Here is a 56,752-nt window from a genome sequence, read left to right on the forward strand (position 1 = left end):
CGCTGGCTGGCCATCGTGCTGGAACGTCTCCCGACGTGCCCCAACAGCCAGATTGATTCGCTGCTGCCATTCCCCGACTTTACTTAGCGCTAAACAGGCTGTACAGGTGGGGCCGCTGGCCGCTTACATTGCGAGATCGCTTCATTCATGAGCAAGTGTGGCGAATGTTGATGCGCCTCGGCCAAGCGCTTGAGGCGACGATGGATTCAACACTAAGGTCAAGCGCGAGGATGTGGGAGAACATACAAACTCCGACAATCCGGCGTGGAACGACTAAGTACACGAAGGCAAATGTGAAGCAGGCATACACATTCAACAGGAGCCTAGTGGTTTAGAACAGCCCTCAGGCGACAAGTTCCCTGTAAGCGAGAAATCAGGTAGAGCCGGTTGCATGGACTCTTTTACGCCCGCGCCGCCGGCAAACGCGGCGCCGCGAAATGCTGCGCCAGGGTCTGGCCCAAGCCTTCCTCGACCGCCACCTCGACCTGGCGCGCCAGTGCGCTGCCGTCGAGCGTCAGCGGCGAGTTCTTGTCGAGCTCGTCTTCTTTGTCGAGGTCGATGGCCACGGCCGCGTCGATCGCCGTGCGGCCGAACACGAACAGGCGGTACACGTCGGCCAGCTTGAGCTTGTCCACATTGACCAGCAACACCCAGTTCTCGGCGCTTTCGATGGCGCGCTTGCCCCAGCGCGAACGCGTGGTCACGTTCGCCTGCACCCGGCCGACCCAGCCCACGGCCAGCATCTGTTCGAGCAAGGTGGTCATTTCATCGTAGCCGATGCGGGTGTGGGCGCGGATCGCCGCGCTCGACACCAGCGCCGTATCGCCCATCCGGGCGCGCCCGTACAGCACTTTGAGGATCGCCATGGCGTCCACGAACTCCCCGCCCGGCGCCGGCTCGTACCACCAGCGCTCGTACTTGACGACCGGCAGCGCCGCGGTGATGATCGCGCCGACCAGGGTGATCATCCACGACAGGTAAATCCACAGCAAAAACAGCGGCAGCGCCGCCAGCGCGCCATAGATGATCGCGTAGGTCGGAAACTGGCTGACGAACATGGCGAACAGGCGCTTGGCGACCTCGAAGGCGACCGCCGCCACCAGGCCGCCCCAGACCGCGTCGCGCCAGTCGACAAAGCGGTTCGGCACCGTCATGTAGAGCAGCGTGTAGGCGCCGGTGGTCAGCCCGACCGAGGCGGCCGTGTAAAACAGGGCGCTCAAGAACGGCGAGGCGCTGGTCAGCGCGCTGGTGGCCATGAACAGTTGCGAGGTGGCCGTCAGCGACAGGCCGAACAGCAGCGGCCCGAGCGTCACCAGCGCCCAGTAAATCGTCACGCGCTGGGCGATCGGGCGCACTTCGCGCACCCTCCAGATCTGGTTGAAGGCGCGCTCGATCATGTTCATCATCGCCGCCGAGGTCAACACCAGCGCCACCGCGCCCACCGCCGACAGGCTCTTGGCCTTGCTGGCGAACTGGGTCAGGTTGCCGGTGATGGTGTTGGCGATGGCCTTGGGCATCAGGGTCTGGACAAAATACGCCTCCAGCGCAACCCTGAAATTGCTAAAGACGGGAAAGGTCGTGAAAATCGCCAGCACGATGGTCAGCAGCGGCACCAGCGCCAGGGTGCTGGTGAACGTGAGGCTGCCTGCCACCTGCGGCAATTTCTCTTCGTTCAGGCGGCGCCGGGCGAAGCGGAGCAGGTCGCGCGCTTCGCTCCAGGTCAGGCCGCGTACCATGTCGACGCTGGTATTGATCATCTCGCTGGTGGACCGGGAAATCGCATGGACTGTTTTTGAAAGCATGTATCTTGAGAAACGCGTGAAAAACGCGCCGGCGTCGCCGATGTAACCTTGTAAAGCGCCCTATAATACCAACGATGAACCAAACCAATCCGATTATTCTCGTTTTGTACTACTCGCGCCATGGCGCCACGCGCAAGCTGGCCGAACTCATCGCCCAGGGCATCGAGAGCGTCCCCGGGGTCGATGCGCGCCTGCGCACCGTGCCCGCCGTCTCCACCGTGGCCGAATCGACCGCGCCGGCCATTCCCTCCGCCGGCGCGCCCTACGTCGACGCGCAGGACCTGGCCGAATGCGCCGGCCTGGCGCTGGGCTCGCCCACGCGCTTCGGCAACATGGCGTCTTCCCTCAAGTATTTTCTGGACGGCACGGCGGCCGAATGGCTGGCCGGCACCCTGTCGGGCAAACCGGCGGTTGTGTTCACCTCCACCGGCAGCCTGCACGGCGGCCAGGAATCGACCCTGCTGTCGATGATGATCCCGCTGCTGCACCACGGCATGATGATCATGGGCCTGCCTTACAGCAACCCGGAACTGATGACCACCACCAGCGGCGGCACGCCTTACGGCCCGACCCACTGGGCCGGCGTGGATGGCGACAAGCCGGTCAGCGACGATGAAAAACGCCTGGCCATCGCCATGGGCCGCCGCCTGGCCGACACCGCCGCGCGCCTGCAGGGAGCACGATAAATGCAGCCACCCAAGTACTTTCACATCGGCGCCATCGCCAGCCTGGTGATCCTGATCGCCTGGCTGCTGGCCTGGGAAACCCTGGTCGCGCCATTGCGCCCCGGCAGCTGGATCCTCTCGCTCAAGGTCTTGCCCCTGCTGATCCCCCTGGGCGGGGTGATCAAGCGCGATATTTACACCCTGCAATGGTCGTCGATGGTGATCTTGCTGTACTTCACCGAAGGCGTGGTGCGCGCCTGGAGCGACAAGCTGGAAATATCGCGCTTCATGGCGATGGGCGAAATCGTGCTCGTGCTGGTGTATTTCGCCTGCGCGCTGCTGTACCTGCGTCCGTATAAAAAAGCCGCGAAGAAAATGGCCAAGGAATTGCTGGAGAAAGTGAACTCCACCAAGTCGACGAAGTGACCGCCCCCAACGCATCGCCCCAGGCCGGCCCCGGCGCCGGCTTCCTCGAGCGCTGCCGCGCCATCGCCGGCGCGGCCCACGTGCTCACCGGCGAGGCCGACATGGCGCCCTTCCTCACCGACTGGCGCGGCCGCTTCACCGGGCGCGCGCTGGCGGTGCTGCGCCCGGCCGACCCGCAGCAGGTGGCGCAGCTGGTGCAAGCCTGCGCCGCCCACCGCGTGCCGCTGGTGCCGCAAGGCGGCAAGACCGGCCTGGTGCTGGGCAGCGTGCCGGACGCGAGCGGCAACGCCGTGGTGCTCTCGCTGGCGCGCCTGAACCGGGTGCGCGCGCTCGATGCGCTCAACCGCACCATCACGGTCGACGCCGGCTGCATCCTGCAAACCATCCAGGAAGCGGCCGCGCTTGAGGGCTGCCTGTTTCCCCTGTCGCTGGCGGCCGAAGGCAGTTGCAGCATCGGCGGCAACCTGTCGACCAACGCCGGCGGCACCGCCGTGCTGCGCTACGGCAACACGCGCGAGCTGTGCCTGGGGCTGGAAGTGGTGACCGCCCAGGGCGAGATCTGGAACGGCCTGCGCGGCCTGCGCAAGGACAATACCGGCTACGACCTGCGCGACCTGTTCATCGGCGCCGAAGGCACGCTCGGCGTGATCACCGGCGCCGTGCTGCGCCTGTTTCCGCAGCCGAAGGCGTCGATCACGGCGCTGGTGGCGATTGGCGCGCCGCGCCAGGCGCTCGACCTCTTGACCCTGGCGCAGGAGCGCTGCGGCGCCAGCCTGACCGGCTTCGAGCTGATGTCCGACTTTTGCCTGCGCCTGGTCGGCACCCATTTCCCCAGCCTGGCGCAGCCGTTCGTGACGCGCCACCCGCAGTACGTGCTGCTGGAACTGTCGAGCAGCGAATCGGAACAGCACGCGGTCGGCCTGCTGGAACAGACCATCGCCGACGCGATTGCCCAGGATATTGCCGACGACGCCGTCGTGGCCACCTCGGTCGGCCAGTCGCTGGCCCTGTGGCAGTTGCGCGAACACATTCCGCTGGCGCAGGCGGCGGCCGGCAAGAACATCAAGCACGACATCGCCCTGCCGGTCTCGCGCATCGCCGACTTCATCGACAGCACCGACGTGCAGGTGCTGGCGGCGTACCCCGGCTGCCAGCTGGTCTGCTTCGGCCATGTGGGCGACGGCAACCTGCACTACAACGTGGCGCCGCCGCCGGGCACCGCGCACGAGGATTTTTTGGCCAACCAGGACGCGATCAACCGCATCGTGCACGACAGCGTGGCCGCGCATGCCGGCTCGATTTCGGCCGAACACGGCATCGGCGCCCTCAAACGAGACGAGCTCAAGCGATATAGATCGGAAGTCGAACTGAACATGATGCGTGCCATCAAAGCGGCGCTTGACCCGCTCGGCATTATGAACCCTGGAAAAATCCTCTGACCGGAGACCATCATGTTACGACACCTGACCATTCTGGGCCTGCTGGCCCTGTGCGGCGCCGCCAGCGCCGACACCATCTACAAATGTACGGCCGGCGGCAAGATCACCTACAGCGGCGCGCCGTGCACCGAAGGCCGCGCCACCGCGCTCGACGCCATGCCGGCGCCAGCGGGTGCCGATGCGGACGCCGCCAGGACCCTTGAGCGGCAGAAAGCCATGCTGGCGACATTGCAAAAGGAACGCGCCAGCAGCGACGCCAGGCAGGCGAAGGCCGCGCAAGAGGCCACGCACATCAACCGCGTCTCCGCCGGGCGCCAGGCCGACTGCGCCAGGATGCGCCAAAAACAGCAAAAAGAACAAAAGCGCCTGGCCGCCGAAGCCGCCAAGGTGGGCGGACAAGGCAAGATCGAGCGCGACCTCGACGCCGAGGCCATGGCCAAGGCGGTCGACGCCGCGTGCAGCCGATGAAGACACTGTCACGCTGGCTCCTGTTCGGCGAATGGCGCGCGCACCCGGTACGGGCCCTGCTCGCGGTGGCCGCCATTGCGGTCGGCGTGGCGATGGGCTTTGCCATCCACCTGATCAACGCCTCCGCCTTCAACGAGTTTTCGGCGGCGGTCAAGAGCCTGTCGGGCCAGGCCGACATCCAGGTATCCGCGCGCGACACCGGCTTCGACGAAGCGATCTACCCGCGCCTGGCCCGGCACCGCTCGGTGGCGGTGGCCTCGCCGGTGCTGACCCTTAACGCCGGCGTGCCCGGCGCGCAGGGCAACCTGAAAATCATCGGGCTCGATGCCTTTCGCGCCGGCTTTGTCTCGCCGGGCCTGCTCGGCGCCACCGACGGCGACAACATGCTCGACATGATGGCCGACGACGCCGTGTTCCTGTCGCCGGCCGCCATGAGCTGGCTCAAGACCCGGCGCGGCGGCAGCGTCCAGCTGCGCTCGGGCACGCGCGACTTTACCCTGCGCGTGGCCGGCGGCCTGCAGGAAGCGCGTCCCGGCCAGCGCATCGGCGTGATGGACATTGGCGCCGCCCAGTGGCGCTTCGACAAAATCGGCACGCTCACCCGCGTCGACCTGCGCCTGCGCGATGGCGTCGACCGCGCGTCGTTCCAGCGCGAGCTGGCGCAGGAACTCGAACGCGATTTCCCCGGCCGCTTCAACGTCGGCCAGCCGAACGACGACGACGCCGAAAGCCGCAACCAGGGCATGAGCCGCGCCTACCGCGTCAACCTCACCGTGCTGGCGCTGGTGGCCTTGTTTACCGGCGCCTTCCTGGTGTTTTCGACCCAGGCGCTGTCGGTGATCCGGCGCCGCAGCCAGTTCGCGCTGCTGCGCGTGCTCGGCGTCGAACGCGGCCAGTTGCTGCGCCAGGTCCTGCTCGAAGGCGCCAGCCTGGGCGTGCTCGGTGCCTTGCTCGGCATCGGCGCCGGCTACGCGCTGGCCGCCACCGCGCTGCACTTTTTCGGCGGCGACCTGGGGGCCGGCTACTTCACCGGTGCGCGGCCGAGCGTCCAGTTCACGCCCGTGGCGGCCGTGGTGTTCTTCACCCTGGGCCTGGGCGTGGCCTTGCTCGGGTGCCTGGCGCCCGCCTACGAAGCCGCGCGCGCGGCGCCCGCCGTGGCGCTCAAATCGGGCACCGACGAAGTCGCGCTGGCGCGCCTGGCGCGCATCTGGCCATCGGCGCTGTGCATCGTGGCGGCGGCCGCGCTGGCGTTCGCGCCGCCGGTATTCGAACTGCCGCTGTTCGGTTACGCCGCCATCGGCCTGCTGCTGATCGGCGGGATCGGGCTGATGCCGCGCCTGGCCGCCTCGCTGTTCGGACTGGTCAACCGCGCGGCGATGCGCCGCACGATCCGCCATCCGGTGCTCGCGCTGACCATGGCGCGCCTGGCCAACGCCTCCGGCCAGGCCGCCATCGCGCTGGGCGGCGTGCTGTCGAGTTTCAGCCTGATGGTGGCGATGGCGATCATGGTATCGAGCTTTCGCGTCTCGCTCGACGACTGGCTGGTGCAACTGCTGCCGGCCGACCTGTACGTGCGTATCGCCAGTGCCGGCAGCGCCGGCGGCCTCGGCCCCCCGGAGCAGGCCGCGCTGACCGCCTTGCCGGGCGCGGCGCGGGTCGACTTCTTGCGGTCGCGCCAGATCTCGCTCGACCCGGCGCGGCCCGACGTGCTGCTCATGGCGCGCACCATCGACGTGCTCGATCCGGGCCGCACGCTCCTGCTGCGGGGCGAGAGCGTGCCGGTACCTGCCGGCGCGGTGCCGGTCTGGGTCTCGGAAGCGATGGTCGACCTGTACGGGCTGAAAGCCGGCGGCACGCTGCGCATGCCGCTCGGTGGCCGGCTGCATGATTTCTTCGTGGCCGGCGTGTGGCGCGACTACGCAACGCAAACCGGCTCGGTGCAGATGCGCCTGACCGACTACCGGCTTCTCACCGGCGACCCGCAGGTCAACGACAGCGCCATGTGGGTCAAGCAAGGCGTCACGGCCGACCAGATGGAGCGGCAGATACGCGCCCTGCCCTTCGGACGCACGCTCGATTTCGCCAAGCCGGGCGACATCCGCGCGCTCAGCATGACCATTTTCGACCGCAGCTTCGCCGTCACTTACGTGCTCGAAGCGATCGCGATTGCCATCGGCCTGGCCGGCGTGGCAGCCACCTTTTCGGCCCAGACCCTGGCGCGCGCCAAGGAATTCGGCATGCTGCGCCACGTGGGCGTGACGCGCGGGCAGATCCTGCGCATCCTCGCGCTCGAAGGCGGCGCCCTCACGGCACTGGGCGTGGCCTGCGGCTTCGGCCTGGGCTTCATCATCAGCACGATCCTGGTCTACGTGGTCAACCCGCAGTCGTTCCACTGGTCGATGCAGCTGCACGTGCCCTGGCCGCTGGTGGCCGGCGTGGCCGCCGTGCTGCTGGCCGCCTCCGTGGTCACGGCGCTGGTGTCGGGACGCTTTGCCCTCTCGGGCGGACCTATTCGAGCAGTCAGGGAGGACTGGTGAAACGATTTGGATTCAGATGCATTCTCGCGCTGCTGCTGGCGGCGGCGCAGACCGGCCATGCCGCGCCGCCAGTGTTCGGCGCGGTCGCCCCCGGCAAACCGCTGTCGTTCCCGGCGGACTACGGCGCCCACCCGGACTACCTCACCGAATGGTGGTACGTCACCGGCTGGCTCACGACCGCCGACGGCAAGCCGCTCGGTTTTCAGGTCACGTTTTTCCGGCGCGCCACCGGGCATGACAGCGCCAACCCGAGTGCGTTCGCGCCCAAGCAGCTGGTGATCGGCCACGCCGCCTTGTCCGACCCCGCGCTCGGCAAGCTGGCGCACGACCAGCGCACCGTGCGCGAAGGCTTCGGCCTGGCGTATGCCAAAACCGGCACCACCGACCTCAAACTGGACGACTGGACCATGGTGCGCGGCGCCGACGGCACCTATCATGTGACAATCGTCTCGCCGCACCTGAACCTGAACCTGACGCTGGCGCCGACCCAGCCGCTGCTGCCGCAAGGCGAGCAAGGCTACTCGCGCAAGAGCGCCGAAGGCCGGCACGCCAGCTACTACTACAGCGAGCCGCAGCTCAAGGTACGCGGCACCGCCGGCGCCGGCAAGGGCGCCGCGCGCAGCGTCGAAGGGCGCGCCTGGCTCGATCACGAATGGTCGACCGAAGCGCTGCCGCCCGAGACCCAGGGCTGGAATTGGGTCGGCGCCAACCTCGATGACGGCTCGGCGCTGATGGCTTTCCAGATCCGCAGCAAACAAGGTGGTAAACTATGGGCGCACGCGACGCTGCGCGATGCGGCTGGCAAAGTGACGCAATACGCCCCGGGCGACGTGGTATTTACGCCGCAGACCCACTGGACGTCGCCGCGCACGAACGCCGTCTACCCGGTGGCGACGACCATCACCACCGGCTTCACGCAATGGCACATTGCCCCCCTGCAGCCAGACCAGGAGCTTGATTCGCGGCGCTCGACCGGCGCCGTGTACTGGGAAGGCGCGGTGACGATCAAGCGCGATGGGGTGCCGGCCGGCCATGGCTACCTCGAAATGACCGGTTACGACCGTGCGATGAAATTTTAAAAAACGAACACTGAAGCACTGACACGATGACCAACAGCTCCACCAGCAGCGCCAGCCCAAGCAACAGCGCAAGTAATAGCCCGACCAACAGCAACGCGTCCGACGCCAGCCGCAAAGGCAGTCTGGCAGCATTCAAAGGCCTGTTCCCGTTCCTGCGTCCGTACCGCCGCCAGTTCCTGATGGCCGGCATCGCGCTGGTGGTCGCGGCCGGCGCCACCCTGGCGATTCCGGCCGCCTTCAAGCAGATGATCGACCTCGGTTTCGGCGCCTCGGCCGGAGCCAAGAGCATTCGCCATGTCGACGCCACCTTCCTCGCCCTGTTCGGCGTCGCCTCGCTGCTGGCGGTGGCCACCGCGGCGCGCTTCTTTACCGTCAGCTGGCTGGGCGAGCGCGTTACCGCCGACATCCGCAGCGCCGTCTACAAGCACGTGGTGGACCAGAGCCCGGAGTTTTTCGAAACCACCCAAACCGGCGAAGTCCTCTCGCGCATCACCACCGACACCACCCTGATCCAGGCGGTGGTCGGCACCAGCATCTCGATGGCGCTGCGTAACGTGCTGCTGTTCCTGGGCGGCCTGGTGATGCTGTTCGTGACCAGCGTCAAGCTCTCCTCCATCATCCTGGCGCTGCTGGTGGCGGTGATCGTCCCGATCGTGCTGTTCGGGCGGCGCGTGCGCAAGCTCTCGCGCGACTCGCAGGACCGCATCGCCGACGCCTCCGCCATGGCCGGCGAAATCCTCAACGCCATGCCGACCGTGCAAGCCTTCACGCACGAAAAAATCGAATCGGCGCGTTTCGGCCAGTCGGTCGAAGGCGCCTTTTCGACCGCGATGCGGCGCATCCGCGCGCGCGCCCTGCTGACGATGCTCGCCATCGTGCTGGTGTTCGGCACCATCGTCTTCGTGCTGTGGCTGGGCGCGCACGCCGTCCTGGAAGGCAGCATGACCGGCGGCGACCTTGGCCAGTTCATTCTGTACGCCTCGATCGTGGCCGGCTCGATCGGCGCGCTCTCGGAAGTGATGGGCGAAGCCCAGCGCGCCGCCGGCGCCACCGAGCGCCTGCTCGAACTGCTGTCGGTCCAGTCCTCGATCCAGAATCCGGCCAAGCCGGTCACCCTGCCGGCGCGCACCGCCAGCGGCGCCGCGCTGGCCCTGAACGACGTCACCTTCTCGTATCCATCGCGCCCCGAAACGGCGGCGCTGGGGCACCTGACGCTGTCGATCGCGCCCGGCGAAACGGTGGCCGTGGTCGGCCCGTCGGGAGCCGGCAAGACCACCCTGTTCCAGCTGTTCCTGCGTTTTTACGACCCGCAAAGCGGCACCATCACGCTCGACGGCGTCGACATCAAGCGGCTCGACCTGCACACCCTGCGCGACGCCATCGGCATCGTCCCGCAAGACACGGTGATCTTCTCGGCCGACGCCATGGAAAACATCCGCTACGGGCGCGCCGGCGCGAGCGACGCCGAAGTGATTGCGGCGGCGCGCATGGCCGCCGCCCACGAATTCATCGAACGCCTGCCGCAGGGGTACAAATCGTTCCTGGGCGAGCGCGGGGTACGGCTGTCGGGCGGACAGCGGCAGCGGATCGCGATTGCGCGCGCGCTGCTCAAGAATCCGCCACTGCTGCTGCTCGACGAAGCGACCAGCGCGCTCGACGCCGAATCCGAGCGGCTGGTGCAAAGTGCGCTGGAAGCGGCGATGGTCGGGCGCACCACGGTCGTCATCGCGCACCGCCTGGCGACGGTGCAGCGGGCCGACCGCATCATCGTGATGGAAGACGGCCGCATTGTCGAAACCGGCACGCACGCCTCGCTGGTCGCGCTGGGCGGCATCTACGCCAACCTCGCCGCCCTGCAATTCCACAACATCCACATCGCCCACGAAGCGGCCTGAACAATAGCAACACCCAATTGCTTAAGAAATTTCCTACAACCGGGGTCAGAGCTCTAAATAGAAACTTTTTACACTTTTGCGGCGCTGGACCCTGGATGGCACCAAGAAGGTCCTGCCGTGCGATGACAGTCCCGGAGTGACGGCAACACCAGCTTGTTGCCGAGGTAGCCGGTCACCGATTTAACAAAGTTTCGAGTTAGAGCTCTGACCCCGGTTGAGGAATTAGTTGCTGAAGGAGAGCGTGGTGACGGATGCGGAGTTGTTTCAACAGTGCCATACGGTGTTGCCGGGCCATCGGGTGCGCACGCCGGCGCAGATGTTCGCCGCCATGGCCGCGTGGTGCGAGGATAATCGCGTCGCCCACGACGTCTACGGCAACGGTGCGCTGATCGAGGCGTTCGAGCAGAAAATCGCCGACCTGCTCGGCTTCGAGGCGGCCGTGTTCTGCATCAGCGGGACCATGGCCCAGGCGACAGCGCTGCGCCTGGCCTGCGAGGACCGCGCCAGCCAGTTGGTCGCGCTCCATCCGACCTCGCACATCCTCGTCCACGAAAAATCGAACTACCAGCTGCTCGGGCACTTCCAGGCGCTGCAGACGGGTGACCGCCACCGCCCCTGGTCGAGCGCGGACTTGCGCGCCATTCCCGACAAACTCGGCGCCGTCGCCATCGAAATCCCGATGCGCGAAATCGGCGGACAAAATCCGCCGTGGGAGGAGCTCGAGGCGATCAAGGCCCACTGCCGCACCCGCAACGCGCACCTGCACATGGATGGCGCGCGACTGTGGGAAGCAGCCGCCGCCTTCAAGCGCCCGCTGCGCGAGATCGCCGCCGGCTTCGATTCGGTCTATGTCTCGCTGTACAAGGGCATCGGCGGCCTCGGTGGCGCCATGCTGGCCGGGCGCCGCGCGTTCGTCGAACGCGCCGCCGAGTGGTTCCGCCGCGAAGGCGGCAATGTGATCCACCGCTCGCCCTACGTGGTGGCGGCGGCGATGCAGTTCGACGCGCGCCTGGCCGCGATGCCGCATTACTTCCGCCGCACCGAGTGGCTGTACGAGGTGCTGCGCGACTTTCCGGCGCTGCGCGTCAATCCGGCGCGCCCGCAGGCGAACATGCTGCACCTGCACCTGCCGGTGGCGCGCGAACGGGCGCTGGAGATCCGCAACCGCATCGCACACGAGCACCAGATATGGCTGTTCGGCCGCGCCGCCCATGGCGCGCTGGCCGACACCAGCGTGGTGGAACTGTACGTCGGCGAGAACCTCGCCGCCCTGCCCGACCAGCGCGTGCGCGACAGCGTCGAACTGCTGGCGCGGGCCCTGGCAGGCCAATAAGATACGGTTGAACTATAATACGGAGTTTTAGCGATGCGCCAATACCTCGACTTCATGCGCCATGTGAAAGACCATGGCACCGAAAAAACCGACCGCACCGGCACCGGTACGCGCTCCGTCTTCGGCCATCAGATGCGCTTCAACCTGCAGGACGGGTTTCCCTTGGTGACCACCAAGAAGGTGCATCTCAAATCCATCATCCATGAATTGATCTGGTTCCTGGCCGGCTCCACCAATATCGGCTACCTCAAGGACAACGGCGTCAGTATCTGGGACGACTGGGCCGACGCCAATGGCGACCTCGGTCCCATCTACGGCTACCAGTGGCGCAGCTGGCCGGCCCCGGGCGGCGAACATATCGACCAGATCTCGCAGGTGATGGAGCAGATCAGGAACAATCCCGACTCGCGCCGCATGATCGTCTCGGCCTGGAACGTGGCCGATATCCCGAACATGAAGCTGCCCCCTTGCCACGCGCTGTTCCAGTTCTATGTGGCCGACGGCAAGCTGTCGTGCCAGCTGTATCAGCGCAGCGCCGACATTTTTCTGGGCGTGCCGTTCAATATCGCGTCGTATGCGATCCTGACCCACATGATGGCCCAGCAGGCCGGCCTGGAAGTGGGCGACTTCGTCTGGACCGGCGGCGACTGCCACTTGTATTCGAACCACATGGAGCAGGTCGACCTGCAACTGGCGCGCGCGCCGTTCGCGCTCCCGCGCCTGGTCATCAAGCGCAAGCCGGACTCGCTGTTCGACTACAAGTTCGAGGACTTCGAGGTCGTCGGCTACGAATCGCACCCGCACATCAAGGCGCCGGTCGCGGTGTAAGAAAGCGCCCGCGGGCGCTTTCTTACACTTAAAACTCTTCCCAATCCGCTTCGACCGCGGCGCTGGCCGCGCGCCTCGGGGCGGCTGCCTTCGATGCGGCTGCTTTCGGTGCGCCGGCCCTGGGTGCTGGCGGCTGCGGTTTGCCGGCCAGGCGCGCGGCTGCGGTTGCCGGCTTGCGCGCCGGCGCCGTGCGCACCTCCTGCGGCGCCCGCGCCGGCGCACCATCGACCTTGAACACGCTGACCACCTGCGTCAGCGCGCCAGCCTGTTCGCGCAGCAGGCCGGCCGCCGCCGCGGCTTCCTCGACCAGGCCCACGTTTTGCTGGGTGATCGAATCCATCTGTCCGACCGCTTCGTTGATCTGGTCGATGCCGGCCGTCTGCTCGGCGCTGGCGGTGGTGATTTCGCCCATGATGTCGGTCACGCGGGCGATGCTGGTGACGATTTCCTGCATCGTCACGCCAGCCTGGTCGACCAGCTTGGCGCCGCTGTCGACCTTGTCGACCGAGTCGCCGATCAGCTGCTTGATTTCCTTGGCGGCGCCGGCCGAACGTTGCGCCAGGTTGCGCACCTCCGATGCCACCACCGCGAAGCCGCGTCCCTGCTCGCCGGCGCGCGCCGCTTCCACCGCCGCATTGAGCGCGAGGATATTGGTCTGGAAGGCGATGCCGTCGATGACGGCAATGATGTCGACGATCTTCTTGGACGAGGCGTTGATCGAGCCCATGGTCTCGACCACCTGGGCCACCACCACGCCACCCTTGGTCGCCACTTCCGACGCCGACTGCGCCAGCACATTGGCCTGGCGCGCATTATCGGCGTTCTGGCGCACGGTGCTGGTCAATTCCTCCATCGAGGCGGCTGTCTGTTCCAGCGAACTGGCCTGGGAGCTGGTGCGGTCCGACAGGTCGGTGTTACCGGCCGCGATTTCGCCCGCCGCGCTGGAAATGGTGTCGGTGCTGCCGCGCACCTCAAGGACGATCTGCGCCAGGTTCGATTTCATCTTGTCCATCGCACCGAGCAAGGCGCCGATTTCATTGCGTCCGTGCTTGCCGATCTTGCCGGTCAGGTCGCCGTCCGCCACGCGCACCGCGATCCGCATCGCTTCCTTGAGCGGCAGCGAAATCGCGCGCAGCAGCGCCCAGCCCACCGCGATCCCGAGCACCACGCCGACGACCAGCACCGCCACCATGGCGTAGGCGGTGTGCTCGAGTTCTTGCTTGACGCGCACTTCATCGCTGTTGACGCGCGTGGCGATGGCTTCCTTCATGCGCTCCATCGCCGCGTCGCCCACGCGGTAGGTCGGGTTGATCTTCTTGATCAGCACATGTTCGGCGTCGACCCATTTGCCGGCCTTGATCAGGGCCGCCGTGGAGCGGATGTGTTCCAGTCCCAGCCCGTCGCTTTTGGCAAACCATTCCTCGGCCAGGCGCTTCTCTTCCGGCGATTTGATGGCGGCCATATATTCCTTCCAGCGCTTGGTGGCGCGCTCCGCAATCGCCTCGATCTGGTCGAAATGCACGCTAAGGGCATGGTCGTGCAACTGCGACGAGGGCAGTATCGGGTTATGCTGGAGCGCTTGCAGGATCTGGCTGCGATTGAGTTCCATCTCGAGCCGGCTGGCCGCCTGCACCGAGCTGTTTTTGTAGTCTTCGAGCGTGACGTCGCGGATCAGGGCGACAGAATGGCCGGCGCTGTAGATGCCCGTGGCGCCAACCGCCACCAGCAGCAAGATCAGGAAGCCGAGAACCCCGGTGACGAGGTTTTTGATGCTGATGTTGTCGAACATTCGATACTCCTTGAATTGCTGTTCCGAAGCGAAGCGTTGAAAGGCCGGCGCGCACCATGCGCACCGGCTGCGGTACTAATCTGCGGCGGCGGGCCGTACGCGCGCGAAAAATGCCTGGATGCCGGCCCGCAGTCCGTCCACATGCCCGAACTCCAGATAGGTGACGTCGCACAGGTCCTGCAGTTCGCGAATCAGGGTGGTCTTGATCGGCGCTTCCTTCCACACCAAAAACAGCACCGGCGTGCGGCGGCCGCGGAAGATGTGGTAACCCAGCTCGAAAGCGCTGCTCTCGCTCATGCCGACCCGGATGTTGACCAGCGCGTCGGCCTGGTCGAGCAATCCAAGCCGGTGGTCGCGGAAGTGCTTGGGCGTGAACGGCAGGCCGGTATCGCGCTCGAACGACTTCTTGAAGGTATCGGCGCTTTCGGCCTTGGTGCCGGTCAGGTAGTCGAACGGGTACGGCAGGCCGTTGGCGCTGTCGATCAGGTGCAGTACCTGGCCGACCAGATGCTGCTGGGCGGCGTCCGATTCGGTGAAGGGCTGGCGGATGAACAGCTTGAGCGGGGGCGCGCCGACCGTGCGCTGGCGCGCCTGGCGGCGCCGCTCGGGCAGCGTGGCGGCGGCCGCCAGCAGGTCGGCCGCCGTGGGACTTGGCCGCGCCGTGGGCGATGGCGCGGCCAGGGCGGGCGTGCCGTGCAGCTCCTGCAGCGACACCAGGCCGAAGCTGGCCGCATGCAGGCTCGCCTCGAACATGCTTTCGGCGCCGGCGATGGTGGTGCACACCACCGCGCCGGCGGCCAGCGCGGCCACCCGCAGCGCCTGCGAGGCAAGCACCGCACTGCGCCGTTCGTCCACGGTCAGCACCACCATGGCCAGTTCGCGCGCCGCCAGCGCCGCCAGCACCGCCGCGTCGTCGATCTCGTCGACCTCGATGTCGGCGGCGCGGATGACGGTCGCCGTCACCAGGCTGGCGCACAGGGTGAAGCCGGCGTCCGCCAGGCGCCGTGCCAGCGCCACCGCGCGCGCCTGGTCGCCGCGCCGCACGCGCAGGTAGACGCGCCCGCAGGTGGGCGCGTTGACCGATGCCCCCAGTTGCGCCTTGAAGAACGATTCGCCGAAGGTGGAGCCGACGCCCATCACTTCGCCGGTCGACTTCATTTCGGGACTGAGGATGGTGTCGACGCCGGGGAATTTAGCGAACGGGAACACGGCTTCCTTGACGCAGAAGCGCGGCGCCGGCGCTTCATGCACGCCCTGCTGGTCGAGCGAGCGCCCGGCCATGCAACGCGCCGCGATTTTTGCCAGCGGCAGGCCGGTGGCCTTGGACACGAACGGCACGGTGCGCGAGGCGCGCGGGTTCACTTCGAGTACGTACACAAAGTCCAGCAGGCGCGCGTCGACCCGCAACTGCTGCACCGCGAACTGCACGTTCATCAGGCCGACCACGTTCAGCCGGGTCGCCATGAGGGCCGTCTGGCGCTTGATTTCAAGTACCGTGGCTTCGCTCAGCGAATGCGGCGGAAGCGAACAGGCCGAGTCGCCCGAGTGAATGCCGGCCTGCTCGACATGTTCCATCACGCCGCCGATCACCACCCGGCTGCCGTCCGCCACGCAGTCGACATCGACCTCGATGGCGTCGTCCAGGAAGCGGTCCAGCAGCACCGGCGAATCGTGCGAGACCTTGACCGCTTCGCGCATGTAGCGTTCCAGGTCGGCCGCTTCGTGCACGATTTCCATGGCGCGCCCGCCCAGCACATACGAGGGCCGCACCACCAGCGGGTAGCCGATGTCGGCGGCCATGCGCACCGCTTCCTGCTCCGAGCGCGCGGTGCGGTTGCGCGGCTGGCGCAGGTCGATCCCTTGCAGCATGCGCTGGAAGCGTTCGCGGTCTTCGGCGGCGTCGATCATGTCGGGCGAGGTGCCGATGACGGGCACCCCGGCCGCTTCCAGCGCCAGGGCGAGTTTGAGCGGGGTCTGGCCGCCGAACTGCACGATCACGCCTTCGGGCCGTTCGATGGCGACGATCTCCAGCACGTCCTCCAGCGTCACCGGTTCGAAATACAGGCGGTCGGAGGTGTCGAAGTCGGTCGACACGGTTTCGGGATTGCAGTTGACCATGATGGTCTCGTAGCCATCCTCGCGCAGGGCCATGGCCGCGTGCACGCAGCAGTAGTCGAATTCGATGCCCTGCCCGATGCGGTTCGGGCCACCGCCGAGCACCATCATCTTGCGCCGCTCGCTGGGCGCCGCTTCGCACTGCTCGTCGTAGGTCGAATACAGATAGGCCGTGGTGGTGGCGAATTCGCCGGCGCAAGTGTCGACCCGCTTGTACACGGGCCGCACGCCGAGCGCGTGGCGCGCCTCGCGCACCGCCTGCTCGCTTTCGCCCAGCAGCGCGGCCAGGCGGCGGTCGCCGAAACCCTGCTGCTTGAGCCGGACCATGACCGGCTTGTCCAGCGCGGCCAGGGTTTGCTGTTCGATCCACAGCTCGATCTCGACCAGGTCGTGGATCTGCGCCAGGAACCACGGGTCGATCGCGCTGCAGGCGTGCACTTCGTCGAGCGTGTGACCCTGGGCGAACGCTTCGCCCACGTACCAGATGCGGTCCGGCCCCGGTTTGCGCAATTCCTCTTCGATGACGGCGCGCCCGGTCCGCATGCCGTCGCGGCGCACGCCGTCGACCCCGATGTCGAGACCGCGCAGGGCTTTCTGGAACGACTCCTGGAAGGTGCGCCCGATGGCCATGACTTCGCCGACGGACTTCATCTGGGTGGTCAGGTGTTCGTCGGCGCCCGGGAATTTTTCGAAGGCGAAGCGCGGGATCTTGGTCACCACGTAGTCGATCGACGGCTCGAACGAGGCCGGCATGGCGCCGCCGGTGATCTCGTTGCGCAGTTCGTCGAGCGTGAAACCAACCGCCAGCTTGGCCGCCACGCGCGCAATCGGGAACCCGGTCGCTTTGCTGGCCAGCGCCGACGAGCGCGAGACGCGCGGATTCATTTCGACGACGATCAGGCGCCCGTCCGCCGGATTGACCGCGAACTGCACGTTCGAGCCGCCGGTGTCCACGCCCACTTCACGCAGCACCGCCAGGCTGGCGTTGCGCATGATCTGGTATTCCTTGTCGGTCAGCGTCTGCGCTGGCGCCACGGTGATCGAGTCGCCCGTGTGCACGCCCATCGGGTCCAGGTTTTCGATGGAGCAGACGATGATGCAGTTGTCCGCCTTGTCGCGCACGACTTCCATCTCGAACTCTTTCCAGCCGAGCAGCGATTCTTCGATCAGCAGCTCGCACGTTGGCGACAGTTCCAGCCCGCGCTGGCAGATGGTGTGGAACTGCGCGGCGTCGTAGGCGATGCCGCCGCCGCTGCCGCCCATGGTGAACGACGGCCGGATCACGACCGGAAAGCCAAGCGCCGCCTGCGCCTCCCAGGCTTCGGCCATGCTGTGCGCCACGCCCGAACGGGCCGACGCCAGCCCGATGGCGGTCATGGCGGCCTTGAACTTGGCGCGGTCCTCGGCCTTGTCGATCGCGTCGGGCGTGGCGCCGATCAGCTCCACGCCGAATTCGGCCAGCACGCCATGGCGGTGCAGGTCGAGCGCGCAATTGAGCGCGGTCTGCCCGCCCATGGTCGGCAGGATGGCGTCGGGACGTTCTTTGGCGATGATGCGCGCCACCACTTCCCAGGCAATCGGCTCGATGTAGGTGACGTCGGCCATGTCCGGGTCGGTCATGATGGTGGCCGGGTTGCTGTTGACGAGGATGACCTTGTAGCCCTCCTCGCGCAGCGCCTTGCAGGCCTGGGCCCCGGCGTAATCGAACTCGCACGCCTGGCCGATCACGATCGGGCCGGCGCCGATGATCAGGATGCTGCGGATATCTGCGCGCTTAGGCATGTTTGCAATCCTCCATCATGGTCACGAAGCGGTCGAACAGGCCAGCCGTATCGTGCGGGCCGGGAGAAGCTTCGGGGTGGCCCTGGAAGCAGAAGGCCGGTTTGTCCACGCGCTCGAAACCCTGAAGGGTGCGGTCGAACAGCGACACGTGGGTGACCCGGCAGTTGGCCGGCAAGGTCGCGGCATCGACCGCGAAGCCGTGGTTCTGCGATGTGATCGCCACCTTGCCGCTGGCCAGTTCTTGCACCGGGTGGTTGGCGCCGCGGTGGCCGAACTTCATCTTGACCGTGCGCGCGCCCGAGGCCAGCGCCATGATCTGGTGCCCGAGGCAGATGCCGAACACCGGCGTGCCGCTGTCGATCAAGGCGCGCGCGGCCTCGATCGCGTAATCGCAGGCGGCCGGGTCGCCCGGGCCGTTGGAGAGGAAGACGCCGTCGGCGCCGAGCGCCAGCACGTCCGCCGCGCAGGTCGTGGCGGGCAGCACGGTGATCCTGCAGCCGCGCTCGGCGAGCATGCGCAGGATGTTCGATTTGATACCGAAATCGATGGCGGCGACGTGCAGGTGCGCGCGCTGGCGGCGCCCGAATCCGGTCCCCGGCTGCCACACCGTCTGGTCCCATTCGTAGGCCGCTTGCGTGGTCACCAGGCGCGCCAGGTCGGCGCCGGCCAGGCCGTCGAAGGCGCGCGCCAGTGCCAGCGCCGGCTGCGGATCGTCGCCGCTGACGATGGCGCCGTGCTGCGCCCCGCCGTCGCGCAGCAGGCGCGTCAGCTTGCGGGTATCGATGCCGGCGATCGCGATCACGCCATGCGCGGCCAGGTAATCGGACAGGCTGGTGCTGCTCCTGAAGTTAGACGCCAGCAGCGCCAGGTCCCTGATGACCAGCCCCGCCGCATGCACCCGCGCCGATTCGCAGTCCTGCGTGTTGACGCCGGTGTTGCCGATGTGCGGATAGGTGAGCGTGACGATCTGGCGCGCGTAACTGGGGTCGGTCAGGATTTCCTGATACCCGGTCATGGCGGTGTTGAAGACGATTTCGCCGCTGGTCCGGCCGGGCGCGCCGATGGCGCTGCCATGAAATAGCGTGCCATCGGCAAGTGCGAGAATGGCACCGGGGCGCGAGCCCGAGCCGCTGAGCGGGTGCTTCATACAGTCTCCCAGTGAGGTGCTTCGGCACGGCGCGTGGCGGGTTGAAGTGCCCACGCTGCCTGTCGAGAATCACGATACCTGAAAGAAATAATGCCTTACATCGAAGATTTGCCGCTTGTCTTCTTAAACCAACTGTTTGTATGTGACACCGGTTCACCCGCAGCGAAAGGTGAATCGTCAATGATATGGATCAATGACAGTTTGTTACAAAAACGGACGGGCGCCTTACCGGACGCCTTACCGGACGCCGTACCGGACGCCGCATAGGGGCGCCCGTCCGCGCAGTCCGCGCGCGAGCGCGTCAGAATTCTTCCCAGTCCGATGCGGCGGCCGTGCTGGCGAGCGCGCGCTTGTGCGGCGCCGGCGCAGGCGCGGCCAGCTTGCGCGCCGCAGGCGCCGGCTTGCCCGCTGCGCGCGGTGCCAGCGCGACTGCCTTGCGCGGCTTGGCCGAGCGCGGCGCCGCCAGCGAGGCGGCCGCTCCATCGAGCTTGAACACACTGACCACCTGCGTCAGCGTACCGGCTTGCTCTTGCAGCAGGCCGGCCGCCGCCGCGGCTTCTTCGACCAGGGCCACGTTTTGCTGGGTGATCGAATCCATCTGCCCGACCGCTTCGTTGATCTGGTCGATGCCGGCCGTCTGCTCGGCGCTGGCGGTGGTGATTTCGCCCATGATGTCGGTGACCCGATGGATGCTGGTGACGATTTCCTGCATCGTCAGGCCGGCCTGGTCGACCAGCTTGGCGCCGCTGTCGACCTTGTCGACCGAGTCGCCGATCAGCTGCTTGATTTCCTTGGCGGCGCCGGCCGAACGCTGCGCCAGGTTGCGCACCTCCGATGCCACCACCGCGAAGCCGCGTCCCTGCTCGCCCGCGCGCGCCGCTTCCACCGCCGCATTGAGGGCAAGGATATTGGTCTGGAAGGCGATGCCGTCGATGACGGCGATGATGTCGACGATCTTTTTGGACGAGGCGTTGATCGAACCCATGGTCTCGACCACTTGCGCGACCACCAGCCCGCCCTTGCTGGCCACTTCCGAGGCCGGCATGGCCAGCACATTGGCCTGACGCGCATTGTCGGCGTTCTGGCGCACGGTGGAGGTCAGTTCTTCCATCGACGCCGCGGTCTGCTCCAGCGAACTGGCCTGGGAGCTGGTGCGGTCCGACAGGTCGGTGTTCCCCGCCGCGATTTCGCTCGATGCGCTCGAAATGGTGTCGGTGCTGTTGCGCACCTCCGAGACGATCTGCGCCAGGTTCGATTTCATCTTGTCCATCGCGCCCAGCAAGGCGCCGATTTCGTTGCGGCTGTGCGTGACAATCCGGCCGGTCAGGTCGCCGTCGGCGACGCGCATGGCGATCTGCATGGCTTCCTGCAGCGGCGCCGAAATGGCGCGCACCAGTGCCCAGCCGACCGCGATGCCCAGGACCACGCCGAGCAGCAGGATGCCGGCCATGCCGTAGGCGATGCGCGCCAGGCTGGCGTTGACCATCTCGTCGTCGGCCTTGACGCGCTTGGCGGCCAGCTCCTTGAGGTTGGCCAGGGTGGCGTCGCCGATCCGGTAGCCCGGGTTGATCTTCTTGATCAGGACCGTTTCGGCGTCGTCCCACTTTTCGGCCTTGATGAATGCGGCCGCCGCCCGCACGTTCTCGATTCCCAGTCCGTCGCTCTTGGCGTACCACTCTTCGGCAAGGCGCTTTTCTTCGGGCGTCTTGATGGCGGCGATATACTCTTCCCAGCGCTTGGCGGTGCGGCCGGCGATGGCATCGATCTGGTCGAAGTGGACCGCCAGCGGGTGGTCGTGCAGCTGCGCCCACGACAGCGCCGGATTATGCTGGAGCGCTTGCAGTATCTGGCTGCGATTGAGTTCCATTTCAAGACGCACGGCCGTCTGCACGTTGATGTTGCGCTGGTCTTCGACGGTAACGTCGCGTAGCAGGCCGACCGCATGGCGGCCGCTGTAAATACCCATGGCGCCGATGGTAACCATCAGCACGATGAGGAAGCCAAGGACACCGATGACGAGTGTCCTGATTTTTAGATTGGCGAACATGCTTTCTCCTTGTGACTGTGTATTGTGGCGTTGCTCGTGCCGCGCCGGATGGTGCTGAAAAATGCGTGAGTGCCTTTGCGCAGTTCGTCCACATGCTCGAATTCGAGATAGGTGACGTCGCACAGGTCCTGCAATTCGCGGATCAGGGTGGTCTTGATCGGCGCGTGCTTCCACACCAGGAACAGCACCGGTGTGCAGCGGCCCTTGAAGATGTGGTAACCGAGCTCGAAGGCGCTGCTCTCGCTCATGCCGACCCGGATGTTGACCACCGCATCGGCATGGTCGAGCAGGCCCAGACGGTGGTCGCGGAAGTTCTTCGGCGTGAACGGCAGGTGATAATCGCGCTCGAACGACTTCTTGAAGGTGTCCGCGCTTTCGGCGCGGGTGCCGGTCAGGTAGTCGAACGGGTGCGGCAGGCCGTTGGCGCTGTCGATCAGCGCCATGATGTCGCCGATCAGGCGCTGCTGCGCGGCGTCCGATTCGGTGAATGGCTGGCGGATGAACAGCTTGAGCGGCGTGGCGCCGGCCGCCGGTTCGCGCGACCCGGCACGCCGTTCGGGCAGGACGATGGACGCCGCCGCCAGGTCGGCGGCGCCGGGGACGGCGCGCGCGCGCGGCGCCGGTGGAACCTCGACCCGCTTGCCGTGCAGTTCCTGCAGCGATGCCAGGCCGTAGCTGTCGGCGTGGAGAGTGGCTTCGAACATGGATTCGGCGGCGGCGATGGTGGTGCAGACCACCGTGCCGGCGGCCAGCGCGGCGACCCGCAGCGGCCGCGAAGCCACCACGGCGCTGCGTTTCTCGTCGACCGTCAGGACCATCATGGCGATCCTGCGCGCGGCCAGGCGCTCCAGGATGGCGGCTTCGTCGACCTCCTCGACCTCCATGCCTGCGGCCCGGACCACGCTCGCCGTCACCAGGCTCGCGCACAGGGTGAAGCCGGCGCCAAGCAGATGCCGCGCCAGCGCCACGGTGCGCGCCTGGTCGCCGCGCTTGACGCGCAGGTACACCAGGCCGTCGCGCGGCACCTTGACCGAGGCGCCGAGCTGGGCCTTGAAGTACGCTTCGCCGAAGGTGGGGCCGACGCCCATCGCTTCACCGGTCGATTTCATTTCGGGGCTGAGGATGGTGTCCACGCCGGGGAATTTGGCGAACGGGAACACGGCTTCCTTGACGGAAAAGCACGGCGCCACCGCTTCATCGAACACGCCCTGGCTCGCAAGCGACTGCCCGGCCATGCAGCGCGCGGCGATTTTTGCCAGTTGCAGGCCGGTGGCCTTGGATACGAACGGCACGGTGCGCGAAGCGCGCGGATTGACTTCGAGGACGTACACGACATCGTGCACGCGCGCGTCAACGCGTTTTTGCTGGACCGCGAACTGCACGTTCATCAGGCCCACCACGTTCAGTTCCTTCGCCATCAGTGCGGTCTGGCGCTTGATCTCGCGCACCGTGGCCTCGCTCAGCGAATGCGGCGGCAGCGAGCAGGCCGAGTCGCCCGAGTGAATGCCGGCCTGCTCGATATGCTCCATCACGCCGCCGATGAGCGTGCGTTCGCCGTCGCAGATGCAGTCGACGTCGACCTCGATGGCGTCGTTCAGGAAGCGGTCCAGCAGCACCGGCGAATCGTGCGAGACCTTGACCGCTTCGCGCATGTAGCGTTCCAGGTCGGCCCGCTCGTGCACGATCTCCATCGCGCGCCCGCCCAGCACATACGAGGGCCGCACCACCAGCGGGTAGCCGATCTCGCCGGCCAGGCGCACCGCTTCAGGCTCGGTGCGCGCGGTGCGGTTCTGCGGCTGGCGCAGGTCGAGCTTTTGCAGGAATTGCTGGAAACGCTCGCGGTCTTCGGCGGCGTCGATCATGTCGGGCGAGGTACCGATGACCGGCACCCCGGCCGCTTCCAGCGCCAGCGCCAGCGCCAGCCGCAAAGGGGTCTGGCCGCCGTACTGCACGATCACGCCGGCCGGCTGTTCGAGGGCCACAATTTCCAGCACGTCTTCCAGGGTCACCGGTTCGAAATACAGGCGGTCGGAGGTGTCGAAGTCGGTCGATACGGTTTCGGGATTGCAGTTGACCATGATGGTTTCGTAGCCATCCTCGCGCAGGGCCATGGCCGCGTGCACGCAGCAGTAGTCGAATTCGATGCCCTGGCCGATGCGGTTCGGGCCACCGCCGAGCACCATCATCTTGCTGCGCGCGCTCGGCGCCGCTTCGCACTGTTCGTCGTAGGTCGAGTACAGATAGGCGGTACTGGTCGCAAATTCGGCCGCGCAGGTGTCGACCCGCTTGTACACGGGCCGCACCCCAAGCGCATGGCGCGCCTCGCGCACCGCCTGCTCGCTCTCGCCCAGCAGCGCGGCCAGGCGGCGGTCGCCGAAACCCTGCTGCTTGAGCCGGACCATGACCGGCTTGTCCAGCGCGGCCAGGGTTTGCTGTTCGATCCACAGCTCGATCTCGACCAGGTCGTGGATCTGCGCCAGGAACCACGGGTCGATCGCGCTGCAGGCGTGCACTTCGTCGAGCGTGTGACCCTGGGCGAACGCTTCGCCCACGTACCAGATGCGGTCCGGCCCCGGTTTGCGCAATTCCTCTTCGATGACGGCGCGCCCGGTCCGCATGCCGTCGCGGCGCACGCCGTCGACCCCGATGTCGAGACCGCGCAGGGCTTTCTGGAACGACTCCTGGAAGGTGCGCCCGATGGCCATGACTTCGCCGACGGACTTCATCTGGGTGGTCAGGTGTTCGTCGGCGCCCGGGAATTTTTCGAAGGCGAAGCGCGGGATCTTGGTCACCACGTAGTCGATCGACGGCTCGAACGAGGCCGGCATGGCGCCGCCGGTGATCTCGTTGCGCAGTTCGTCGAGCGTGAAACCAACCGCCAGCTTGGCCGCCACGCGCGCAATCGGGAACCCGGTCGCTTTGCTGGCCAGCGCCGACGAGCGCGAGACGCGCGGATTCATTTCGATGACGATCAGGCGCCCGTCCGCCGGATTGACCGCGAATTGCACGTTCGAGCCGCCGGTGTCCACGCCCACTTCGCGCAGTACCGCCACCGAGGCGTTGCGCATGATCTGGTATTCCTTGTCGGTCAGCGTCTGCGCTGGCGCCACGGTGATCGAGTCGCCCGTATGCACGCCCATCGGGTCCAGGTTTTCGATGGAGCAGACGATGATGCAGTTGTCAAGCTTGTCGCGCACGACTTCCATCTCGAACTCTTTCCAGCCGAGCAGCGATTCTTCGATCAGCAGCTCGCACGTTGGCGACAGTTCCAGCCCGCGCTGGCAAATGGTGTGGAACTGCGCGGCGTCGTAGGCGATGCCGCCGCCGCTGCCGCCCATGGTGAACGACGGCCGGATCACGACCGGAAAGCCGAGCACCGCCTGCGCTTCCCAGGCTTCGGCCATGCTGTGCGCCACGCCCGAACGGGCCGATGCCAGCCCGATGGCGGTCATGGCGGCCTTGAACTTGGCGCGGTCCTCGGCCTTGTCGATGGCGTCGGGCGTGGCGCCGATCAGCTCCACGCCGAATTGGGCCAGCACGCCATGGCGGTGCAGGTCGAGCGCGCAATTGAGCGCGGTCTGCCCGCCCATGGTCGGCAGGATGGCGTCGGGACGTTCTTTGGCGATGATGCGCGCCACCACTTCCCAGGCGATCGGCTCGATGTAGGTGGCGTCGGCCATCTCGGGGTCGGTCATGATGGTGGCCGGGTTGCTGTTGACGAGGATGACCCGGTAGCCCTCCTCGCGCAGCGCCTTGCAGGCCTGCGCCCCGGAATAATCGAACTCGCACGCCTGGCCGATCACGATCGGGCCGGCGCCGATGATCAGGATGCTGCGGATATCTGAGCGCTTAGGCATGTTTACTACTTTCCATCAGGGTGACAAAACGGTCGAACAACACGGCCAGGTCGTGCGGGCCGGGGGAAGCTTCGGGGTGGCCCTGGAAGCAGAAAGCCGGCTTGTCCACGCGCTCGAAACCCTGCAGGGTACCGTCGAACAGCGACACGTGGGTGACCCGGCAGTTGGCCGGCAAGGTGGCGGCATCGACCGCGAAGCCGTGGTTCTGGGAGGTGATAGAAACCTTTCCAGTATCGAGGTCCTGAACCGGGTGATTGGCGCCGCGGTGGCCGAATTTCATCTTGACCGTGCGCGCGCCCGAGGCCAGCGCCATGATCTGGTGCCCGAGGCAGATGCCGAACACCGGCGTGCCGCTGTCGATCAGAATGCGCGCCGCGTCGATGGCGTAGCCGCAGGCCTGCGGGTCGCCGGGGCCGTTCGACAGGAAGATGCCGTCGGGTTTCAGCGCCAGCGCATCCTGCGCGCTCGCCTGCGCGGGCAGTACCGTGACGCGGCAGCCGCGCCCGGCCAGCATGCGCAGGATATTGGTTTTCACGCCGTAGTCGTACGCGACCACGTGCAGATGCGGCGCAAGCTGCGCGGGGAAGCCGGCGCCGAGCCGCCACGGGCCTTCAAGCCATTCGTAGGGCACTTGTGTGGAGACCACGCGCGCCAGGTCCATGCCATCGAGGCCGGGAAATGCGCGCGCCAGCGCCAGCGCCTGCCCGGGTTCGGCAGCGACGACGATGGCGCCGTTCTGCGCACCTTTTTCGCGCAGCAGGCGGGTGAGCTTGCGGGTATCGATATCGGCAATGGCCACCACGTTCTGCTGCGCGAGGTAGTCGGACAGGCTCTGGGTCGAGCGGAAATTCGAGGCCAGCAAAGGCAGGTCGCGGATCACCAGGCCGGCGGCCTGCACCCGGGCCGATTCGCCGTCTTCGCTGTTGATGCCGGTGTTGCCGATGTGCGGATAGGTCAAGGTGACGATCTGGCGCGCGTAGCTCGGATCGGTCAGCACTTCCTGGTAGCCGGTCATGGCGGTGTTGAACACAACTTCGCCGCTGGCCTGGCCGGCGGCGCCGATGGCGCGGCCTTCGAACAGCGTGCCGTCCGCTAATGCCAGGGTGGCGCGCGGAGCTGCGCTGCTGCTGTTACTGAGTGGGTGCTTCATCGGATCTCCAAGACGTATGGCAAGCTCGGCTGGCTCTAGCGAGGATTTCTTTGCGTATCGTCAAGAAAACCTGCTAATCCCACGGACGTTGTTGCGGGTGTTGGAAGACGATACAGCAAACAACGAAGTTGCCACACAGAAATTGATATGTGACGTTTTAACCCAACACTTAGTTTTTACTTAGTCAATTTCCCCTTTGAAATTAAGGGCATACAGGCAACACAAGCGTGAGAGTGTGTGAGATTTTCTTACTTACGAATCGCCGATTTCACAATTCTGAAACACTGTAGCCGGTGTCCGCATCTTGCGAATCCGCCGTTTTGGACCATAATGGCGACCTTCCGATTTGTTTCGAAACACTAAGGCTTTATGAGCACACTGACCCTCATCGTCGCGATGGACGCCGCGCGCGGCATCGGCATCGACAACACCCTGCCCTGGCGCCTGCCGGAAGACCTGGCGCACTTCAAGCGCCTGACCACGGGCCATCCGATCATCATGGGCCGCAAGACGTTCGACTCGATCGGCCGCCCGCTGCCGAACCGCCGCAACATCGTCGTCACCACCGATGTGGACTGGCAGCGCGACGGCGTCGAACGCGCCCTGTCGCTGCCGCATGCGATCGCGCTGGCGGGCGATGCGCCGGCCTTCGTGATCGGCGGCGCGCAGATTTACGCGCAAACCCTGGCGCTGGCGCAGACCGTGATCGTCACCGAGATCGCGGCCACTTTCGACTGCGATGCGTTTTTCCCGCCGCTCGATCCGGCCGTCTGGTCCGAGAGCGCGCGCGAAGCGCATCATTCGGATGCCAGCGGTGTCGATTACGCCTTCGTGACGTATACCAAAGCGCCTTGAGCGCGCTGCGCGGCCCCTTGTAAGGCACGCGTTCACGGCGCCGCCACCATGGCGGCCATAGTGTGCGACACTACTGCCCGCTTGTAGTTAATCTAGCAAAAGTTTTTTCACCGGATTGCCGCCATTTCTGCGAAAATCCGCTTCTTCTTTTTTTGACCGGTGCCGTGAGCGGCGTCCCGCACAGGCGTGGACATCCTCACGGCGCTTCGCTTTGGAGCTGTCCATGAAATTTCGTTTCCCAATCGTCATTATCGACGAGGATTTTCGTTCCGAGAACACCTCCGGGCTCGGTATCCGCGCGCTCGCCGAGGCGATGGAAAAAGAGGGCATGGAGGTGCTTGGCGTGACCAGCTACGGCGACCTGTCGCAGTTCGCCCAGCAGCAGTCGCGCGCCTCGGCCTTCGTGCTCTCGATCGATGACGAGGAATTCGGCACCGGATCGATCGAAGACACCGATTCGGCCCTGATCGCGCTGCGCGCGTTTGTGAAGGAAATCCGCCACAAGAACTCGGACATCCCGATCTACATCTACGGCGAAACGCGCACCTCGCGCCACATCCCGAACGACATCCTGCGCGAACTGCACGGCTTCATCCACATGTTCGAGGACACGCCCGAATTCGTGGCGCGCCACATCATCCGCGAAGCCAAGTCCTACCTCGACGGCCTGGCGCCGCCGTTCTTCCGCGCGCTGGTCAACTACGCCAACGACGGTTCGTACTCCTGGCACTGCCCCGGCCACTCGGGCGGCGTGGCCTTCCTGAAGTCGCCAATCGGCCAGATGTTCCACCAGTTTTTCGGCGAGAACATGCTGCGCGCCGACGTCTGCAACGCCGTCGAAGAACTCGGCCAGCTGCTCGACCACACCGGCCCGGTCGCCAAGTCCGAGCGCAACGCCGCGCGCATCTTCAACGCCGACCACTGCTACTTCGTCACCAACGGCACTTCGACCTCGAACAAGATGGTGTGGCACTCGACCGTCGCCCCGGGCGACATCGTCGTGGTCGACCGCAACTGCCACAAGTCGATCCTGCACTCGATCATCATGTGCGGCGCGATTCCCGTGTTCCTGATGCCGACCCGGAACCACCTCGGCATCATCGGCCCGATTCCGCTCGAAGAATTCACCCCCGAATCGATCGCCCGCAAGATCGAAGCCAATCCGTTTGCGCGCCAGGCCGTCAACAAGAAGCCGCGCATCCTGACCATCACCCAGTCGACCTACGACGGCGTGGTGTACAACGTCGAAACGCTGCGCGAAATGTTGGACGGTAAGATCGACACCCTGCACTTCGACGAAGCGTGGCTGCCGCATGCGACCTTCCACGACTTCTACAAGAACATGCACGCGATCGGCAAGGACCGTCCGCGCGCCAAGGAATCGATGATCTTCTCGACCCAGTCGACCCACAAGCTGCTCGCGGGCCTGTCGCAGGCCTCGCAAGTGCTGGTGCGCGAGTCGGAGACGGTCAAGCTGGACCAGGATGCCTTCAACGAGGCCTACCTGATGCACACCTCGACCTCGCCGCAGTACTCGATCATCGCCTCGTGCGACGTGGCCGCGGCCATGATGGAAGCGCCGGGCGGCACCGCGCTGGTGGAAGAATCGATCTTCGAAGCGCTCGACTTCCGCCGCGCCATGAAAAAGGTCGACGCCGAATTCGGCAACGACTGGTGGTTCCAGGTCTGGGGCCCGGACACCTTCTCGGAAGAAGGCATCGGCACCCAGGACGACTGGATGATCCGCGCCGAGGACGACTGGCACGGGTTCGGCAACCTCGCCCCCGGCTTCAACATGCTCGATCCGATCAAGGCCACCGTGGTCACGCCCGGCCTGTCGCTCGACGGCGTGTTCGGCGAGTCCGGCATTCCGGCCTCGATCGTCACCAAGTACCTGGCCGAACACGGCGTGATCATCGAGAAGTGCGGGCTGTACTCGTTCTTCATCATGTTCACCATCGGGATCACCAAGGGCCGCTGGAACACGCTGGTCACGGCGCTGCAGCAGTTCAAGGACGACTACGACAAGAACCAGCCGATGTGGCGCATCCTGCCGGAGTTCGCGCAAGCCAATCCGCGCTACGAAGCGATGGGCCTGCGCGACCTGTGCCAGCAGATCCACGACTTCTACAAGACGTACGACGTGGCGCGCCTGACCACCGAGATGTATCTGTCCGACATGATCCCGGCCATGAAGCCGTCCGACGCCTTCGCCAAGATGGCGCACCGCGAAATCGACCGGGTCGCGATCGAAGAGCTGGAAGGGCGTATCACGGCGATCCTGCTGACGCCTTACCCGCCGGGCATTCCGCTCCTGATCCCGGGCGAGCGCTTCAACAAGACCATCGTCGACTACCTGCGCTTCGCACGCGACTTCAACGAGCGCTTCCCCGGCTTCGAGACCGACGTGCACGGCCTGGTCAAGCGCGAAGTCGACGGCAAGCGCGGCTACTTCGTGGACTGCGTGCGCCAGTAAGCATGACCGTCGGAAGGCGCCCGCGCCTCCTGCGCATAACAAAAAAGGAACCCTCGGGTTCCTTTTTTTCATGCATGCGGCTTGTTACGCCATGCTCAGGCTTTCGGCAAGGTCACGCCGACCTGGCCCTGGTATTTGCCGCCACGGTCCTTGTACGACACTTCGCACACTTCGTCCGATTCGAAGAACAGCACCTGCGCCACGCCTTCGTTGGCGTAGATCTTGGCCGGCAGCGGCGTGGTATTGGAAAACTCCAGCGTCACGAACCCTTCCCATTCCGGCTCGAACGGGGTAACGTTGACGATGATGCCGCAGCGCGCGTAGGTCGACTTGCCCAGGCAGATGGTGAGCACGTTGCGCGGGATGCGGAAGTACTCCACGGTGCGCGCCAGCGCGAAGGAATTGGGCGGAATGATGCAGAAGCCCTTGCCCGAGACGTCGACGAAATTGTTCTCGTCGAAGTTCTTCGGATCGACGATGGTGGTGTTGATATTGGTGAACAGCTTGAACTCGTCGGCGCAGCGGATATCGTAGCCGTAGCTCGAGGTACCGTACGAAACGATGCGCTGGCCGTCGTGCTCCTTGATCTGGCCCGGTTCAAAAGGCTCGATCATGCCCGTTTCGGCCGCCATCTTGCGGATCCATTTATCGGATTTAATGCTCATACGTGTGGTTCCAAAATTAGAAAATAGGTCAAATGGCGCTCGCTTCGCCGGGTACGCAGCGGCCGCTTCCGGGACCTTGTTCACGGAAGCGGCGGTCCAAACCGGCGCGGCGAAGCTGGAATTTCCCGCGATTTTACGCGAAAAGCCCTTGCCGGCGGAGATCGCCGCCCTGTTTTTGCACTTGCGTCCGGCGTTGCGTCAAAACCAGCCATGCGTGCGATACCACGCGACGGTATCGGCCACGGTTTGTTCAAGCGGCCTGAACTTCAGTGCGAGTTCGCGCTCGCTCTTGGCGTGGTTGAAGTGGCTGCGTCCCGCTTCCTTGACCATCAGGCGCACTGTGGCCAGGCCGAGCAGAACAGGCTTGCCGGTGATGCGCGCGTAGAGTTCCTGCACCGCCGCCAAGGCGTACAGGAGGGGTAAAGGCAGTTCGCGCGCCGGCGTCTTGACGCCGGCGATCTTGCCCAGCATCGGCACCAGTTGCTGCATTGTCATGTGGCGGCCCGCCGCCAGGTACCGTTCGCCGCGTTGCCCGTGCAGCGCCGCCGCGATATGCGCCTGCGCCACGTCGCGCGCGTCGACCACGGAAAAACTGCCTGGCACCAGCCCCGGCAATTTGCCGAGCACCACATCGTTGACAAATTGTCCCGACGAGGTCGGACCGATGTCCGCCGGTCCCCACATCCACCCGGGCAGAACCAGGCTGGCGTGCATGTCAGGGTGGTTTTCCAGAAAGTGCAGCACGGCTTGATCGGCCAATATCTTGCTGCGGTAATAGTCGTCCGCATCGTCCAGCTCGCGCAAGCAGGATTCGTCGATGGGCGCGCCCGGTTCGCCATTGAGCACGGCAATCGATGAGGTTTGGACAAAACGCCGGGCGCCGCCGCCGTAAGCGTGTTCGATGAGCGAGCGGGTCCCGTCGACATTGATGCGCTTGAGTTCCTGCCAGTGGCTGCCGCCCTTGTAGTTGTCCCGGAAGAAGGCCGCCGTGTGAAACACGACATCGCATCCTTGCAGCTTGTCGGCGAAGGCGGACACGTCCGCCATGTCGCCCAGCACCAGTTCGATGCCTTCCAGCCCCCCGAATTGTTGCCGGCCCTTGTCCAGAGAGCGAACCAGCGCCTTGACGGAAACGCCGCGCCCGATCAGCTCGCGCACCAGGTTGTTGCCGAGCAGGCCAGTCGCGCCGGTGACGAAGGCGGACCTCAGTTGGGTGTTTGTTTTCATATCAGATGAGTTTCAAAGTTCAAGTGATATTTAGTTTGCGTGAGGCATCCAGGCATGTCAAGCAATATTTCATCCCGTATCCAGAGTTCATATGATATCTTTATGGGTATGAGTCCAACCACACCACGAAAGCGCTTGTCGCGAGAGGAAAGCCAGGCCCAGACGCGCGCGCGCCTGATCGACACCGCGCGGCAGCTGTTTGTCACGAACGGCTATGGAGGCACGTCGATCCGCGATATCGCCGATGAGGCGGGGTATTCGCAGGGAGCCTTCTACTCGAACTTTGCCAGCAAGGAGGAGGTTCTTTTGGAGTTGCTGCGGGGGCATATGGAGGCCGAAGCCGCGCACCTGTCCAACGTCATCGACAGTGACGGACGCGCGCCGGAGCAGATTTTGAGCGAGCTGGAGTCCTGGGCTGCCACGCTCAACAACGATGCCGACTGGTGCATGCTGTCGATCGAACTGCAGCTGCACGCCAATCGCAGCCCGACGTTCGCGGCCGAGTACCAGACGGTGTGGGATGCGCACCGGGCCGGGCTTGGCCGCGTGGTCGGCAGGCTGTTCGCCATGCTCGGACGCACGCCGCCAGCCGAACCGGAGGAGCTCGCGGGGGCCTTCATGGCGCTGACGCATGGCCTGGCGCTGCAAAGAGTGGGGGGACGGCCCGATCCGTCGGGACGCTTGATCCTGGTGTTTCTGCGTGGACTGATCGCCAGCGCAGGCTTGCCGGATGCGGCGCCTGGGGCCGACGCGGAGCAGGCCGGACAGATTCCACCCTATCCGGGCGGCTGATATGGTCCTCCCGGCGCGGCCTTGGCCGCGCCGGGAAATCGTCAAACCTGGCGCTGCGCGAGCAATCTGGCGATCATCTCGCGCGTCAGGCGGCCCGCCAGCTCGGGCGACTCCATCGGGAACAGATGGCCGCCGCCGGGGATTTCGGCAAAATTGTCGCCCACCAGCTTGCGCGTGGCGTCCAGCCCGGCCTGGCGCAGCTCCACCGATTCGGTACCGGCGATGAAGCCGATCGGCACCGGGTAGCCTTTGTCCATCAAGCTGCCCAGGTGGTGCGGCAGGCCGCGGTAAATTTCGGTCTCCACCTCGCGCGAGAAGCGCAGCTGCACGCCGTCCGGGTGCGGTTGCAGGCCATGTTCGAGGTAGTCGTGCAGCACGCCCGGCGCCCAGCTTGCGAACACCGGCTTGGAGATGAAATGGTCGTAGGCCGCCTGCACGCTCGGCCACACATGGCGGCGCCGGCGCGACAGGCGGGCCGGCGAAAAGTAGTCGCTCCAGCTCTGCTTCTTCTTCGCCACCCGCAGCAGCATGGCGCGCCAGCCCGCCACCACCGGCGAATCGAGCATCACCACGCAGCGCACCAGGTCCGGGCGCTCGCGCGCCGCCATCATGCTCAGCATCCCGCCCAGCGAATGGCCGACCAGGATGGCCGGCTCGCCATAGCTCTCGAGCGTGGCGATCAGGTGCTCGACCAGCTTGGGCCAGCCGTCGCTGACCGGATAGGCCGGATCGTGGCCGTACATGTCGACCGCGCGGATATCGAAGTCCATGCGCAGCTGGTCGAGTAACTTGGCGTAGCTGCCGGCCGGGAAGCTGTTACCGTGTGAAAAATGCAGGATCGGTGTCGTCATTTTTCGATTGTAAGACGATTCCGCGGCCGGCCGTACAGCTTTAGAGGGAAACCCCTACTATCAGCGTGGCCACGTAGCCCAGGCTCGCGCTGCCGCTCACGCTGGCGATTTGCAGCGCGGTGCCGTCGCTGAACACATTGTCGGTCGCGTAGGTGATGTTGGCCAGATTGCGCACGCTGGCGCTGTAGCCGGTGGCGCCATACGCCTCGGCCAGCATCGCCGCCGGAAAGCCGAACTGCGAGGTCTTGATGCGGATGGCCGCGCTGGTGCTTTTGGCCAGGCTCGGATAGACCTCGAAGTGCACGTGCGGCATGCGCCCCGCGTAGCAGCCCGGGAAGATGGTGGTGAAGGTGACCATGCCGCTGGCGTCGGCCTCCTGCACGCCGCGCAGGTAGTTCTCAAGCGTGACGCCGCTGGTGTACATAGAGTAGCGCCCTTCACGGTCGCAGTGCCACAGGTAGACCGTGGTGCCGGCCAGCGGGGCGCAGCCCGATTTCACGTTCACCATCTGCAGCTTGATCGTCAGCGGCACGCCGGCGGCGACCCCGGTGGCGCCGGCGATGCTGGCGCGGATGTCGGGCCGCACGATGCCGGCCAGGATCAGCGCATTGGCCACCCCGCCGACGCTGCTGTTGGTGCCGTCGGCCGGATACGGGCCGCCGGTTTCGTCGGGAATGACGGCGCAGGACGCGGTGCCGCCGGTGGTGGGCGTGGCCGGGGTGGTGCCGGCGCTGCTGTCGCCGGTGTCGCCGCCGCCGCAGGCCGCGAGCGGTAGGGCCGCGGCCGACGCGAACATCCAGCGCAGCGACTGGCGCCGGGTCAGCGTCATATCGAGCATGGTTTGAATGTCCTGGGCCAGGCTGTGGTCGTGGTGTTCCATGGTGTGCTCCTTTGATTCCGAATCAGGCGGTGCGGTTAGTCTGCCTGGCGGCCGGGCCGGCGCTGCTCGCGGCGCGGACGATTCTCAAGCGACTGCTTGCGCTGCTCCGGCGTGAGTACGGCCCGTACCTGGGCGCCGGTGCGGGCGTCCAGCAGGGTCAGTGCGGCCAGCGCAGTGCCGGCCGCCTGCGCCAGCGACGCCGCCTTCGCATCGTCGAACTGCTCGGCGCTGCCCAGGGCGCGCAATGCTTCTTGCGAATCGTGCAAGGTGCGCGTGTACGCGCGCCGCTTCGGTTCCTGTGCATGCATGATGGCGAAGACCTTGTCTTCCTGTGCGTCGGTCAGGTCGGCCCCATGAAGCACACCCGGAGCGCGCTGGTGCGGCCCATGGGCACCCGTCATCGGACCCGGAGGCGGCATGCCGCCCTGCCCCGGTGCCGCAATGGCGCCAAGGCAGGCGCTGCTTAACAAGAGGGCAAGTGCGCGGTACTGTATATTGTTCATGGCGGTTCCTGTCGGTGCGTTACGAAGGACTCCATTGTGCGAGGCCGCTATGTAAAACGGTGTTGGGGACTTGTAAAAGCGGGTAAAGCCAATGCCCCTGCGGTGACCATGGGTCCCCGCTTTGCTATGATGGCTGCATGAACCAAGTGCTCTTAATCGATGACGACGTTGAACTCGTCGGAATGTTCCGCGAATACCTGGAGCAGGAAGGATTTCGCGTCAGCTGCGCGCATGACGGCGAGGCCGGCGCGCGCGAGGCGCTGTCCGGAAGCAGCGCCATCGCGGTGCTCGACGTGATGATGCCGCACATGAATGGCCTCGAGACCCTGCGCCGCATCCGCGCCCGCAGCCACATGCCGGTGCTCATGCTGACAGGGCGCGGCGACGACACCGACCGCATTCTCGGCCTGGAACTGGGCGCGGACGATTACGTGACCAAGCCGTGCACCCCGCGCGAACTGACAGCGCGCATCCGCGCCATCCTGCGCCGCACCAACGCCCCGCGCGGCGATGGCGACGGCGTCACCATCAATGTCGGCAAGCTGTCGATGCAGCCGGCCCAGCGCCGCGCCAGCTGGGACGGCGCCGCGCTGGAACTGACCAGCACCGAATTCAACCTGCTTGAAGTCTTGGCGCGCAATGCGGGGCGCCCGGTCAGCAAGAACGATCTGTCCGAACAAGGCCTGGGACGGCCGATGGCGCGTTTCGACCGCAATATCGACGTCCACCTGAGCAGCCTGCGGCACAAGCTTGGCACCCTGGCCGATGGCCGCTCCTGCCTGCAAACCGTGTACCGCCTCGGTTACCAGCTCATTCGCGACTAGGCGCTGGCATGGGCCGCCTGTTCTGGAAGTTCTTTTTATCGATCCTGCTGGCGCAGCTGGCGGCGACGATCGGCGTGGGCACCGTGTTCTGGCTGCGCGACCAGGCGCGCACGCAGGCGGTGGGCGACTCGCCGCGCGCGACCGGCATCGATAGCGGGCCGTCGGCCGAATTCATGATCGACACGGCGGCGGCCACGCTCAAACACGGCGGCAGCGCCGCGCTGCGCGAGCTGGTGGGCGGCACCACGCGCCACAACATTTTCGTCATCGATGCGAACGGCCGCGAAATGCTGGGACGGACTGTCACGCCCGCGCTGCGCGCCCAGGCCGAACGCATGCTGGCGCATCCGGCGCGCCTGAATGTGGTGCGCATCTTGACGGCGCCGGACGGCGAGCGCTTCCTGGTGTTCGTGCGCTGGCTGGACCAGCGCGGACCGGATGGTGCGGGTCCGGGGCTGCGCCAGATGGCGCCGGGCGGCTTCGGCCCGGGGATGCGCGCGGGAGGGCCGGGCGAACCGCGCCGGCCGCCGCCGAACCGCCAGCTGCTGCCGTATATCACCATGACCGGCGCGACCCTGGCCAGCCTGCTGTTCGCGGCGCTGCTGGCGTGGTATTTTTCGCGCCCGATCCGGGCCTTGCGCGGTGCGTTCGAAGCGGCTGCCGGCGGCGACCTGTCGCCGCGCTTTGCCGAACTCAAAGGGGTGCGCGGCGATGAACTCAATGACCTGGGCCGCGATTTCGACCGCATGAGCGGCCAGTTGCGCACCCTGATGGATGGCCAGCGCCGCCTGCTGCACGACGTCTCGCACGAACTGCGCTCGCCGCTGGCCCGATTGCAGGCGGCCATCGGCCTGGCGCACCAGCAGCCCGACAAGGTCGGCGCGTCGTTGGAGCGCATCGAGCGCGAGAGCGTGCGCATGGACAAGCTGGTCGGCGAGCTGCTGACCTTGTCGCGCCTGGAAGTGCCGAACGCGCTGCCGCGCTACGAGGATATCTCCTTCATGGACCTGGTCGACGACATCGTGGCCGACGCCCGCTTCGAGGCCGAGCAGTGCGGGCGCCGCATCGCCCTGTCGGGGCAGGCGATTGTGACGGTGAACGGTGCCCCCGACCTGCTGTGGCGCGCCATCGAGAACGTGATCCGCAACGCCATCAAGCATAGTAGCGAGGGCGGTATGATCGAGATCGGCGTCAGCGCCGACGCCGACCGGGTGCAATTGTCGGTGTGCGACCGCGGGCCGGGGGTGGCGCAGGCCGACCTGGCGTCGATCTTCCAGCCGTTTTTTCGCTCGCATGCGGCCAGCAACAACGTCGACGGGCATGGCCTGGGGCTGGCGATTGCGCAGCGTGTCGTCGAGGCCCATCAAGGCACGATCCGGGCCAGCAATCGCGCAGGCGGCGGGCTGCGGGTCGATATCTTGCTGCCGCTACGAGCTTAGCTCAGGCAGTTGGAGAAGGCGTTGGCCAGTAGTCCGCTGCAAGTGCCACGAGCAGGCATGCCGCCACGACGAGATCGGCACTGACCACCCGGCCGATCGAAAAATTATAGTCCCCTGCCCACCACGCAAGCATCAGGAACGATGTTACGCTAACCAGTCCCGCAAAATAGGCAAGCGGGCGATAGGCGGGAATGAGCGCGGCAGCGATGAGCAGCAATCCGACCAGCCCGAACATGACGGCGCGATGCTGCATCAGGATGAGCAGGTTCCGGTCGTGCAGGCGCACGCCGTAAAGCTGCGCGAGCGACGATTCGCCCAGCACGCCCGTTACAGGGATGAGGTGAATGAGTGCGGCGACGATCAACATGGCAGGGATAAGCCGTTGCATTGTATTTTCCTCGATTGGTGGGGTTTTCGACGTGAACGATTCTAACGACGGCCCGCTCGCGGCGCTTTCAAAAACGAGCTGCGGGCAGCCGGCGCGTTCGTTGCTGGTGAGTTGGAACGCGCGCGCACTTTACCTCGGGCCGGCAATGCATCTGGCTGCACACCGGAACGCGGTAGGGGTACTGGCAATCGGGCTCGATGGGCAGCTGGGCGTAGCGCTCGATCCGGCAGACCCCGGGCGCGGCTTCTCCGACTGCAGGACCGCGCTCATCGCACCGAATCAGTTGCACTTGCTGGCAATGGCAGGAGGACAGTACGCCTTCTTGTATGTCGACGCGCTCAGCGACGACCTGAAAACGCTGCAAGGACGGTGCCGTCGCCGGGTCGGGACGGTCGGCTTCGACCTCGACAACGAAGATGCGCTGATCGCCCTGTTGGCCGGGATGGATCGCAGCGCCGAAGGCTGGCGCGCCACAAGCGAGCGGCTCGCTGCCGTGCTGTCCCTGGCGCCCTCATGTACGGACGCGCGCATCCGCAAGGTCGCCGACGCTTTACTGGCATCGCCATCCGATGCGACCAACGCGGCGGAGCATGCGCGCAGGGTGGGCCTGTCTTCCTCGCGGTTTCAGCATCTTTTCAAGGCGCAGACAGGTGTTTCGTTACGTCGCTATCGGTTGTGGGCTCGACTGCAAGCGACAATGTCTGGCGTGATGGACGGTATGACGCTCACGCATGCGGCACATGCAGCGGGCTTTTCCAGCTCCGCTCACCTTAGCGCCGCCTTCAAGGCCATGTTCGGGCTTCCCCTGACAGCGCTGCTAAGCGGCGGCATGCAATTCGTGCGCACCAATCTGCCCGATGCTGAAAAGGGAAGCGAAAAATCAGCCAGTTCCTAGGCCGTTCAATTGACGCACATCGCCCGCCGCATCGGGCTTCTCGTCCAGGCCGGAATCATGCTGCGTTGGCTGGCGAAAGATGTAGATCCCGAAAATCCTCTGCGAGGACGCCCGTTCCAGCGGTTCGAATTCGGCGCCGAAAGCCAGGCCCGTGATCGCGCTGTCTTTCGGGTAATGCATATCTTCGTCCTGGTCGAAGACCACGTCGCAAAACTCGGTCACGCCGGCCAGTTCATCACCGATGCGAACTTTTCCGAACAGGGTGCCCGCATAGCCGTTGAAGAGCGCAATCGTTGCCAGCGTGCCCTGGTCGTCAAAATGCAGTTCGACCGCGCCGCGCCGATAATAGAACGATGGCCCCTGTCGCTCACCATACGATGCCGCCGACGGCACCTGGAGCCAGCCGTCGCATTGCGCAACCGCGTCGCGCAAGGAGCCGCAGGCGCTGTCCCAACGCAGCACGCGCGCAAAAATGGAGCGCGCCTGCGTCAGGTGCACGCCCAGTTGAAAGCCCGCAGCGCCCTCGCCAGGCACGATGTCGGCATGCAGATCGACCGTATTCATTGATTCCCTTTCATGGCGCGCAACCGCTCACGCTCTCGATATATATACAGTGTTGTAACATTCATCTCCCAAGTTGCCGGTTCTCGTGTGTTGTGTTGATCGATCACAGCAAAAGCACCCGTCGGTGTTTGGCACACGCTGGCTCCTGATTAATCAGATCGTACATGAAACCAATAATCTTCCTCGACGTCGATGACGTACTGGCAATCAGCCGGGAATTCACAAGCTACCAGGTGCTGACCATCTTCAAATCCGGTGATCTGGACAGCTGGCCGGAACTGTGGGACGGCCTCCTGTGCGCGCAGGCGCGCCGCAACCTGGCAGCGCTGCACGGCGAGTTCGATGCGCAGTACGTAGTCAGTTCATCATGGTCCCACTATCTGACGCGCGATCAAATGCGGGAAGTGTTCAATCGCTGCCAACTCCGGTTTGTCGCGGACAATCTGCACGAGGCGTGGACCACGCCGAAGCGCAGCGAATGGTCGCGTCACGACGAGATCCACGGCTGGACCATTGACCATTTGCAGTTCGGGCGCCGCGTGCTCGTCCTTGATGACGACCAGAGCGGAGCAAGTTTACGCGGATCGTCCCTGTTCGGCAGGGGCATGGTTGTGCTGTGCAAGCCGTGGGTGGGATTTGACGGTGGCAAGCTGTCCGAGGCACAGCGCCTGCTGCGTGCGCAGCCAACTTAGCGCCCGTACCAGTAGCGCGCGTGTTCTCGCCGATATTGTTCAGGGACGAAGCCACGGGCTGAGTCGAGCATGATCGCCCCCGATTCATCCGTGCGCAGGCGTTCGATTCCGAGCTTTTCATAGCGCTCCACCACTTCCCTCTTGGGATGGCGATAACGGTTGCGATAGCCCACCTGAAACAGCACCAGGCGTGGCTGCACCGCCGCCAGGAAGGCCGGCGTCGACGACGTACCACTGCCGTGATGCGGCGCCAGCAAAACGGCGGCGCGCAGCAGCGGCGCCGACCCGGCCACCAGTTGCGCCTCCTGCGCCGCTTCAATGTCGCCCGCCAGCAGGATCGCATTCTCGCCGGCGGTCACGCGCAGCACGCAGCCGCGCGCATTCGGCCTCAAGCGGGGGTCGTCGTAACTTGCCATGGCCGGATGCAGCATCTCGAAGCGCACGCCATCCCAGGTCCACTGCTGCCCACCGGCGCAGCGGATGTGGCGCGGCGCGGCCTTGACGATCGCATGGTCGTGCCACAGCGACGACGCCACCCAGCCCACGCCAATCGCATCGAGCAGGGTGAGCGCGCCGCCGGCGTGGTCGATGTCGCTGTGGCTGACGACGACGCCATCCAGAACGCCGATGCCGCGCGCCCTGAGGTACGGCAAGATCACCCGGTTGGCCCCGTTCGACTCGGGCGTGTACGCGGGACCGGTATCGTACAGCAGCCGGTGTCCGCTGGTTTCGATCAGCAGCGCCATGCCCTGCCCGACATCGAACGCGGTCACCCTCACCTCGCCCGGTGGCGGATGGGTGGGCTGGGCGGTCAGCAGCGGGAGCCACGCGGCCAACCCGGTCCAGCGATGCGGCCAGCCGCGCGGAGCGAGCATCCATAAAGTGCCGATGGCGGCAAACGCGAACAGCCACGGCTCCGGGCTCGGCGCGCTCCACACCGCAAAGCGCGATCCCGCGCACCAGCTCAGCACCCAGGCCAGCGCCTGCACGGCGTAATGGGCCACGTTGAGCAGCAAGGTCGATAGTGGCGCCGGCAGCATGCTGCCCGCCAGCGCGAGCGGCGTGACGATGAAGCTGACAACCGGGATCGCCAGCGCGTTGGCCAGGGGGCTGACCAGCGACACCTGCGAAAACAGCAGCATCGTCAGCGGCACCAGCGCCAGCGTGACCACATACTGCGTGTGCGCGCCGACGAGCAGCATGGCGCGCCAGCGCGGTTGGGCAGCGGCGGTGCGGCCGGTCGTGGCGTACAAGATGGCCGCCACCGCCCCGAACGAGAGCCAGAAACCGGGCGAGGTAATCGCCCACGGGTCGATCAGGACCACCACGCCAAGCGCCATGCACAGCACTTGCGACACCTGCGTGAGGCGGCCGAACCAGAGCGCGGCGGCCACCACCGCCAGCATGTACAGGGTGCGCTGTGCCGGTACGCCGAAGCCGGCCAGCAGCACGTACACCAGCGCCACCACGGCGCCGGTCAGAGCGGCGACCTTCTGGGCCGGCATGCGCAGCGGCAGCTGGGCGCCGGTGAAGAACGAGCGGCGCCACAGGAACGACGCGAGCGAGGCAAACAGCCCGGCGACCATCGTAATATGCAGCCCTGAGATCGAAATCAGATGCCCCACGCCGGTTCGGTTGAAGACATCCCAGTCGGCCTGGCCGATCGAGCGCTGGTCGCCGACCACCAGCGCCACGATCACGCCCGCGTATTCCTTGTCCGCCAGCGCGCGCAGTATGCGTTCGCGCAGCGTGGCGCGGCAATGTTCGACCAGGTTGGAAAAGCCGGCCACGAAGCTGTCCAGGCGCCTGTTCTTGTCGCCCGCCGGCCGCACGTAGCCGGTGGCGCGTACGCCCTGCTCCAGCAGCCACGCTTCGTAATCGAAGCCGTGCGGATTGGCGTTGCCATGCGGGCGTTGCAGGCGCACGACCAGCTGCCAGCGCTCGCCGGGCCGCACGTCGGCCACCGGCTGCACCGCGTCACGGTAGCCGGCATACCACGACAGCGACACGCGCGGCGGCACCCTGGCCGCGTCGCCCAACACCCGTTCGACCTTGAGATTGAAACGTACGCCCTGCTCGAAGCGGTGCGGCAGGCTGTCGATGGTGCCGACGACCGTGATATCGCGGCCCTCGTCGGCCCTGGCCAGTTCCGGCCCCAACGCCAGCTGCGCGAGCAGCGCGGCCCAGCAAAACCCTGTCAACGCGCCAGCCATGGCGATTCCGAGAACGCCGCGCAGGAAGCACAGCAGGAACGCGACAGCGGCCAAAGCCGCGATGGTCGATGGCGATGGCAACTCCGCCTGGACTTGCAGCACGGCGGCACCACAGGCAAATCCAAGGATGGCAACGCGCATGGCTCACTGGTGGCTTGGACAAAACCCCCAGCATGTCTCAGGACACCGTGCCCGGTCTTGGGGCGCATCAGTCTTTGGGGACTTTGGTGAGAAAGCCCGCGAAAGCAGGCACCAGGTTTTCCGCCATGGCAAAACCGTCTCCGCACATATTCTCTATATTAAGTATCAACGTAGACAATGGTATTTCAAAAATGATATTGAGAACTGGAAGCGCCCGGAACAGGCATACGTAGCCGATGTTATGACCCGCAGCCTGTTATACTGCATCAACGACGATTATGCTGGAGAATGACTTGACAAAAAAAGAACAATCCGTTGCTGATACCTTTCATAAATTTTTGAAAATGAAGGCAAATAGGAGCTCAGTTGAATTTGTCGACTTCAGCCTAAATGGCCAAGATAGAGATGCCGCCGCCGACTATCTTTTCGCAAGCGGAAGCCGGTTCACGCTCGTAGAGTATAAACACGAGGAAACTGATATATCCGCTGAAGCGGCTAAGTGGCGGCGCGGGAATTTGTGTGAGTTCCTCGAATTACAAAAGCACAGGCGGCGAAAGAAACAACACGACCAGTGCCATTACATCGCATGGAAAGCCGTCGACAAGGACTTACGGTTTAACATCTACAGGCATGAAGTTTGCAATACGTCGATTTTCAAATCAAGCACCAGACTAAAGTGCGCCCTCCCACGTACCGACACCCGGATTACAGGAACAAGTTTTGCGGAAAACTTCCTGAGTGGCCAGCAAAGCATTCCCATAGAAGAGTTCGAAGACTATTTGGAATGGTTAATGAAGCATGCAAGTAACGCCGAGACGAGCACAGTACAGTTAGCTGCAGTCAATTTGAATGAGAATATCTTTTCAATGGAAGAGTTTGATTCGGTTCGTGCTGCGTATGAATGGATGGAAAATCAAAAAGCGATACTCCAAAGTAAGTATGGAAGCTCGGGGCCTCAAGCTACAAAGGCGCCTCCTGATCAAGCCTCTGGAACTGATGTCGATAGCGCCGCGATGACGTCGAAAAAATCCAAGATCAAGTAAGTGAATCGTGAAACTTGCGGCGTAAATTTAGCGGGAAACAATAGGTTGTCAATCGGACGATCGGGTGGCGACGCGATCCCCAGCGCCGCCCACTGTATCATTTGATCTGTGTTTCCTTAGAGACCTTGTTCAGAAACCCGGCAACGGCCGGCACGAGCGTCGGCGCAAGTGGAAACTTGGGATCGATATACATTGGGGTCTGGCTGGCCTTATCAGGCGGCGCTTCTTTCAGGACGTGATTCATGCCCTTCACCACGACCAGTTGCGCATCCGGCTTTGCCTTGTGCAGCAGTCCGGCCTCGCTGACCGCCACCTGCAGATCGGTGCTGCCCTGGACCAGCAGGACCGGCATCTTCAGGTCCTTGATGGCCGTCGCAGGGACGTACCTGAACCAGGAAATCAGGTAGGGCTGCACGCTGGGCCGATACAGCGTGGCCAGTTCGGGCGGCACCTTGACGGCCTCGCGCCCCGCCTCCAGCTCCGCCAGAATGCGCTCGCTTTCCTTGTCCAGCGGTGCTGGCAACGCCGTCGCCAGCTGCTCGCGCAATACGGTCGAGGCGCCGCGCGCCACGCCGGCAATCGACACATACGCCTTCGCATCACCGGCCTTGGCCGCCAGCATGCCGATCAGGGCGCCCTCGCTGTGACCGACCACGCTCACGTGCGAGAAGCGCTTGTCGGCCTTGAGCATCGCCAGCCACGCCGTGGCATCATCAATATAGGTATCAAAGCGCAGGTCTGCCTCTTTGGCAACGGCTGCCACGCTGGCGGCAACGCCACGCTTGTCGAAGCGCACGCTGGCCACGCCGGCGTCGGCCAGCCCTTGCGCCAGCAGGCGCAGGCTGTCATTTTTCATGCCGGGGGCATTGCCATCGCGGTCGGTCGGGCCGGAGCCTGCGATGATCAGCGCGACCGGAACCGGTCCGGAAGCTTTCGGCAGCGACAATGTACCGGCGAGGGCGCCGCTGCCGGTACGCAGTTCGATCGCCTGCTCGCTTGCGGCCGCGCCGACGCACACGGCGAACAGCAGGCAGGTATTCCACTTCCATCGTCCGATTGCTGGCATGGCGGCTCCTTTCTGGACACATCAACGGATACGAAAATTATCATATTATTAACGTTGATAACGAGACCATCATAGCACGGCCTTCTCTACCCCGGCGCGTGAATCCGTTCGGTCGCATCCTTCATTGGCGGCAAACCGAACATGCGTCCATATTCGCGCGTAAACTGCGACACGCTCTCGTAGCCGACCGCGAATGCCGCGCTGCTGGCCGAGACGCCGTCGGACATCATCAGACGGCGCGCCTCGATCAGCCGCAAACGCTTCTGGAACTGCAGCGGCGAAAGCGAGGTCGCCGCGCGGAAGTGATGGTGGAACGACGACGCGCTCATCCCGGCCGCCGACGCCAGGCGTTCCACCGGCAGCGGCCGCGCATATTCGGACCGCAGCAGCGCCACCGCGCGCGCCACGCGCTGGGCATGCCGTCCGGCCCACCCAGACGGCGAATGGCCGGCCCGTGGCGGCCGGCCAGCAGCCAGTAATTCAATTCCCGCACCAGCTGCGCATGCAGCACCGGCACCGATGCCGGCCGGTCCAGCAGGCGCATCAAGCGCAGCGCCGCATCGGCCACTTCGGCATCGGTCGATTCGACCCGGGCGCCGTCGCCCGCCGGTACAGTCCTCATCTGCGCGGTCAGTTCGAACAGCACCGCCGGGTCCAGGTCCAGCACCAGCGACATATACGGCGCCGCGACAATCTGGCTGATGGTCGGCACATCGGCGGTAATGAGCAGCGAGTCGCCCGGACCGTACGTGACGCAGGTCGCGCCGATCGCCACTTGCTTGGCGCCCTGGAGAACAAGGCAGATCAGCGGCCGGGCGATCCCGTGCAGCAGGCCGGTGGCGTCGTTCGAGCGAATCGTGGTCAGGCCCGCGATAGGCGTTTGCGCAAGGCCGTCGGCATCGGCATGGGCCGCCACATAGCGGCGGACTATATCTAGCAAGGTATCGGTCATGCCGCAATCGTACCCGATTCCAGAGCGCCGCCGGCACCATCTGGAGGATCAGGCAAACAAGCGCGAGGTTCGGGCTACGTCACCGGCGAGGCTGCGTCCTATCATGAACTTCCCCCACACAGCAGGAGTTCAGCATGACCAAAATTGCCATCGTCACCGGCGCGAGCCGCGGGCTCGGACGCAACACCGCCTTGAGCATTGCCCGTAGCGGCAATGACGTGATCATCACCTATCAGTCGCGCGAGGACGAAGCGCGCGCGGTGGTGGCCGAGATCGAAGCGATGGGACGCAAGGCGGTCGCCATCGAACTCGATATGGGCCGTATCGACGCCTTTGCGCCCTTCGCCGACAGATTGCGTAGCATCCTGCGCGAGACCTGGCGGCGCGAGCGCTTCGACCACCTGGTCAACAACGCCGGCCATGGCGACTACGCGCTGATCGAACAGACCACCGAAGCGCAGTTCGACAGCCTGGTCGACGTGCACTTCAAGGGCGTGTACTTCCTCACCCAGGCGCTGCTGCCGCTGATCGCCGACGGCGGGCGCATCGTCAACCTGTCGACCGGGCTGACGCGCCTGACCTATCCGGGTTACGCGGCTTACGCGGCGGTGAAGGCGGCGGTCGAGACCTTGAGCCGGTACATGGCGAAGGAACTGGGCGGGCGCGGCATCGCCGTCAATACGGTGGCGCCGGGCGCGATCGAGACCGATTTCGGCGGCGGCGTGGTACGCGACAATCCCGACATCAACAAGAGCTTCGCGGCGCTGACGGCGCTCGGCCGGGTCGGCCTGCCGGACGATATCGGCCCGATGATCGCCAGCCTGCTGTCGGAGAACAACCGCTGGGTCAACGCCCAGCGCATCGAAGTCTCCGGCGGCCAGGGAATCTGACGGCCGCCTACCCCAGCGGCAGGCGGGGAAGCGCGGCCAGCGCGTTGGCGCAGGTGGCCGCGCGCACCTCGTCCACCGCCAAGCCGCGCAGTTCGGCCAGCACCGCGCCGATGGCGGGCAGCTGCTCCGGGCTGTTGCGGCCCGGGTGAATCCAGGCCGGCGAAATATCGGGCGCATCGGTTTCGAGCACGATGGCCTCCAGCGGCAAGGTCGCGGCAAGGCGCCGGATCTGCAAGGCGCGCGTGAAGGTCATGGCGCCGCCAAATCCCAGTTTGAAACCCAGATCAATATAGACCTGCGCCTGCTGGAAGCTGCCGTTGAAGGCATGCGCAATGCCGCCCGCCGGACCAATCTGGCGCACGTGCTTGAGCACCTGGTCCTGCGAGCGCCGCACATGCATCAGCACCGGCAAGCCGAGGTTGCGCGCGATGCGCAACTGTTCGCGAAAAAAGTGCTCCTGTTTGTCGCGCATGGCCGGTTCGCACAGCATCGGAATGAAAAAATCGAGCCCGATCTCGCCGATGGCGACAAAATTCGGATCGCTCAGCGCCAACTCCACCGCCGCGCGCAAGGCCACCAGGTCGTCCTCGGTGGCCTTCGGCACGTAGATAGGGTGGATGCCGAGCGCGTAGCTGGCGTTATGCGCGCTTGCCGCCATCCGGCGCACCACCTCGAAATTGCCGCGTTCGACCGCTGGAATGACGATCATCCCCACCCCTCCCTGGCCCGCGCGGCGCGCCACGTCCAGCGATTCGGCGCCGAATTCGTGCGCGTCCAGATGGCAGTGGGTGTCGATCCACATGGTCATAGTTCGGCCGGCTGCAATCCGTGTTCGGTCAGGCGCAGTACGCGGTCGCAGCGGCGCGCCAGCTCGATGTCGTGGGTGACGATCACGAAGGCCGTGCCCAGGGTCTTGGACAGTTCGAGCATCAGGTCGAAAATCTGCTGCGCGGTGGCGTGATCGAGGTTACCGGTAGGTTCGTCGGCCAGCACGCAGCCAGGCTGGGTGACCAGCGCGCGCGCCAGGGCCACGCGCTGGCGTTCGCCGCCGGACAGCTCGCCCGGCACGTGCACCACGCGCTTGGCCAGGCCCACGCGTTCGAGCCCGGCACGCGCCTTGTCGACGGCAAGCGCGCGCTTTTCGCGGCGGATCAGCAGCGGCATGGCCACGTTGTCGAGTGCCGAAAACTCCGGCAGCAGGTGGTGGAACTGGTACACGAAGCCGAGCGCCTCGTTGCGCAGGTCGCCGCGCGCGGATTCGGACAAACTGGCGAAGTCCTTGCCCAGCAAGGTCACCGAACCGGTGGTCGGCGTATCGAGCCCGCCCAGCAGGTGCAGCAAGGTCGACTTGCCCGAGCCGGAGGCGCCCACGATCGCCACCCGTTCGCCGCGATAGATGCTGAAGTCCACATTGGTCAGCACCGGCACCGAATAGGCACCCTGGGTAAAGGTCTTGCCCAATCCGCGGCATGACAGGACCGGCGTGGCGCCGGCGTTGTTCGCATTACTCATAGCGCAGCGCCTCCGCAGGCTTCACGCGCGAAGCGGTGTAGCTCGGGTAGAGCGTGGCGACAAACGCCAGCAGCACGGCCACGCCGCCGATCTTGGCCACGTCGGGCCAGCGCAGGTCGGACGGCAAGGCGCTGATCAGGTAGATATCCTTGGGCAAAAACTGTACTCCTAATAAACGTTCAATAAACGGGACGATGACGTCGATGTTCAGCGCGACCAGCACGCCCAGGCCGACCCCGGCCAGGGTGCCCAGCATGCCCACCAGCGCGCCCTGGATCATGAAGATCTTCATGATCGAGCGCGGCGAGGAACCGAGCGTGCGCAAGATCGCGATGTCGGCCTGCTTCTCGGTGACCGTCATCACCAGCGAGGCGATCAGGTTGAAGGCGGCCACCGCGATGATCAGGGTCAGCACGATGAACATCATCTTCTTCTCGGTCTGCACGGCGGCGAACCAGGTGGCATTCTGCTCCGACCAGTCACGGATGCGCAAGGCGCCCGGCATGCCGGCCTTGAGTTCCTGCGCCACGGCGGGCGCGGCGTGCATGTCGGCGATGCGCAGGCGCAGGCCCGATGGGGCGTCGAGGCGCTCCATCTTCTGCGCGTCTTCCAGGTGCACGAAGGCGAAGCTGGCGTCATATTCGTAATGGCCGGCTTCGAAAATCCCGACCAGCGTAAAGGTGCGCGTGCGCGGCAGCATGCCGGCCGGCGTGGTCTGGGCCTGCGCCAGCAGCATGGTGACCTTGTCGCCGATGCCGATGCCGAGCGAGCGCGCCAGCGCGTAGCCCATCACGATATTGAACTGGCCGGGAACCAGCGCCGTCAAGCTGCCCTGGCGCACCTGGCGCGCCGCATCGGACACCTTGTGTTCTTCGGCCGGCAAAATGCCGCGGATGACGGCCGGGCGCATCACGCCATCGCGCAGCAGCATGCCCTGGGTTTCGACGAACGGCGCGGCGCCCTTGACGGCCGGGTTCTTGAGCGCGTCCCGCATCGCCGCCTGCCAGTTGGGCATGGTGCCGCGCGGGTCGAACACTTCGATGTGGGCCAGCACCGACAGCATGCGGTCGGTGACTTCTTTCTGGAAGCCGTTCATCACCGACAGCACCACGATCAGCGCTGCCACGCCGAGGGCGATGCCGGAGACGGAAATGAGGGAAATGAACGAGATAAAGCTGTTGCGGCCACTACGCTTGCCGGCGCGCGTGTAGCGCAGGCCGACCAGCCATTCGTACGGTAAATTGTGGATGATGCTCATGTGCCCCGGCAGTGATTGATTGCAAGTGCGCAGTTTGCCACACAAAGCGCGTCGCGGGCAGGGTTGTCACAATTGAATCACGCGTTGCCACTATGGTTTTTACAAAAAAAACTTGAACCTGGCGCCCTCCGCGCACTCCAACCCAGTACCGCAGAACGGAGGAAAATCATGGCATTCAGTCTTTTCGATTCAAAAGGCACGGACATCGACAAGCAGCGGTTCACCTGGCGCGACATGGTGCAAAAACCGATCAGCAAGCTCGACGACGACGCATTCACGCGCATCCGGGTCATTCTCATCAACGGGCTCGAGACCGAGGCACTGCGCTTCGGCCACCTGGCAGCCCGCTTCAACCGCGACCTGCGCCTCCCGCTGGCCAAGGTGCGCCGTACCGAGCAGCACCAGGCCACCCTGGTCAACTGGCTCATCGCGGCCGACCACTCCCCGCTGGAGACCACGGTCGCCTACGAACAGGTGGCCATCGAGGTCACGGCGGCCATCGCCCAGAGCGAGCCCGACCCGTACCTGGCGCAGGTCTACCGCTTCGGCCTGCTTGAAGACTTCGACCACCTGTACCGCTATGCGGCCCTGCTCGACCGGCTCGAAGGCAAGGATGCCAACAACATCCTGCAAAGCTACACCGACATCCTGCCCGGGCGGCCCACGTCCGAGCAGCACCGCGCGCCCGAAGACGAGCTGCGCGAGCCGTACAACGCCCGCAGCGCCGCGTTTTTGAGCAAGGTCAACGCGCTGACCATCGTGGCCAGCGAATACCAGACGCACGACTACTACCAGAACATCGGCCCCCTGTTCTCCGACCCGCTGGCGCGCCAGCTGTATGCCGAAATCGCTTCCGTCGAAGAACAGCACGTGACCCAGTACGAATCCATGCTCGACCCGGGTGAATCGTGGATCGAACAATGGCTGCTGCACGAGGCGGCCGAGTGCTACAACTATTACAGTTGCGTCGAGCAGGAGACCAATCACCACCTGCGCGCGATCTGGGAACGCTTTCTCGACTATGAACTGGGGCATTTCCACATGGCATGCGAGGCGTTCAAGCAGTTCGAGCGGCGCGATCCGGCCGACATCGTCACCAGCGACTTCGCCAATCCGCTCGCGCTGCGCAGCCAGCGCGACTTCGTGCGCAAGGTCCTCATGGACGAAGTCGACCTGCGCACCGACGGCCCCCGCTTCGTCACCAAGGCGCTCGAAAGCCCGCTCTCGCTCAGCTACCGCAGCATGGTCAACGCCGACGGCTCGCCCAGCGAGATGGTCGCCGCCGGCTATGTCTGGATGCCGGGCACCGAGCTCAATCGCAAAGGCATGCTGGCCGCCGCCGGCGTCAGCGCGCCCTGAGCGCGTTTCGCAACAGGAGAATCGAGATGAGTACCGTTCAACAAGAACCCATGGGAATGAACCGCACCGGCATCCAGATGTCGCCGATCGACAGCAAGGCGATGCAGGAGCTCGAACCGACCGTCATCGCCGATGATGGCGTCGGCGACATGGCGCTGGCGGAGCTGCGCAGCGACTACATCGCCAATGCCGACGCGCTCGGCTCCGTCCCGCTGCCCGGCACCCTGAGCGGCGCGGTCACGGTGGGCATGTCGCTGCTCAAGGGCGACAGTCCGCGCATCCTGCTCGACAAACTGGGCGAGCGGCTGGCCTTCGAGCGCACCGGCACGCGCCTGTACGACGCGCTGATCACCAAGTGCGAGGTGATGCTGGAGGGCGATATCAGCATGACGATCGAAGACCTGGACCAGATCCGGGCCGACGAGGCGCGCCATTTCCTGATGGTGGCCGACGCCATCGAATCGCTGGGCGGCGACCCGACCTCGCAGACCCCGAGCGCCGACCTGGTGGGCGTGGAGTCGATGGGCCTGGTGCAGGTATTGAACGACCCGCGCACCAGCATCGCCCAGTCGCTGCACGCCATCGTCACCGCCGAACTGAGCGACAAGGCGGGCTGGGAAACGCTGGTGGCGCTGGCCGACGAACACGGCCTGGCAGACATGGTCGAGCGCTTCACCCAGGCCCTGAACGAAGAGCGCGAGCACCTGGCGCTGACCCAGACCTGGTATGAAGAAGCGATCGGCCTCACGTACGGGGATGTGGAGCTGGACGACATGGCGTCCTTGTCGCAGCCGCCGCCGCCCTGAGCCGGGCGGCGCGGCGGCAGGCAAGGGGTGGGCCGGCCGGCGCGCCCCGGCAGGCAGCGCCGGCCTGGCTCAGTTACGGCCGAATCTTCACGATGCGGTTGTTCACGCCCGAGACGTTCTTTTTCGGCTCGGCGCTCGATTGCCAGCGCACGCTGTTGTTGACGCCTTCCACGCTCAGGGGCGCTTTCGGGACCAGCGTAATGGTGACCGAGTTGCCGGTGCCGGAAACCTCCAGCCCCGAGCATACGCCCGTGAATGTAATGACGTTGTCGGTACCCTCGATGACGGCGCGGCGACCATCGCAGGCGAAGGAGCGCTGATGCCCGTTGCCGCTGACTTCAATCTTGTCCTTGCCCGACGAGGTGGTGCCGGTGGCATCTTCATCGGCGAGCGCAGCACCGCATGCGCCGATAGCGGCGATCACAGCAAAACCGAAAGTAGACAGTGTACGAAACGACATAGCGACCCTTTTATCAAAAGAATAATTGGCTGAATATTATTTCATGAATAAGAATTTGGCAAGTATTATGCAAGGACCATGATTGCCGCATGGCCCTTGCGCCCGCTTGTTGCTCACGGTTTCAGCGCAAGCCTGACGATTTTGTGGTCGGCACCGCCGACTTCCTGCGTCGGCTCGCCGGTCGACAGCCAGTTAAGCTGTTGACTGACGCCGTATACCGACAGCGTGCCCGCCGGCGCCACTTGCACCGTCACCTTGTGTTCCGCGCCGGCGATCTCGACGCTGGAGCACACTCCGGTAAACGTGAGCACATGCTGGGTACCGCTGATCAGCACCTTGCGTCCGTTGCAGGGAAACGTACGATGATGGCCGTTGCCGGTCACCTCGATCAGGTCCTTTTGCACGAAAATCGCGCCGATGCCCTTGTCCTGCGCCAGCGCGCTGGCCGATACAGTCAGCGCCAGCCCAAGGCCCAGGCCAAGTCCGCGCAATGTGGTGTTAATCCGCATACATGAACTCCTTGTCAGGAAATTAAGGTTGATGAAATTCTAGCATCAGCACCGGAGACGGCCGCGCGCGGTTGACGGCCTCGACAGTAAATCGGCCGCCAGGCAGCCGCTTGCGCAGCCGGCCCCGCACCCATCGAGGCGCGCCGGGTGCATGAGGCCGCACGTTGTTCCGCGCCGCCGGCGCCGGTCGCCGGCGTCCCGCATATTTTCGGCTTTGCCAATTTGTCCTACAATGCTGGATGACCCAAATTTCGCTCGTCCTGCCGTTCGCCCTGCCCCCTCCCGAGCTCGCCCCCGATCTGATCCGCGCATTGCAGGCCCCGGCCCTGGCCACGCTCATCAGCCGCAGCGCCTCGCGCCAGCAACTGCCGGTCGACGATAACATCCGCGCCCTGCCCCACGAAGCCTGGCTGGCGCGAGCGGTGGGCGCCTGCGCCGACGGCACCCCGGCGCTGGCCGGCGCCGTCATGCGCGGCTACGGCCTGGCGCAGCAGGAAGGCACCTGGTTCATCGTCCACCCCGCGCATACCCAGATCGCCCGCAGCCACCTGCTGATGGCCGACATGCGCCGCCTGCAGCTGTCCGAGGCGCACGGCCGCGCCCTGTTCGATCTGGCCAAACCCTACTTCGACGAATCCGGCAAGACGCTGCTGTACGGCGACGCCGGCACCTGGTTCATGCGCGCCGACGACTGGGCCGCGCTGGAGACATCGACGCCCGATTCGGCCGTCGGCCTGAACCTGACCGACTGGATGCCCAAGGGTGCGCCGTCGCGCGCCTTCCGCATGCTGCAAAACGAAGTGCAGATGCTGTGGTTCGAACACCCGGCCAACACCGAACGCGAAGCGCGCGGCCTGGCCGCCATCAACTCGTTCTGGCCCTGGGGCGCCGCCCCGGCCGGCGCCGGCGTCGACACCGCCCTTGTCGCCACCAGCGACGCGCTGCCGTGGATGGCGGCACTGGCCGGCCACCCGCAAGCGGCCATCCATGACAGCACGCCGCTCGGCGCGCTCAGTACCGATGCGATCATGCTGTGCGACGCGCTCACCGAAGCGGCCCTGGCCACCGACTGGGCCGGCTGGCTGCAGCACATGCACCGCCTTGAGCAAACGCTCTTTGCGCCGGCGCTGGCCGCGTTGATGGATGGCCGTCTCAGGCAGGTGCAACTGCTCCTGAGCCACCGTACGCGCCATCTCGCCTTTACCACCACCCGCTTTTCGCAACGCGCCTTCTGGCGCCGCCCCACCCTGGACAGACTGCTGCCATGACCCGTATCACGACTCGCCCCTGCTCTTTCCGCACTTCCGAAATGCTGCGCCAGACCGGCGTGCATCCCGTGCTCGCGCGCCTGTACGCCGCGCGCGGCCTGACCGATGCGCGCGAACTATCGAGTGAACTGGGCAGCCTGATGGCGCCCGCCGGCCTGCTCCACATCGACGCCGCCGCCGTGTTCCTGGCCGACGCCATCAAGGCGCGGAAGAAAATGACCATCGTGGCCGACTACGACTGCGACGGCGCCACCGCCTGCGCGGTCGCCCTGCGCGGCTTGCGCGCCATGGGCGCCACGGTCGACTTCATCGTGCCCAACCGCTTCGAGTACGGCTACGGCCTCACGCCCGAAATCGTCGAACTGACCGCGCGAGAAAAGGCGCCCGACATCATCATCACCGTCGACAACGGCATTGCCAGCATCGACGGCGTACTGGAAGCGAAGCGGCGCGGCATCGACGTTGTCGTCACCGATCATCACCTGCCCGGCGACACCCTGCCCGAGGCGCGCGTGATCGTCAACCCGAACCAGCCCGAGTGCGGTTTTCCCAGCAAGCACCTGGCCGGCGTGGGCGTGGTGTTCTACGTGCTGCTGGCACTGCGCGCCGAACTGCGCAAGCGCGGCGTGTTCGACGCCCAGACCCAGCCCAAGCTCGACAGCCTGCTCGACCTGGTCGCGCTGGGCACGGTGGCCGACGTGGTGCGGCTCGACTCGAACAACCGCATCCTGGTGGCGCAGGGCCTCAAGCGCATGCGCGCCGGCCGCATGCACGCCGGCGTGGCCGCGCTGTTCCGCGTGGCCGGGCGCGAGGCGCGCAGCGCCTCGCCATTCGACCTCGGTTTCGCACTCGGTCCGCGCCTCAATGCCGCCGGCCGCCTGGAAGACATGTCGCTCGGGATCGAGTGCCTGGTCACCGACGACGAAGGACGCGCCTGGGCCATCGCCCAGCAGCTCAACGAAATCAACCTGAAACGGCGCGAAATCGAAGCCGACATGCAAGATACCGCCCTGCTGCACCTCGACGCCTACCAGCCGGCCGACAGCAACACCATCAGCGTGTTCGACGAATCCTGGCACCAGGGCGTGATCGGGATTGTCGCCTCGCGCCTGAAAGAAAAATTCTTCCGCCCGACGATCACTTTCGCGCCCGGCGCGGAAGGCTGGATCAAGGGTTCCGGGCGCTCGATTCCGGGCTTTCACCTGCGCGACGCGCTCGACCTGGTGTCGAAACGCGCGCCCAGCCTGATCGACAAATTCGGCGGCCACGCCATGGCGGCCGGCCTGACCATCCGCGCCGACGCCTTCGAGGCGTTTTCGGCCGCCTTCGAAGAAGTCGGGCGCGCCTGGCTCAACACCCAGCAGCTCGAACGCATCATCGAAACCGACGGCCCGCTGGAAGACGCGTACTACACCACCGAATTCATCGGCCTGATGGATGGCCAGGTGTGGGGCCAGGGCTTCGCGCCGCCGGTGTTTTGCGACGAGTTCCGCGTGGTCAGCCAGCGCATTTTGAAGGAACGCCACCTCAAGCTGCAACTGGAGCGCAACGGCCAGCGCTACGACGCCATCTGGTTCGGCCACACCGCCTCGGTCGGCGACCGCGCGCGCGTGGCGTTCCGGCTCGACGCCAACGAGTACAACGGCGTCACCCGCGTGCAGCTGCTGGTCGAACACGCCGAGCCGGCGTAGGCCGAGCCGCCCCGCTCAGCACAGCCGGGTCATGCTCCTGCGGTCGGCACTGCCGGGAGTTGCCCAATCATGCCGCCAGCAGGGCAAGTCCCATTTCCTGGCGGTGGCGAAGGCGAAGGCCAGGCTTTCTTCTTGCGATGCAAGCGCCAGCAGGTCGTTCAGCGGATCGGGACGATGTGCGGCGCAGAGTTGTTCCACATCCCAGCGCCTGCACAGGGAAACGTGGTAGATCCTGGCTTCGTCCCTGTCGTCTCCACTCACGCTGTCGTAGCACATCAACGCCAGGTCGTCGAAGCGCAGCCGGGTCAGGCTGGTCGGCGCGCTCGATTCGGTATAGCGAACCGCATGATTCCAGCTGCGTTCGTCGACATCGAGCCAGGTCGTCGATTCCCACAGGGACTCCCCGTAAAACCGGGTGGCGACATACGCCCAGAGGGCGGCGCCGGTCACCAGCAAGGCATACGTCCATTTGAGGACACTCTTGTCACTGGTCACCTTGGATAAGCCAAACACCGGAATGAACCCAAGAGCGAGTCCGACTACCGTAGCGACGATGACGGTGGCAAACACGTCGCCTGATCGGTCGTGCGCGTCCCACTTTCTTGAAGCAAGCATCTCGCGATGAGCGCTACCTGGGCAAGCATGGCCCGGATCGACAGGTGTCCCGTCAGGACATGGCGCAACGTCCGGCGTGCTCGCCGCATCCGTCACAGCCGGGTTAACAGTGGCGCTAACAGATTTCATCGTGTTTTATCAAAATGCGAAAATGACCCGCGGAGCATTGTTGATATAAAGTCAGCATCATATACTACCAACACAGCCCAGGAGCGGCGGGCGGTCACGGCTGAGCAGGGATACGGCCCGTGAGCTGCACTGCGCGATGGTTTGCGCAGGCTCAGCAACCCTTTGATGGCGATTGGCTTGCACGCGATGCGAAAATAGAGTATAAATACTCCATAACCGGAGCCTACTATGAACCTTGCCTTCGCCTATCCCAAGAGTCGCTTCGAGCCGGCGGTGCTCATCGACCTGAATGCACGCGCGGAGCGGGAACGCTTGTCCAAGTCCGCGCTCAAGGGGTTTTTCGCCCTCATGGCTGCCTGGAAGCTGCGCGACGAAGATGCCCGCGAACTGCTCGGCGGCATGTCATCCTCCACCTACTACGAGTGGAAAAAGAACCCCGACCGCCTGCTTGAAGTCGACCGCATTACCCGCATTTCTTACCTGCTCGGCATCTACAAGGCCCTGCACATCCTGTACGGCGACAAGCTCGCCGACGAATGGATCACCCTCCCCAACAGCAATCCCATCTTCGCCGGACGCACGCCGCTGTCGCAAATGCTGGCGGGCGGCCTGCTGTCGATGCAAACGGTGCGCAAGCTGCTCGACGCACGCCGCGGAGGCCTGTGACTTGACGGTCATTCCCAAGCTCACCACCTTGCGGCAGTTCGATACCTGCCGCCTGATCCCGTCGCGCTTTGCCGACGTGGAAGACTCCGTGCTCGCCCCGCTGGCCGAGGATGGCGCTGTCTTGCGCGACCTGTTCGATATCGACAACGCCACCAACGAACGCTTGCGCGGCGAGTACGGCAGCCTGCCCGGCATCGGCGTCGACGAGCTGGTGTTCGGCGTGCCGAATTTCCGCATCATCAACGCCGCCTATACCTATCCGCGCCCGGAAGGCAGCCGCTTCAACGATGGCGAACGCGGCGCCTGGTACTGCGCCTTCGAGGCGGAAACCGCGCTGGCCGAGATCACCTTCCACAAAACCGTGGAGTACCAGGAAATCGGCCGCTTCGACGACAGCGTGACCTATCAAGCCCTGATCGCCGACGTTACCAGCACCTTCCACGATATTCGCGGCGTCGATGCGTTTGAAAAGTATCTCGACCCGACCAGCTATATCGAATCGCAAACCCTGGCCAGCCAACTGCTCGACAGTGGATCGATGGGTGTGATTTATCCCAGCGTGCGGCGCCCCGCCGGCACCTGCCTGGCCTGTTTCCGGCCCGCGCTGGTGGGCAATGTGCGCAAGGGACAAGTCTATCGCCTCACCTGGTCGGGCTCGCCCACACCCGTCATCGACATCGTCTGAACGATCGTCCTGCACGCTTCACATCACCTGAACTATTGAGTATTTGCATGAAAACCAAGCCTGAAAACGATACCGAACT

General features: G+C 65.2%; 51 protein-coding genes (1 of these 51 cut by a window edge). 26 read left to right on the forward strand and 25 right to left on the reverse strand.

What is annotated here, in order from left to right; all coding sequences use genetic code 11:
* Positions 1-401: 401 nt before the first annotated feature.
* A complete protein-coding gene (locus tag F2P45_RS25530; RefSeq protein WP_166881075.1) occupies positions 402-1,757 on the reverse strand; it encodes a YihY family inner membrane protein in 1,356 nt (451 codons plus the stop codon).
* A 119-nt stretch (positions 1,758-1,876) separates the two neighbouring features.
* Here F2P45_RS25530 and wrbA point away from each other — a divergent pair, with 119 nt between their 5' ends.
* From wrbA to F2P45_RS25575, 9 genes are all read left to right on the forward strand, one after another.
* Entirely contained in the window at positions 1,877-2,488 is a 612-nt protein-coding gene (gene wrbA / locus F2P45_RS25535) for an NAD(P)H:quinone oxidoreductase (RefSeq protein WP_166881027.1), read from the forward strand.
* Positions 2,489-2,893: a DUF2069 domain-containing protein gene (locus F2P45_RS25540; RefSeq protein WP_166881028.1), complete on the forward strand. Its 405-nt coding sequence runs from the start codon at positions 2,489-2,491 to the stop codon at positions 2,891-2,893.
* A complete protein-coding gene (locus tag F2P45_RS25545; protein WP_370663312.1) occupies positions 2,890-4,332 on the forward strand; it encodes an FAD-binding oxidoreductase in 1,443 nt (480 codons plus the stop codon). The genes F2P45_RS25540 and F2P45_RS25545 overlap by 4 nt, the downstream gene beginning before the upstream one ends.
* 12 nt (positions 4,333-4,344) lie before the next feature.
* The gene (locus tag F2P45_RS25550; protein ID WP_166881029.1) at positions 4,345-4,800 is read left to right on the forward strand and encodes a DUF4124 domain-containing protein; all 456 of its coding nucleotides are present in this window, start codon (positions 4,345-4,347) and stop codon (positions 4,798-4,800) included.
* The gene (locus tag F2P45_RS25555) at positions 4,797-7,337 is read left to right on the forward strand and encodes an FtsX-like permease family protein (protein ID WP_166881030.1); all 2,541 of its coding nucleotides are present in this window, start codon (positions 4,797-4,799) and stop codon (positions 7,335-7,337) included. The genes F2P45_RS25550 and F2P45_RS25555 overlap by 4 nt, the downstream gene beginning before the upstream one ends.
* Positions 7,334-8,416 (forward strand): lipocalin-like domain-containing protein, encoded by a 1,083-nt coding sequence (locus F2P45_RS25560; RefSeq protein ID WP_166881031.1) that lies wholly within the window; start codon positions 7,334-7,336, stop codon positions 8,414-8,416. Before F2P45_RS25555 ends, F2P45_RS25560 begins: the two co-directional genes overlap by 4 nt.
* A gap of 26 nt (positions 8,417-8,442) precedes the next feature.
* Positions 8,443-10,311: an ABC transporter transmembrane domain-containing protein gene (locus F2P45_RS25565; RefSeq protein WP_166881032.1), complete on the forward strand. Its 1,869-nt coding sequence runs from the start codon at positions 8,443-8,445 to the stop codon at positions 10,309-10,311.
* Between the two features lie 244 nt (positions 10,312-10,555).
* Positions 10,556-11,644: a threonine aldolase family protein gene (locus F2P45_RS25570; protein ID WP_166881077.1), complete on the forward strand. Its 1,089-nt coding sequence runs from the start codon at positions 10,556-10,558 to the stop codon at positions 11,642-11,644.
* A gap of 33 nt (positions 11,645-11,677) precedes the next feature.
* Complete coding sequence (locus F2P45_RS25575) at positions 11,678-12,472, forward strand: thymidylate synthase (protein WP_166881033.1); 795 nt, start codon at positions 11,678-11,680, stop codon at positions 12,470-12,472.
* A 28-nt stretch (positions 12,473-12,500) separates the two neighbouring features.
* Here F2P45_RS25575 and F2P45_RS25580 read toward each other — a convergent pair whose 3' ends face one another.
* The 6 genes from F2P45_RS25580 to carA (F2P45_RS25605) all read right to left on the reverse strand — a co-directional run bounded on the left by F2P45_RS25580 (position 12,501) and on the right by carA (F2P45_RS25605) (position 26,359).
* Complete coding sequence (locus F2P45_RS25580; RefSeq protein ID WP_166881034.1) at positions 12,501-14,261, reverse strand: methyl-accepting chemotaxis protein; 1,761 nt, start codon at positions 14,259-14,261, stop codon at positions 12,501-12,503.
* 75 nt (positions 14,262-14,336) lie between these two features.
* On the reverse strand, positions 14,337-18,158 hold the full coding sequence (gene carB, locus F2P45_RS25585) for a carbamoyl-phosphate synthase large subunit (RefSeq protein WP_166881035.1): 3,822 nt from the start codon (positions 18,156-18,158) through the stop codon (positions 14,337-14,339).
* Complete coding sequence (carA, locus tag F2P45_RS25590) at positions 18,151-19,305, reverse strand: glutamine-hydrolyzing carbamoyl-phosphate synthase small subunit (protein ID WP_166881036.1); 1,155 nt, start codon at positions 19,303-19,305, stop codon at positions 18,151-18,153. Before carA (F2P45_RS25590) ends, carB (F2P45_RS25585) begins: the two co-directional genes overlap by 8 nt.
* 301 nt (positions 19,306-19,606) lie before the next feature.
* The gene (locus F2P45_RS25595) at positions 19,607-21,352 is read right to left on the reverse strand and encodes a methyl-accepting chemotaxis protein (protein WP_166881037.1); all 1,746 of its coding nucleotides are present in this window, start codon (positions 21,350-21,352) and stop codon (positions 19,607-19,609) included.
* Positions 21,337-25,209, reverse strand: a complete 3,873-nt coding sequence (gene carB / locus F2P45_RS25600) for a carbamoyl-phosphate synthase large subunit (RefSeq protein WP_166881038.1) — start codon at positions 25,207-25,209, stop codon at positions 21,337-21,339. Before carB (F2P45_RS25600) ends, F2P45_RS25595 begins: the two co-directional genes overlap by 16 nt.
* Positions 25,202-26,359 (reverse strand): glutamine-hydrolyzing carbamoyl-phosphate synthase small subunit, encoded by a 1,158-nt coding sequence (carA, locus tag F2P45_RS25605; RefSeq protein ID WP_166881039.1) that lies wholly within the window; start codon positions 26,357-26,359, stop codon positions 25,202-25,204. Before carA (F2P45_RS25605) ends, carB (F2P45_RS25600) begins: the two co-directional genes overlap by 8 nt.
* A gap of 369 nt (positions 26,360-26,728) precedes the next feature.
* Between carA (F2P45_RS25605) and F2P45_RS25610 the strand changes: the two genes are divergently transcribed.
* Complete coding sequence (locus tag F2P45_RS25610) at positions 26,729-27,214, forward strand: dihydrofolate reductase (RefSeq protein ID WP_166881040.1); 486 nt, start codon at positions 26,729-26,731, stop codon at positions 27,212-27,214.
* A gap of 87 nt (positions 27,215-27,301) precedes the next feature.
* Here F2P45_RS25610 and F2P45_RS25615 read toward each other — a convergent pair whose 3' ends face one another.
* A complete protein-coding gene (locus tag F2P45_RS25615) occupies positions 27,302-27,439 on the reverse strand; it encodes a hypothetical protein (RefSeq protein ID WP_166881041.1) in 138 nt (45 codons plus the stop codon).
* On the opposite strand from F2P45_RS25615, the gene F2P45_RS25620 reads away from it, so the two are divergent.
* The gene (locus F2P45_RS25620) at positions 27,438-29,690 is read left to right on the forward strand and encodes an arginine/lysine/ornithine decarboxylase (protein ID WP_166881042.1); all 2,253 of its coding nucleotides are present in this window, start codon (positions 27,438-27,440) and stop codon (positions 29,688-29,690) included. The two genes, F2P45_RS25615 and F2P45_RS25620, sit on opposite strands and share 2 nt — an antisense overlap.
* Positions 29,691-29,785: 95 nt before the next feature.
* Here F2P45_RS25620 and dcd read toward each other — a convergent pair whose 3' ends face one another.
* Together dcd and F2P45_RS25630 are read right to left on the reverse strand one after the other, a co-directional pair.
* Positions 29,786-30,355 (reverse strand): dCTP deaminase, encoded by a 570-nt coding sequence (gene dcd / locus F2P45_RS25625; protein ID WP_166881043.1) that lies wholly within the window; start codon positions 30,353-30,355, stop codon positions 29,786-29,788.
* Positions 30,356-30,553: 198 nt separating this feature from the next.
* Positions 30,554-31,582, reverse strand: coding sequence for an SDR family oxidoreductase (locus F2P45_RS25630; protein ID WP_166881044.1), 1,029 nt, complete (start codon positions 31,580-31,582; stop codon positions 30,554-30,556).
* Between the two features lie 135 nt (positions 31,583-31,717).
* Between F2P45_RS25630 and F2P45_RS25635 the strand changes: the two genes are divergently transcribed.
* Positions 31,718-32,374 carry a TetR/AcrR family transcriptional regulator gene (locus F2P45_RS25635; protein WP_229505299.1) on the forward strand — a complete coding sequence of 219 codons (657 nt, stop codon included), beginning with the start codon at positions 31,718-31,720 and terminating at the stop codon, positions 32,372-32,374.
* Positions 32,375-32,415: 41 nt separating this feature from the next.
* Here F2P45_RS25635 and F2P45_RS25640 read toward each other — a convergent pair whose 3' ends face one another.
* Genes F2P45_RS25640 through F2P45_RS25650 form a run of 3 tightly spaced genes read right to left on the reverse strand, consistent with a single transcriptional unit; the run spans position 32,416 to position 34,608 of the window.
* Positions 32,416-33,225, reverse strand: a complete 810-nt coding sequence (locus F2P45_RS25640; RefSeq protein ID WP_166881045.1) for an alpha/beta fold hydrolase — start codon at positions 33,223-33,225, stop codon at positions 32,416-32,418.
* A gap of 40 nt (positions 33,226-33,265) precedes the next feature.
* Positions 33,266-34,105 (reverse strand): dioxygenase family protein, encoded by an 840-nt coding sequence (locus F2P45_RS25645; protein ID WP_166881046.1) that lies wholly within the window; start codon positions 34,103-34,105, stop codon positions 33,266-33,268.
* Between the two features lie 35 nt (positions 34,106-34,140).
* Positions 34,141-34,608, reverse strand: a complete 468-nt coding sequence (locus F2P45_RS25650; RefSeq protein WP_166881047.1) for a Spy/CpxP family protein refolding chaperone — start codon at positions 34,606-34,608, stop codon at positions 34,141-34,143.
* A 137-nt stretch (positions 34,609-34,745) separates the two neighbouring features.
* Between F2P45_RS25650 and F2P45_RS25655 the strand changes: the two genes are divergently transcribed.
* Both F2P45_RS25655 and F2P45_RS25660 read left to right on the forward strand, forming a co-directional pair.
* Positions 34,746-35,432 (forward strand): response regulator transcription factor, encoded by a 687-nt coding sequence (locus tag F2P45_RS25655; RefSeq protein WP_166881048.1) that lies wholly within the window; start codon positions 34,746-34,748, stop codon positions 35,430-35,432.
* Between the two features lie 8 nt (positions 35,433-35,440).
* A complete protein-coding gene (locus tag F2P45_RS25660; RefSeq protein ID WP_166881049.1) occupies positions 35,441-36,871 on the forward strand; it encodes an ATP-binding protein in 1,431 nt (476 codons plus the stop codon).
* A 1-nt stretch (position 36,872) separates the two neighbouring features.
* Here F2P45_RS25660 and F2P45_RS25665 read toward each other — a convergent pair whose 3' ends face one another.
* The gene (locus F2P45_RS25665; protein ID WP_223164833.1) at positions 36,873-37,238 is read right to left on the reverse strand and encodes a phosphopantetheine adenylyltransferase; all 366 of its coding nucleotides are present in this window, start codon (positions 37,236-37,238) and stop codon (positions 36,873-36,875) included.
* Here F2P45_RS25665 and F2P45_RS25670 point away from each other — a divergent pair.
* Positions 37,216-38,154 (forward strand): helix-turn-helix domain-containing protein, encoded by a 939-nt coding sequence (locus tag F2P45_RS25670; RefSeq protein WP_223164834.1) that lies wholly within the window; start codon positions 37,216-37,218, stop codon positions 38,152-38,154. The two genes, F2P45_RS25665 and F2P45_RS25670, sit on opposite strands and share 23 nt — an antisense overlap.
* Here the strand turns inward: F2P45_RS25670 and F2P45_RS25675 are convergent.
* Complete coding sequence (locus F2P45_RS25675; protein ID WP_166881052.1) at positions 38,140-38,718, reverse strand: hypothetical protein; 579 nt, start codon at positions 38,716-38,718, stop codon at positions 38,140-38,142. The genes F2P45_RS25670 and F2P45_RS25675 overlap by 15 nt on opposite strands.
* Before the next feature lie 164 nt (positions 38,719-38,882).
* Here F2P45_RS25675 and F2P45_RS25680 point away from each other — a divergent pair, with 164 nt between their 5' ends.
* Positions 38,883-39,410, forward strand: a complete 528-nt coding sequence (locus tag F2P45_RS25680; RefSeq protein ID WP_166881053.1) for an HAD domain-containing protein — start codon at positions 38,883-38,885, stop codon at positions 39,408-39,410.
* Here the strand turns inward: F2P45_RS25680 and F2P45_RS25685 are convergent.
* The gene (locus F2P45_RS25685) at positions 39,407-41,764 is read right to left on the reverse strand and encodes a DNA internalization-related competence protein ComEC/Rec2 (protein ID WP_166881054.1); all 2,358 of its coding nucleotides are present in this window, start codon (positions 41,762-41,764) and stop codon (positions 39,407-39,409) included. The two genes, F2P45_RS25680 and F2P45_RS25685, sit on opposite strands and share 4 nt — an antisense overlap.
* Here F2P45_RS25685 and F2P45_RS25690 point away from each other — a divergent pair.
* On the forward strand, positions 41,763-42,056 hold the full coding sequence (locus F2P45_RS25690; protein WP_166881055.1) for a hypothetical protein: 294 nt from the start codon (positions 41,763-41,765) through the stop codon (positions 42,054-42,056). The genes F2P45_RS25685 and F2P45_RS25690 overlap by 2 nt on opposite strands.
* Position 42,057: 1 nt before the next feature.
* Complete coding sequence (locus F2P45_RS25695; protein ID WP_166881056.1) at positions 42,058-42,807, forward strand: hypothetical protein; 750 nt, start codon at positions 42,058-42,060, stop codon at positions 42,805-42,807.
* 97 nt (positions 42,808-42,904) lie between these two features.
* Here the strand turns inward: F2P45_RS25695 and F2P45_RS25700 are convergent, their stop codons facing one another.
* The 3 genes from F2P45_RS25700 to F2P45_RS25705 form a co-directional block, all read right to left on the reverse strand.
* Positions 42,905-43,873 (reverse strand): alpha/beta hydrolase family protein, encoded by a 969-nt coding sequence (locus F2P45_RS25700; RefSeq protein ID WP_166881057.1) that lies wholly within the window; start codon positions 43,871-43,873, stop codon positions 42,905-42,907.
* Positions 43,874-43,959: 86 nt separating this feature from the next.
* The gene (locus tag F2P45_RS36435) at positions 43,960-44,202 is read right to left on the reverse strand and encodes a helix-turn-helix domain-containing protein (protein ID WP_229505300.1); all 243 of its coding nucleotides are present in this window, start codon (positions 44,200-44,202) and stop codon (positions 43,960-43,962) included.
* Entirely contained in the window at positions 44,199-44,825 is a 627-nt protein-coding gene (locus F2P45_RS25705) for an AraC family transcriptional regulator (protein ID WP_229505301.1), read from the reverse strand. The genes F2P45_RS36435 and F2P45_RS25705 overlap by 4 nt, the downstream gene beginning before the upstream one ends.
* Before the next feature lie 134 nt (positions 44,826-44,959).
* Between F2P45_RS25705 and F2P45_RS25710 the strand changes: the two genes are divergently transcribed.
* Positions 44,960-45,715 carry an SDR family oxidoreductase gene (locus F2P45_RS25710; RefSeq protein ID WP_166881058.1) on the forward strand — a complete coding sequence of 252 codons (756 nt, stop codon included), beginning with the start codon at positions 44,960-44,962 and terminating at the stop codon, positions 45,713-45,715.
* A 7-nt stretch (positions 45,716-45,722) separates the two neighbouring features.
* Here the strand turns inward: F2P45_RS25710 and F2P45_RS25715 are convergent, their stop codons facing one another.
* From F2P45_RS25715 to F2P45_RS25725, 3 genes are read right to left on the reverse strand one after another with little or no spacing between them, the layout of a single operon-like run.
* Positions 45,723-46,517: a TatD family hydrolase gene (locus tag F2P45_RS25715; RefSeq protein WP_166881059.1), complete on the reverse strand. Its 795-nt coding sequence runs from the start codon at positions 46,515-46,517 to the stop codon at positions 45,723-45,725.
* Between the two features lie 2 nt (positions 46,518-46,519).
* Positions 46,520-47,227, reverse strand: a complete 708-nt coding sequence (gene lolD, locus F2P45_RS25720) for a lipoprotein-releasing ABC transporter ATP-binding protein LolD (RefSeq protein WP_166881060.1) — start codon at positions 47,225-47,227, stop codon at positions 46,520-46,522.
* Positions 47,220-48,485, reverse strand: a complete 1,266-nt coding sequence (locus F2P45_RS25725; RefSeq protein WP_166881061.1) for a lipoprotein-releasing ABC transporter permease subunit — start codon at positions 48,483-48,485, stop codon at positions 47,220-47,222. Before F2P45_RS25725 ends, lolD begins: the two co-directional genes overlap by 8 nt.
* A 168-nt stretch (positions 48,486-48,653) precedes the next feature.
* On the opposite strand from F2P45_RS25725, the gene F2P45_RS25730 reads away from it, so the two are divergent.
* On the forward strand, positions 48,654-49,844 hold the full coding sequence (locus tag F2P45_RS25730) for a hypothetical protein (protein ID WP_166881062.1): 1,191 nt from the start codon (positions 48,654-48,656) through the stop codon (positions 49,842-49,844).
* Positions 49,845-49,870: 26 nt separating this feature from the next.
* Positions 49,871-50,650, forward strand: a complete 780-nt coding sequence (locus F2P45_RS25735; protein ID WP_229505302.1) for a ferritin-like domain-containing protein — start codon at positions 49,871-49,873, stop codon at positions 50,648-50,650.
* Between the two features lie 73 nt (positions 50,651-50,723).
* On the opposite strand, the gene F2P45_RS25740 is transcribed toward F2P45_RS25735, so the two are convergent.
* Together F2P45_RS25740 and F2P45_RS25745 are read right to left on the reverse strand one after the other, a co-directional pair.
* Complete coding sequence (locus tag F2P45_RS25740; RefSeq protein WP_166881063.1) at positions 50,724-51,074, reverse strand: DUF3060 domain-containing protein; 351 nt, start codon at positions 51,072-51,074, stop codon at positions 50,724-50,726.
* Between the two features lie 149 nt (positions 51,075-51,223).
* Positions 51,224-51,619, reverse strand: a complete 396-nt coding sequence (locus F2P45_RS25745; RefSeq protein ID WP_166881064.1) for a DUF3060 domain-containing protein — start codon at positions 51,617-51,619, stop codon at positions 51,224-51,226.
* Between the two features lie 239 nt (positions 51,620-51,858).
* On the opposite strand from F2P45_RS25745, the gene F2P45_RS25750 reads away from it, so the two are divergent.
* Positions 51,859-52,887, forward strand: coding sequence for a hypothetical protein (locus F2P45_RS25750; protein WP_166881065.1), 1,029 nt, complete (start codon positions 51,859-51,861; stop codon positions 52,885-52,887).
* Complete coding sequence (recJ, locus tag F2P45_RS25755) at positions 52,884-54,578, forward strand: single-stranded-DNA-specific exonuclease RecJ (protein WP_166881066.1); 1,695 nt, start codon at positions 52,884-52,886, stop codon at positions 54,576-54,578. The genes F2P45_RS25750 and recJ overlap by 4 nt, the downstream gene beginning before the upstream one ends.
* A 15-nt stretch (positions 54,579-54,593) precedes the next feature.
* On the opposite strand, the gene F2P45_RS25760 is transcribed toward recJ, so the two are convergent.
* On the reverse strand, positions 54,594-55,073 hold the full coding sequence (locus tag F2P45_RS25760) for a hypothetical protein (protein ID WP_166881067.1): 480 nt from the start codon (positions 55,071-55,073) through the stop codon (positions 54,594-54,596).
* Positions 55,074-55,550: 477 nt separating this feature from the next.
* Here F2P45_RS25760 and F2P45_RS25765 point away from each other — a divergent pair, with 477 nt between their 5' ends.
* The 3 genes in view from F2P45_RS25765 to F2P45_RS25775 are tightly spaced (at most 47 nt apart) and all read left to right on the forward strand, a layout consistent with a single transcriptional unit that may run on beyond the window.
* Positions 55,551-55,988 (forward strand): antitoxin Xre-like helix-turn-helix domain-containing protein, encoded by a 438-nt coding sequence (locus F2P45_RS25765; RefSeq protein WP_166881068.1) that lies wholly within the window; start codon positions 55,551-55,553, stop codon positions 55,986-55,988.
* Between the two features lies 1 nt (position 55,989).
* Positions 55,990-56,673, forward strand: a complete 684-nt coding sequence (locus F2P45_RS25770; protein ID WP_166881069.1) for an RES family NAD+ phosphorylase — start codon at positions 55,990-55,992, stop codon at positions 56,671-56,673.
* A gap of 47 nt (positions 56,674-56,720) precedes the next feature.
* Positions 56,721-56,752, forward strand: partial view of a DUF2288 domain-containing protein gene (locus F2P45_RS25775; RefSeq protein ID WP_166881070.1) — the 5' end (the start) only. It continues 289 nt past the right edge of the window; the window shows 32 of its 321 coding nt (coding positions 1-32); the start codon lies at positions 56,721-56,723; its stop codon lies off the right edge, out of view.

The organism is Massilia mucilaginosa (genome assembly GCF_011682145.1).
GTDB lineage: Bacteria > Pseudomonadota > Gammaproteobacteria > Burkholderiales > Burkholderiaceae_D > Telluria_A > Telluria_A mucilaginosa.

Excerpts from the sequence above, each read along its gene's own strand:
- F2P45_RS25685 (WP_166881054.1), bottom strand. The coding sequence starts at position 41,764 with ATGCGCGTTGCCATCCTTGGATTTGCCTGTGGTGCCGCCGTGCTGCAA.
- F2P45_RS25675 (WP_166881052.1), bottom strand. The coding sequence starts at position 38,718 with ATGAATACGGTCGATCTGCATGCCGACATCGTGCCTGGCGAGGGCGCT.
- F2P45_RS25730 (WP_166881062.1), top strand. The coding sequence starts at position 48,654 with ATGGCATTCAGTCTTTTCGATTCAAAAGGCACGGACATCGACAAGCAG.
- F2P45_RS25610 (WP_166881040.1), top strand. The coding sequence starts at position 26,729 with ATGAGCACACTGACCCTCATCGTCGCGATGGACGCCGCGCGCGGCATC.
- F2P45_RS25650 (WP_166881047.1), bottom strand. The coding sequence starts at position 34,608 with ATGAACAATATACAGTACCGCGCACTTGCCCTCTTGTTAAGCAGCGCC.
- carB (WP_166881038.1), bottom strand. The coding sequence starts at position 25,209 with ATGCCTAAGCGCTCAGATATCCGCAGCATCCTGATCATCGGCGCCGGC.
- F2P45_RS25750 (WP_166881065.1), top strand. The coding sequence starts at position 51,859 with ATGACCCAAATTTCGCTCGTCCTGCCGTTCGCCCTGCCCCCTCCCGAG.
- F2P45_RS25565 (WP_166881032.1), top strand. The coding sequence starts at position 8,443 with ATGACCAACAGCTCCACCAGCAGCGCCAGCCCAAGCAACAGCGCAAGT.
- F2P45_RS25710 (WP_166881058.1), top strand. The coding sequence starts at position 44,960 with ATGACCAAAATTGCCATCGTCACCGGCGCGAGCCGCGGGCTCGGACGC.
- carA (WP_166881036.1), bottom strand. The coding sequence starts at position 19,305 with ATGAAGCACCCGCTCAGCGGCTCGGGCTCGCGCCCCGGTGCCATTCTC.
- carA (WP_166881039.1), bottom strand. The coding sequence starts at position 26,359 with ATGAAGCACCCACTCAGTAACAGCAGCAGCGCAGCTCCGCGCGCCACC.
- F2P45_RS25690 (WP_166881055.1), top strand. The coding sequence starts at position 41,763 with ATGGCTCACTGGTGGCTTGGACAAAACCCCCAGCATGTCTCAGGACAC.
- F2P45_RS25595 (WP_166881037.1), bottom strand. The coding sequence starts at position 21,352 with ATGTTCGCCAATCTAAAAATCAGGACACTCGTCATCGGTGTCCTTGGC.
- F2P45_RS25715 (WP_166881059.1), bottom strand. The coding sequence starts at position 46,517 with ATGTGGATCGACACCCACTGCCATCTGGACGCGCACGAATTCGGCGCC.
- F2P45_RS25555 (WP_166881030.1), top strand. The coding sequence starts at position 4,797 with ATGAAGACACTGTCACGCTGGCTCCTGTTCGGCGAATGGCGCGCGCAC.
- F2P45_RS25705 (WP_229505301.1), bottom strand. The coding sequence starts at position 44,825 with ATGACCGATACCTTGCTAGATATAGTCCGCCGCTATGTGGCGGCCCAT.
- F2P45_RS25700 (WP_166881057.1), bottom strand. The coding sequence starts at position 43,873 with ATGCCAGCAATCGGACGATGGAAGTGGAATACCTGCCTGCTGTTCGCC.
- F2P45_RS25620 (WP_166881042.1), top strand. The coding sequence starts at position 27,438 with ATGAAATTTCGTTTCCCAATCGTCATTATCGACGAGGATTTTCGTTCC.
- F2P45_RS25735 (WP_229505302.1), top strand. The coding sequence starts at position 49,871 with ATGAGTACCGTTCAACAAGAACCCATGGGAATGAACCGCACCGGCATC.
- recJ (WP_166881066.1), top strand. The coding sequence starts at position 52,884 with ATGACCCGTATCACGACTCGCCCCTGCTCTTTCCGCACTTCCGAAATG.
- F2P45_RS25575 (WP_166881033.1), top strand. The coding sequence starts at position 11,678 with ATGCGCCAATACCTCGACTTCATGCGCCATGTGAAAGACCATGGCACC.
- wrbA (WP_166881027.1), top strand. The coding sequence starts at position 1,877 with ATGAACCAAACCAATCCGATTATTCTCGTTTTGTACTACTCGCGCCAT.
- F2P45_RS25630 (WP_166881044.1), bottom strand. The coding sequence starts at position 31,582 with ATGAAAACAAACACCCAACTGAGGTCCGCCTTCGTCACCGGCGCGACT.
- F2P45_RS25540 (WP_166881028.1), top strand. The coding sequence starts at position 2,489 with ATGCAGCCACCCAAGTACTTTCACATCGGCGCCATCGCCAGCCTGGTG.
- F2P45_RS25530 (WP_166881075.1), bottom strand. The coding sequence starts at position 1,757 with ATGATCAATACCAGCGTCGACATGGTACGCGGCCTGACCTGGAGCGAA.
- F2P45_RS25680 (WP_166881053.1), top strand. The coding sequence starts at position 38,883 with ATGAAACCAATAATCTTCCTCGACGTCGATGACGTACTGGCAATCAGC.
- F2P45_RS25645 (WP_166881046.1), bottom strand. The coding sequence starts at position 34,105 with ATGGAACACCACGACCACAGCCTGGCCCAGGACATTCAAACCATGCTC.
- F2P45_RS36435 (WP_229505300.1), bottom strand. The coding sequence starts at position 44,202 with ATGAGCGCGTCGTCGTTCCACCATCACTTCCGCGCGGCGACCTCGCTT.
- F2P45_RS25580 (WP_166881034.1), bottom strand. The coding sequence starts at position 14,261 with ATGTTCGACAACATCAGCATCAAAAACCTCGTCACCGGGGTTCTCGGC.
- F2P45_RS25725 (WP_166881061.1), bottom strand. The coding sequence starts at position 48,485 with ATGAGCATCATCCACAATTTACCGTACGAATGGCTGGTCGGCCTGCGC.
- lolD (WP_166881060.1), bottom strand. The coding sequence starts at position 47,227 with ATGAGTAATGCGAACAACGCCGGCGCCACGCCGGTCCTGTCATGCCGC.
- F2P45_RS25670 (WP_223164834.1), top strand. The coding sequence starts at position 37,216 with ATGAGTGCGGCGACGATCAACATGGCAGGGATAAGCCGTTGCATTGTA.
- F2P45_RS25745 (WP_166881064.1), bottom strand. The coding sequence starts at position 51,619 with ATGCGGATTAACACCACATTGCGCGGACTTGGCCTGGGCCTTGGGCTG.
- F2P45_RS25550 (WP_166881029.1), top strand. The coding sequence starts at position 4,345 with ATGTTACGACACCTGACCATTCTGGGCCTGCTGGCCCTGTGCGGCGCC.
- F2P45_RS25765 (WP_166881068.1), top strand. The coding sequence starts at position 55,551 with ATGAACCTTGCCTTCGCCTATCCCAAGAGTCGCTTCGAGCCGGCGGTG.
- F2P45_RS25655 (WP_166881048.1), top strand. The coding sequence starts at position 34,746 with ATGAACCAAGTGCTCTTAATCGATGACGACGTTGAACTCGTCGGAATG.
- dcd (WP_166881043.1), bottom strand. The coding sequence starts at position 30,355 with ATGAGCATTAAATCCGATAAATGGATCCGCAAGATGGCGGCCGAAACG.
- carB (WP_166881035.1), bottom strand. The coding sequence starts at position 18,158 with ATGCCTAAGCGCGCAGATATCCGCAGCATCCTGATCATCGGCGCCGGC.
- F2P45_RS25660 (WP_166881049.1), top strand. The coding sequence starts at position 35,441 with ATGGGCCGCCTGTTCTGGAAGTTCTTTTTATCGATCCTGCTGGCGCAG.
- F2P45_RS25665 (WP_223164833.1), bottom strand. The coding sequence starts at position 37,238 with ATGTTGATCGTCGCCGCACTCATTCACCTCATCCCTGTAACGGGCGTG.
- F2P45_RS25640 (WP_166881045.1), bottom strand. The coding sequence starts at position 33,225 with ATGACGACACCGATCCTGCATTTTTCACACGGTAACAGCTTCCCGGCC.
- F2P45_RS25615 (WP_166881041.1), bottom strand. The coding sequence starts at position 27,439 with ATGGACAGCTCCAAAGCGAAGCGCCGTGAGGATGTCCACGCCTGTGCG.